Origin of the sequence: Streptomyces sp. VRA16 Mangrove soil (genome assembly GCF_017377775.1) — a bacterium.
In the GTDB taxonomy this organism is placed as follows: domain Bacteria; phylum Actinomycetota; class Actinomycetes; order Streptomycetales; family Streptomycetaceae; genus Streptomyces.
Genome location: NZ_JAFVLN010000031.1, coordinates 1 through 41,877, shown reverse-complemented (window position 1 = coordinate 41,877; position 41,877 = coordinate 1). Strand labels below are relative to the sequence as shown.

At 72.1% G+C, this 41,877-nt stretch carries 41 protein-coding genes; 20 read left to right on the top strand and 21 right to left on the bottom strand.

Annotated elements, in window-relative coordinates:
* Nucleotides 1-149: 149 nt before the first annotated feature.
* Nucleotides 150-2,165: an NADPH-dependent 2,4-dienoyl-CoA reductase gene (locus J3486_RS42960; RefSeq protein WP_207830212.1), complete on the top strand. Its 2,016-nt coding sequence runs from the start codon at nucleotides 150-152 to the stop codon at nucleotides 2,163-2,165.
* 60 nt (nucleotides 2,166-2,225) lie between these two features.
* Nucleotides 2,226-2,765, top strand: a complete 540-nt coding sequence (locus tag J3486_RS42955) for a PadR family transcriptional regulator (protein ID WP_207830210.1) — start codon at nucleotides 2,226-2,228, stop codon at nucleotides 2,763-2,765.
* Between the two features lie 28 nt (nucleotides 2,766-2,793).
* Here J3486_RS42955 and J3486_RS42950 read toward each other — a convergent pair whose 3' ends face one another.
* From J3486_RS42950 to J3486_RS42940, 3 genes are all read right to left on the bottom strand, one after another.
* Nucleotides 2,794-3,906: a Gfo/Idh/MocA family protein gene (locus J3486_RS42950; protein WP_229379548.1), complete on the bottom strand. Its 1,113-nt coding sequence runs from the start codon at nucleotides 3,904-3,906 to the stop codon at nucleotides 2,794-2,796.
* Nucleotides 3,907-4,034: 128 nt separating this feature from the next.
* Nucleotides 4,035-4,526: a hypothetical protein gene (locus J3486_RS42945; RefSeq protein ID WP_207830203.1), complete on the bottom strand. Its 492-nt coding sequence runs from the start codon at nucleotides 4,524-4,526 to the stop codon at nucleotides 4,035-4,037.
* Nucleotides 4,527-4,688: 162 nt separating this feature from the next.
* Nucleotides 4,689-5,681, bottom strand: a complete 993-nt coding sequence (locus tag J3486_RS42940) for a fibronectin type III domain-containing protein (RefSeq protein ID WP_207830200.1) — start codon at nucleotides 5,679-5,681, stop codon at nucleotides 4,689-4,691.
* Nucleotides 5,682-5,883: 202 nt separating this feature from the next.
* Here J3486_RS42940 and J3486_RS42935 point away from each other — a divergent pair, with 202 nt between their 5' ends.
* Nucleotides 5,884-6,603: a glycoside hydrolase family 75 protein gene (locus tag J3486_RS42935; protein WP_307805186.1), complete on the top strand. Its 720-nt coding sequence runs from the start codon at nucleotides 5,884-5,886 to the stop codon at nucleotides 6,601-6,603.
* A 36-nt stretch (nucleotides 6,604-6,639) separates the two neighbouring features.
* Here J3486_RS42935 and J3486_RS42930 read toward each other — a convergent pair whose 3' ends face one another.
* From J3486_RS42930 to dhaK, 3 genes are read right to left on the bottom strand one after another with little or no spacing between them, the layout of a single operon-like run.
* Nucleotides 6,640-7,053: a PTS-dependent dihydroxyacetone kinase phosphotransferase subunit DhaM gene (locus J3486_RS42930; protein WP_207830193.1), complete on the bottom strand. Its 414-nt coding sequence runs from the start codon at nucleotides 7,051-7,053 to the stop codon at nucleotides 6,640-6,642.
* Nucleotides 7,050-7,661, bottom strand: a complete 612-nt coding sequence (gene dhaL / locus J3486_RS42925) for a dihydroxyacetone kinase subunit DhaL (RefSeq protein WP_207830190.1) — start codon at nucleotides 7,659-7,661, stop codon at nucleotides 7,050-7,052. Before dhaL ends, J3486_RS42930 begins: the two co-directional genes overlap by 4 nt.
* A gap of 51 nt (nucleotides 7,662-7,712) precedes the next feature.
* Nucleotides 7,713-8,705, bottom strand: a complete 993-nt coding sequence (gene dhaK / locus J3486_RS42920) for a dihydroxyacetone kinase subunit DhaK (RefSeq protein WP_207830187.1) — start codon at nucleotides 8,703-8,705, stop codon at nucleotides 7,713-7,715.
* Between the two features lie 1,460 nt (nucleotides 8,706-10,165).
* Here dhaK and J3486_RS42915 point away from each other — a divergent pair.
* A complete protein-coding gene (locus J3486_RS42915; protein WP_207830184.1) occupies nucleotides 10,166-10,510 on the top strand; it encodes a chaplin in 345 nt (114 codons plus the stop codon).
* A gap of 222 nt (nucleotides 10,511-10,732) precedes the next feature.
* Here J3486_RS42915 and J3486_RS42910 read toward each other — a convergent pair whose 3' ends face one another.
* The 6 genes from J3486_RS42910 to J3486_RS42880 form a co-directional block, all read right to left on the bottom strand.
* On the bottom strand, nucleotides 10,733-11,383 hold the full coding sequence (locus tag J3486_RS42910) for a fasciclin domain-containing protein (RefSeq protein ID WP_207830181.1): 651 nt from the start codon (nucleotides 11,381-11,383) through the stop codon (nucleotides 10,733-10,735).
* 136 nt (nucleotides 11,384-11,519) lie between these two features.
* Nucleotides 11,520-12,098: a DUF4383 domain-containing protein gene (locus J3486_RS42905; RefSeq protein WP_374194842.1), complete on the bottom strand. Its 579-nt coding sequence runs from the start codon at nucleotides 12,096-12,098 to the stop codon at nucleotides 11,520-11,522.
* 45 nt (nucleotides 12,099-12,143) lie between these two features.
* Entirely contained in the window at nucleotides 12,144-13,808 is a 1,665-nt protein-coding gene (locus J3486_RS42900; RefSeq protein ID WP_229379545.1) for a molybdopterin-dependent oxidoreductase, read from the bottom strand.
* Between the two features lie 1,093 nt (nucleotides 13,809-14,901).
* Nucleotides 14,902-15,252, bottom strand: a complete 351-nt coding sequence (locus J3486_RS42890; protein ID WP_207830160.1) for a hypothetical protein — start codon at nucleotides 15,250-15,252, stop codon at nucleotides 14,902-14,904.
* On the bottom strand, nucleotides 15,249-15,860 hold the full coding sequence (locus J3486_RS42885; protein ID WP_207830157.1) for an Asp23/Gls24 family envelope stress response protein: 612 nt from the start codon (nucleotides 15,858-15,860) through the stop codon (nucleotides 15,249-15,251). The genes J3486_RS42890 and J3486_RS42885 overlap by 4 nt, the downstream gene beginning before the upstream one ends.
* Entirely contained in the window at nucleotides 15,857-16,468 is a 612-nt protein-coding gene (locus J3486_RS42880) for a sigma-70 family RNA polymerase sigma factor (protein ID WP_207830152.1), read from the bottom strand. Before J3486_RS42880 ends, J3486_RS42885 begins: the two co-directional genes overlap by 4 nt.
* 463 nt (nucleotides 16,469-16,931) lie before the next feature.
* On the opposite strand from J3486_RS42880, the gene J3486_RS42875 reads away from it, so the two are divergent.
* The 6 genes from J3486_RS42875 (at nucleotide 16,932) to J3486_RS42850 (ending at nucleotide 21,005) form a co-directional block, all read left to right on the top strand.
* Nucleotides 16,932-17,396 carry an Asp23/Gls24 family envelope stress response protein gene (locus tag J3486_RS42875; protein WP_229379553.1) on the top strand — a complete coding sequence of 155 codons (465 nt, stop codon included), beginning with the start codon at nucleotides 16,932-16,934 and terminating at the stop codon, nucleotides 17,394-17,396.
* 81 nt (nucleotides 17,397-17,477) lie between these two features.
* Entirely contained in the window at nucleotides 17,478-17,663 is a 186-nt protein-coding gene (locus J3486_RS42870; RefSeq protein WP_207830239.1) for a hypothetical protein, read from the top strand.
* Nucleotides 17,664-17,770: 107 nt separating this feature from the next.
* Nucleotides 17,771-18,622 (top strand): DUF6286 domain-containing protein, encoded by an 852-nt coding sequence (locus J3486_RS45085; protein ID WP_207830150.1) that lies wholly within the window; start codon nucleotides 17,771-17,773, stop codon nucleotides 18,620-18,622.
* Nucleotides 18,619-19,203 (top strand): hypothetical protein, encoded by a 585-nt coding sequence (locus J3486_RS42860; protein WP_207830148.1) that lies wholly within the window; start codon nucleotides 18,619-18,621, stop codon nucleotides 19,201-19,203. Before J3486_RS45085 ends, J3486_RS42860 begins: the two co-directional genes overlap by 4 nt.
* Nucleotides 19,204-19,668: 465 nt before the next feature.
* Nucleotides 19,669-20,253, top strand: coding sequence for a sigma-70 family RNA polymerase sigma factor (locus J3486_RS42855; protein ID WP_207830146.1), 585 nt, complete (start codon nucleotides 19,669-19,671; stop codon nucleotides 20,251-20,253).
* Complete coding sequence (locus tag J3486_RS42850; protein WP_207830143.1) at nucleotides 20,250-21,005, top strand: anti-sigma factor domain-containing protein; 756 nt, start codon at nucleotides 20,250-20,252, stop codon at nucleotides 21,003-21,005. The genes J3486_RS42855 and J3486_RS42850 overlap by 4 nt, the downstream gene beginning before the upstream one ends.
* A 331-nt stretch (nucleotides 21,006-21,336) precedes the next feature.
* On the opposite strand, the gene J3486_RS42845 is transcribed toward J3486_RS42850, so the two are convergent.
* From J3486_RS42845 to J3486_RS42830, 4 genes are all read right to left on the bottom strand, one after another.
* A complete protein-coding gene (locus tag J3486_RS42845) occupies nucleotides 21,337-21,858 on the bottom strand; it encodes a hypothetical protein (protein ID WP_207830129.1) in 522 nt (173 codons plus the stop codon).
* A gap of 717 nt (nucleotides 21,859-22,575) precedes the next feature.
* On the bottom strand, nucleotides 22,576-22,992 hold the full coding sequence (locus J3486_RS42840) for a PRC-barrel domain-containing protein (RefSeq protein ID WP_229379543.1): 417 nt from the start codon (nucleotides 22,990-22,992) through the stop codon (nucleotides 22,576-22,578).
* Nucleotides 22,993-23,675: 683 nt separating this feature from the next.
* Complete coding sequence (locus tag J3486_RS42835) at nucleotides 23,676-24,998, bottom strand: TIM-barrel domain-containing protein (protein ID WP_229379542.1); 1,323 nt, start codon at nucleotides 24,996-24,998, stop codon at nucleotides 23,676-23,678.
* Between the two features lie 97 nt (nucleotides 24,999-25,095).
* Nucleotides 25,096-25,668, bottom strand: a complete 573-nt coding sequence (locus J3486_RS42830; protein WP_207830126.1) for a hypothetical protein — start codon at nucleotides 25,666-25,668, stop codon at nucleotides 25,096-25,098.
* Nucleotides 25,669-25,844: 176 nt separating this feature from the next.
* On the opposite strand from J3486_RS42830, the gene J3486_RS42825 reads away from it, so the two are divergent.
* The 3 genes from J3486_RS42825 (at nucleotide 25,845) to J3486_RS42815 (ending at nucleotide 29,304) form a co-directional block, all read left to right on the top strand.
* Nucleotides 25,845-27,506: an alpha-L-fucosidase gene (locus tag J3486_RS42825; RefSeq protein WP_207830110.1), complete on the top strand. Its 1,662-nt coding sequence runs from the start codon at nucleotides 25,845-25,847 to the stop codon at nucleotides 27,504-27,506.
* 286 nt (nucleotides 27,507-27,792) lie between these two features.
* The gene (locus tag J3486_RS42820; RefSeq protein ID WP_207830107.1) at nucleotides 27,793-28,554 is read left to right on the top strand and encodes a CoA transferase subunit A; all 762 of its coding nucleotides are present in this window, start codon (nucleotides 27,793-27,795) and stop codon (nucleotides 28,552-28,554) included.
* Nucleotides 28,555-28,557: 3 nt separating this feature from the next.
* Nucleotides 28,558-29,304 (top strand): 3-oxoacid CoA-transferase subunit B, encoded by a 747-nt coding sequence (locus J3486_RS42815; protein ID WP_207830104.1) that lies wholly within the window; start codon nucleotides 28,558-28,560, stop codon nucleotides 29,302-29,304.
* Nucleotides 29,305-29,341: 37 nt separating this feature from the next.
* Here the strand turns inward: J3486_RS42815 and J3486_RS42810 are convergent, their stop codons facing one another.
* Together J3486_RS42810 and J3486_RS42805 are read right to left on the bottom strand one after the other, a co-directional pair.
* Nucleotides 29,342-31,291: a GAF domain-containing protein gene (locus tag J3486_RS42810; protein ID WP_207830101.1), complete on the bottom strand. Its 1,950-nt coding sequence runs from the start codon at nucleotides 31,289-31,291 to the stop codon at nucleotides 29,342-29,344.
* A 275-nt stretch (nucleotides 31,292-31,566) separates the two neighbouring features.
* Nucleotides 31,567-32,013, bottom strand: a complete 447-nt coding sequence (locus J3486_RS42805; protein ID WP_207830087.1) for a hypothetical protein — start codon at nucleotides 32,011-32,013, stop codon at nucleotides 31,567-31,569.
* Nucleotides 32,014-32,097: 84 nt separating this feature from the next.
* Here J3486_RS42805 and J3486_RS42800 point away from each other — a divergent pair, with 84 nt between their 5' ends.
* From J3486_RS42800 to J3486_RS42790, 3 genes are all read left to right on the top strand, one after another.
* Entirely contained in the window at nucleotides 32,098-32,772 is a 675-nt protein-coding gene (locus J3486_RS42800; protein WP_207830084.1) for an SMI1/KNR4 family protein, read from the top strand.
* Nucleotides 32,773-32,868: 96 nt separating this feature from the next.
* Nucleotides 32,869-33,771 carry a dioxygenase gene (locus tag J3486_RS42795; protein WP_207830068.1) on the top strand — a complete coding sequence of 301 codons (903 nt, stop codon included), beginning with the start codon at nucleotides 32,869-32,871 and terminating at the stop codon, nucleotides 33,769-33,771.
* 6 nt (nucleotides 33,772-33,777) lie between these two features.
* Nucleotides 33,778-34,944 (top strand): maleylacetate reductase, encoded by a 1,167-nt coding sequence (locus J3486_RS42790; protein WP_229379540.1) that lies wholly within the window; start codon nucleotides 33,778-33,780, stop codon nucleotides 34,942-34,944.
* Here the strand turns inward: J3486_RS42790 and J3486_RS42785 are convergent.
* A complete protein-coding gene (locus J3486_RS42785; RefSeq protein ID WP_207830065.1) occupies nucleotides 34,910-36,109 on the bottom strand; it encodes an NADH:flavin oxidoreductase in 1,200 nt (399 codons plus the stop codon). The two genes, J3486_RS42790 and J3486_RS42785, sit on opposite strands and share 35 nt — an antisense overlap.
* An 81-nt stretch (nucleotides 36,110-36,190) precedes the next feature.
* Entirely contained in the window at nucleotides 36,191-37,024 is an 834-nt protein-coding gene (locus tag J3486_RS42780; protein ID WP_207830062.1) for an SDR family oxidoreductase, read from the bottom strand.
* Between the two features lie 99 nt (nucleotides 37,025-37,123).
* Between J3486_RS42780 and J3486_RS42775 the strand changes: the two genes are divergently transcribed.
* A complete protein-coding gene (locus J3486_RS42775; protein WP_207830059.1) occupies nucleotides 37,124-37,735 on the top strand; it encodes a TetR/AcrR family transcriptional regulator in 612 nt (203 codons plus the stop codon).
* A gap of 14 nt (nucleotides 37,736-37,749) precedes the next feature.
* On the opposite strand, the gene J3486_RS42770 is transcribed toward J3486_RS42775, so the two are convergent.
* On the bottom strand, nucleotides 37,750-39,141 hold the full coding sequence (locus J3486_RS42770) for a phosphoribosyltransferase family protein (RefSeq protein ID WP_207830056.1): 1,392 nt from the start codon (nucleotides 39,139-39,141) through the stop codon (nucleotides 37,750-37,752).
* Nucleotides 39,142-39,430: 289 nt separating this feature from the next.
* Here J3486_RS42770 and J3486_RS42765 point away from each other — a divergent pair, with 289 nt between their 5' ends.
* The 3 genes from J3486_RS42765 to J3486_RS42755 all read left to right on the top strand — a co-directional run bounded on the left by J3486_RS42765 (nucleotide 39,431) and on the right by J3486_RS42755 (nucleotide 41,779).
* Entirely contained in the window at nucleotides 39,431-40,438 is a 1,008-nt protein-coding gene (locus J3486_RS42765) for a nitroreductase family protein (protein WP_207830053.1), read from the top strand.
* Nucleotides 40,439-40,441: 3 nt separating this feature from the next.
* Entirely contained in the window at nucleotides 40,442-41,278 is an 837-nt protein-coding gene (ppk2, locus tag J3486_RS42760; protein ID WP_207830036.1) for a polyphosphate kinase 2, read from the top strand.
* Nucleotides 41,279-41,344: 66 nt separating this feature from the next.
* On the top strand, nucleotides 41,345-41,779 hold the full coding sequence (locus J3486_RS42755) for an Hsp20/alpha crystallin family protein (RefSeq protein WP_207830020.1): 435 nt from the start codon (nucleotides 41,345-41,347) through the stop codon (nucleotides 41,777-41,779).
* Nucleotides 41,780-41,877 lie beyond the last annotated feature (98 nt).

Here is a 41,877-nt window from a genome sequence, read left to right as displayed (position 1 = left end):
GCCGCACCCGCACCCGCACGGAAACAGCCACCGCCTGACCGCCTGGCGCGACCGGGCGGGCGTGGCGCAGCTCTCTTCTGCAACTTGTTGCATAAAGCGGTGCGGGTCGTCTACAACAGACTCGACGTTCGCCGCGCACGGAGGGCCCCATGAGCCGTTACCCGCACCTTCTCGCCCCGCTCGATCTGGGCTTCACCACCCTGCCCAACCGGGTCCTGATGGGCTCGATGCACGTGGGTCTGGAGGAGGCGGAGAACGGCTTCGCGCGCATGGCCGAGTTCTACGCGACCCGCGCCCGCGGCGGCGTCGGCCTCATGGTCACGGGCGGCATCGCCCCGAACGAGGCGGGCCGCCCCTGGGCCGGCGGCGCCAAGCTCACCACCGAGGAAGAGGCCGCCGAGCACCGCCAGGTCACCGACGCGGTGCACGCCGCGGGCGGCAGGATCGCGATGCAGATCCTGCACTTCGGCCGCTACGCCTACCACGAGGACCTCGTCGCGCCGAGCCCGATCCAGGCCCCCATCAGCCCGTTCGTCCCGAACGAGCTGAGCGACGCCGACGTCGAGCAGACCATCGAGGACTTCGCGCGCGCCGCCGAACTCGCCAAGTCGGCCGGCTACGACGGCGTCGAGATCATGGGCTCCGAGGGCTACCTCATCAACGAGTTCATCGTCGCCGCGACCAACCACCGCACCGACCGCTGGGGCGGCTCCTACGAGAACCGTGTCCGCTTCCCCGTCGAGATCGTCAAGCGGGTCCGCGAGCGCGTCGGCGCCGACTTCATCCTCATCTACCGGCTCTCCATGCTGGACCTGGTCCCCGGCGGCTCCACCCTCGACGAGGTGGTCCACCTCGCCAAGGAGATCGAGGCGGCCGGCGCCACCATCATCAACACCGGCATCGGCTGGCACGAGGCCCGCATCCCGACCATCGCGACGTCCGTGCCGCGCGGCGCCTACACCTGGGTCACCAAGAAGCTGATGGGTCAGGTGTCCGTCCCGCTCGTCACCACGAACCGCATCAACACCCCGGAGATCGCCGAGGAGTTGCTGGCCGACGGCGTCGCCGACATGGTCTCGCTGGCCCGGCCGATGCTCGCCGACCCGGACTTCGTGAACAAGGCCGCCGCCGACCGCTCCGACACCATCAACACCTGCATCGGCTGCAACCAGGCCTGCCTCGACCACACCTTCAGCGCCAAGATCACGTCCTGCCTGGTCAACCCGCGCGCCTGCCACGAGACCGAACTCGTCCTGTCTCCCACGCAGTTGAAGAAGCGCGTCGCCGTCGTCGGTGCGGGCCCGGCCGGACTCGCCTGCGCCGTCTCCGCCGCCGAGCGCGGCCACGACGTCACCCTCTTCGACGCCGCGTCCGAGATCGGCGGCCAGCTCAACGTCGCCCGCAAGGTCCCCGGCAAGGAGGAGTTCGACGAGACGCTGCGCTACTTCCGCACCCAGCTCGAACTGCGCGGTGTGGACGTCAAGTTGAACACCAGGGTGGCTGCCGACGACCTCGACGGCTACGACGACGTGGTCGTCGCCACCGGCGTCAGCCCGCGCACCCCGGTCATCGAGGGCGTCGACCACCCGAGCGTCGTCGGCTACCTCGACGTCCTCAAGCACGGCGCCCCGGTCGGTGACCGCGTGGCCGTCATCGGCGCGGGCGGCATCGGCTTCGACGTCGCCGAGTACCTCACCGACGGCGGCGAGAAGGCCAGCCAGGACCCGGCCACGTACTTCCGCCAGTGGGGCGTCGACATGGACTACGCCGACCGCGGCGGCCTCGCCGAGCCGGAGCGGCCCGCCCCGCCGCGCCAGGTCCACCTCATCCAGCGCAAGACCTCCAAGGTCGGCGCGGGCCTCGGCAAGACGACCGGCTGGATCCACCGCACCGAGCTGCGCCACCGCGGCGTCACGATGATCGCGGGCGCCAGCTACGACCTGATCGACGACGCGGGCCTGCACATCACCGTCGATGGCGAGACGTCCCTGATCCCCGTCGACACGGTGGTGCTCTGCGCCGGTCAGGAGCCCTTCCGCTCCCTGTACGACGACCTGATCGCCGCAGGACGCACGCCGCACCTCATCGGCGGCGCCGACGTCGCCGCCGAACTGGACGCCAAGCGCGCCATCAAGCAGGGCACCGAGGTCGCGGCCGCCCTCTAGAGACCGGGCGATCACGTGGCCGGGCCCGCCGGCCGCGTGATCACCCTTACCCTGAGCCCCATGTCACTGCCGCACGCGATCCTCACGGCCCTCCTGGAGAAGCCGTCGTCGGGCCTCGAACTGACCCGCAGGTTCGACCGGTCCATCGGCTACTTCTGGTCGGCGACGCACCAGCAGATCTACCGGGAACTGGGAAAGCTGGAGCGCGAGGGACTCATCCGGGCCCTGCCGGCGCAGGCCCCCGCGCGCGGCCAGAAGAAGCAGTACGAGGTCCTGCCCGAGGGCCGCGCCGAACTCGCCCGCTGGACGGCCGCCCCGCAGGACCCCAAGCCGCTGCGCGACCCCCTGCTGCTGCGGCTGCGCTCCGCCGCGGTGGTCGGTGTCGAGGGCGTCGACGCCGATCTGCGGCGCCATCTCGATCTGCACCGCAGCCAGTTGGCGACCTACCTGGAGATCGAGAAGCGGGACTTCCCGCCGGACAAGGACTCCGAGCCGGACCGGCTCCAGCACGCGGTGCTGCGGGCCGGCATCGACCTGGAGACGTTCTGGGTGCGATGGCTGGAGCGGACGCTGGCCGAGCTGGCGCGGGACCCCGGGTGACGGGCCCCGCCCGCCGACCGGCGGCCCGTCACAGCGTCCGGGGCGCCGGATCCCAGTCCACCGGCAGCGGCTCGGGCTGCACCGCGAGCGCCGGCGGGCGGACGAACGCCCCGCGGCTCGCCGAGTCCGTCACCGCCGTCATGATCTGAAGGACATGCAGTGCCAGCGCGCCCGAGGCCCGCGGCGCACCCCCCGACCGGATCGCGCGGGCCAGATCGACGACCCCGAGTCCGCGCCCGTCCGTCCGCCCCCGCACCGGCAGTTCGGCCCAGTCGTCGGCGCCGTTGCGCCGCACCCGCAGCGGCCCCGCGAACGTGTTCGGGTCGGGCACCGCCAGCGTGCCCTCGGTGCCGGTCACCTCGAAGTGCAGGTGCGGGCGCGCCGAGTCCCAGCTGAGTACGGACGTCGCCGCGGGCCCCGAGGTGAAGTCGAGCAGCGCCGACACATGGGTGGGCACCTCGACCGGGATCGGCCGTCCGGCGCCGTCCACCCGCTCGGCACGTGCCTGCCGCGCCGACGCGGCGACCTGCCCGACACTCCCGAAGAGCGCCACGAGCGACGTCAGATGGTACGGGCCGAGATCGAACAGGGGCCCCGCGCCCGGCTGATAGAAGAACGCGGGGGACGGGTGCCACCGCTCGGGCCCCAGACTCCGTACCGCCGTCGACGCCGCCACCGGTACGCCGATGTGCCCCGCCGCGACCGCCCGCAGCGCCGACTGCAGGCCCGCCCCCATGAACGTGTCCGGCGCACACCCCACGAGCAGACCCCGTTGGGCCGCCTCCGCGAGCAGCTTCTCGGCCTCGTCGGGGCGGAGCGCGAGCGGCTTCTCGCCGTACAGGTGCTTGCCCGCGCGCAGCGCCGCGAGCCCCACCTCGACATGCGCCGAGGGCACGGTCAGATTGACGACGAGTTCGACCTCCGGCGCCGCGAGCACCGTCGCCGTGTCCCCGGCGAGCGGCACGTCGTGCGCGCGGGCCGCCGCCTCGGCCCGGGCGACATCGATGTCGGCGACCGCGACGACCCGTACATCCGCGAAGCCGGACAGCGTCCGCAGATACTGCGCGCTGATCACACCGGCTCCGACGAGGGCGACCCCCACCGGACCCGAACCCGCACCCGAACCCGAACCCGAACCCATACCCACGCTGCCCCCAAGGCTGTCGCGACACACACGGCCGGCTCCGGGGACCGTAAGCCGCGACGCGTCGCGACGACAAGAGGGCCGCCGCCCGGCCCGGGCGGCGGCCCTCGTGCCACGCTCCCGTGTCAGGCGCCCCGGCGCCGCAGATACCAGACGCCACCGACGACGGCAGCGGCCACCAGAGCCCCGCCCGCGGCGAACGTCAGCGTGCCGTAGTCCTCGGACGCGCCGCCGAGCCCGCCCCTGACGCCGCCCAGCGGACTCGACGTCGCCGAGATCGTGGGGCTCGCCGTGACGGTCACCGACTGGGTGCCCGCCGTCGAACCGTCCGTGCACACGAGCACGACCGTGTACGTCCCCGAGGAGACGCCGGTCCAGGTGGCGCTGCCCGAGGTGAGAGCCATCTGCCTGCCCTGCGCGAAGTCGGCCTGGCCCGCGGCCAGGAGTGCGCCGTTGCCGCCGTTCGGGCAGGCGCTGGTGGTGGCGGTCACCGAGGAGTCGCCGGTGGTGACCGTGATGCCGTTGGCGTGCGCCGCCGGGGCGGCCAGCGTCAGCGGCAGCACGGCCGCCGCGGCGACGGTGAGTCCCGAGCGAGCGATGGTCGAGGTGATGCGCATGCTGTCTGCCCTCCGGCGGCACGGGAGGCGGTACGTTCCGTGCCCCGCCCGAGTCGGCAAAGCCCGTGCTGCCTGACGCACAGCCAAAGTCCGTACGGCCACGCGCGCATGCGGACGGCCGCCGGGCAGGTGACACGTTCCGTCGTCCGGCCCATCCCGCGGCTACTGACGCGTGGTCACCGTCCGCTCCGGCGAGAACGCGCCCCACGTCCCGTCCGGCAGCTGCGCCCTGATCCGCACCCGGTGCCGGGCGCCCGTCTCGGTGCCGATGTAGAAGCTGTACTTCGCCGTGTCCTTCGGCGCGCTCTCGCCCCAGACGACCGTGGTCGCCTGTTTGCCGTCCAAGTGGACCTGGTAGGCCGGAACCTCCCCGCCCGTGTTCGGCGCCGTCCACGTCAGATCGATGTAGTACGCCCCGTCGGAGCGCCGCGCCGTGGCGCGGAAGTCGGCCGGTGCGGTGTCGGACCCCTGGTCCGTGCCCTGAGCGGTGGTCAGCTTCACGGTCGCGCTCGGCGGCGAGGTGTTGTCGGCGGCGTCGCGGGCCCGCACGGAGAAGGCGTACGCCGTGCCCGGCCGCATCCCGGTGAGCACCGCCCGGGTCCGGCTCCCCGGCACGCTGTGGATCTTCGTCGTGCCCTGGTAGATGTCGTACGAGAGCACGCCCCTGTCGTCGGTGGACCCGTGCCACGACAGCGACACCGAGCGGGCCCCCGCCGCCGAGCCCCGCACCCCGGCCGGTCTGCTGGGCGGGCTGTGGTCCGCGGCGACGGCGGCGGGAGTCGTCACGGTGACGCGCCGGCTCGCGGGGCCCGGATCGCCGTCCGCGCCGCGGGCCCGCACGGTGAACACGTACCGCGTGCCCGGGCGCAGGCCGACGACGTCGACCATCTGCTGGGTGGCGGGCAGCCGTCGCACCCGCACCGAGCCGCGGTAGATCTCGTAGCCGTCGAGCTTCGCGGTGCTCGTGGGCCGGTTCCACATCACGTGCACCGTGGTGGCGCTGCCGGCCTGGGCGGTGACCCCGAGCGGCGGCGAGAGGGACGGACCGTCCGCGCCGTCGTCGGAGGCCGACAGGCCGCAGCCGGTGACGGCCGTCAACAGGGCAGTGGCGCAGGCCAGTCGGGGGAGGAGCGGGCGGTGGGGGACGCGTCGCACGGGATGCCTTCCGCTCGGTCGGACCGGATTGGTACAGACCTGTATGGCATGGGTGACGGGTCCCCATCAAGAGGGGCGTGAGCGGGGAGTGTTCCCGTCCGGCCCCCGTTCAGTGGACGGCGCGCCGCGCTCGCCCCAGATTGGACGGGTATGCCCCACGGCCGTCCCCGGCCGGACCTGTCCCCGACCCGAAGGCATCTGCGTGCACCCTCGCCTGCTGCTCCTCACCGCCGCCTGCGGCGTCGCCCTCCTGGCCCCCGCGGCGCTGCCCGCGGCGTCCGCCGAGCCCGGTCCTGCCGCACCTCAGGGGCCGGGCGTGGCGCGGTCCGTACGGGAGGGCGGGGTCCGGGCCGCCGACCTGCTCGCCGCCGTCCGCGGCTGCCGGCAGATCTCGGCGGGGCGCTTTCGCGCCGACGACGGGGCTCGCGCGGACATCCCCGTGTGCGGGCGGGGCGGCGCGGTGTACTGGAAGGCCGACCTCGACATCGACTGCGACGGCCGCCCGGGGCGCCGCTGCAACCGCCGCACCGACCCGCTGTTCCTCGACGCCACGGCCTACCAGCAGTCCGACGGACGGCAGTTGAGCGCCGAGCGGCTGCCGTACGTGGTGGTGCCGGGCGCGAGCCGACGGTGGAACCCGGCCCGCTCCGGCGTCCGCGGCGGCACCGTCGCGGCTCTCGTGCATCGCGGCAGGGTCCTGTACGCGGTCGTCGGTGACACGGGCCCGAGCGACATCATCGGCGAGGCGTCCCACGCGGCCGCCCGCGCCCTCGGCATCGACCCCGACCCGGTGCGCGGCGGCACCGCCGACGAGGTCACGTACATCCTCTTCCCCGGGGTGACGGCCCGCCCCATCGAGAGCCACGCGGCGGCGGTCACGGCGGGGCAGGCGGCGGCGAAGAAGTTCCTCGCCGCCGACTGACGCACCGGGGTGGGCGGTGCGCCCACCCCGGTCCCCTCACTCCTTGCGGTACGTGTACGCCTCCGCGGCGGAGGCCACCACCGCCTCCAGGTCCGCCCCCGCCGAAGCGGAGACGACGGCCGCGACCGCGCCCTCCACGAACGGGGCGTCCACGAGCCGTGTCCCGTCCGGGAGTTCGTCGCCTTCGGCAAGCAGCGACTTCACGGTGAGCACCGCGCTGCCGAGGTCCACGAGCACGGCGACGCCCGCCCCGCGGTCGACGGACGCGGCGGCCGCCGAGATCAGCTCGGAGCTGGTCCCGAGACCGCCGTCCTCGGTGCCGCCCGCCGCGGCGACGGGGGCCAGGTCGCCGCCCCCGGCGAGTCCGGCCGCGAGCCGCGCCACCGACTCGGCGACCTCCTTGCTGTGCGAGACGAGCACGATGCCGACCGGCTTGTCCGCGTCGCTCATCGCGCGCTCCTCTCGGCCGTCTCGGCCAGCGCGCCGATCAGCAGCGCCGACGACGTGGCCCCGGGGTCCTGGTGCCCGATGCTGCGCGGCCCCAGATAACTGGCGCGCCCCTTGCGGGCCTGCAGCGGTGTCGTCGCCTCCGCCCCGTGCTCGGCCGCGGCCCTGGCCGCCGCGAAGTCCCCGTCCTCGAACGCGTCCACGGCCGGCACCAGCGCGTCGATCATGGTCTTGTCGCCCGGCGCGGCCCCGCCGAGCGCGGCGACGGCGTCCACCCCGGCGCGCAACGCGGCCGCCAGCTCCGCCTCGCTGACGCCGGCCGCGTCGCCGAGCGCCTTGCCCGTGCGGCGCAGCAGCGTCCCGTACAACGGACCCGAGGCGCCGCCCACCTTCGAGATCAACTGCCGTCCCGCGAGGGCGAGTACGGCCCCCGGCGTGTCCGGAGCGTCCTTCTCCAGGGCCTGCGCCACCGCGGTGAACCCGCGCTGCAGATTGGCCCCGTGGTCGGCGTCACCGATCGCCGAGTCGAGTTCGGTGAGGCGGGCGGCCTCGTGGTCCACGGCCTCGGCGGTCGCGAACATCCAGCGCCGGAAGAAATCGGCGTCGAGCACTTGATCTCCTTGCCTGGTAGGTACGTTGACGGGCCGGGCGCGACCGGATCCTCAGCAGCCCCAGCGCAGACCCGCCGTGCTGACCGGCGCGTCCCACAGCCGCAGCAGCTCCTCGTCCGCCTCGCAGAGCGTGACGGAGGCGCCCGCCATGTCGAGCGAGGTGACGTAGTTGCCGACGAGCGTCCGCGCCACCGGCACGCCCCGCTCGCCGAGCACCCGCTGCACCTCCGCGTTGAACCCGTACAGTTCGAGCAGCGGCGTGGCCCCCATCCCGTTGACGAGCGCCAGCACGGGGCTGCTCGGGTTGAGGTCCTCGAGTACGGCGTTCACGGCGAAGTCCGCGATCTCGCCCGACGTCATCATGGGCCGCCGCTCACGCCCCGGCTCGCCGTGGATACCGATGCCCAACTCCAGCTCGCCCGCGGGGAGTTCAAAGGTCGGTGCACCCTTCGCCGGCGTACTGCACGCGCTGAGCGCGACACCGAAACTCCGCGACCGCTCATTGACCTGCCGCGCGATCGACTCGACCCGCTCCAGCGGCTGCCCCTCCTCGGCGGCGGCCCCTGCGATCTTCTCCACGAACAGGGTGGCTCCGGTGCCGCGCCGGCCGGCGGTGTAGAGACTGTCGGTCACCGCCACATCGTCGTTCACCAGAACCTTCGCGACCTGAATGCCCTCGTCCTCGGCGAGTTCGGCCGCCATGTCGAAGTTCAGCACGTCACCGGTGTAGTTCTTCACGATGAACAGCACGCCGGCGCCGCTGTCCACGGCGGCCGCGGCCCGCACCATCTGATCGGGCACCGGCGACGTGAACACCTCACCGGGGCAGGCCGCCGACAGCATCCCGGGCCCGACGAACCCCCCGTGCAACGGCTCGTGCCCCGACCCGCCGCCCGACACCAACGCCACCTTCCCGGCGACCGGCGCGTCCCGGCGCAGGATCACCCGGTTCTCGACGTCGACGGTCAACTCGGGGTGAGCGGCCGCCATCCCGCGCAGGGCGTCGGCGACGACGGTCTCGGCCACGTTGATCAACATTCTCACTGGTACCTCCGGGTGACGATAGCGGGCAGTGTCTTGACCTGCGTAGTGCCTGGTCGGATCGGGTGTGGGCGATGGTTGATCTTGGCGGCGGCTTCTGGCGGTTGTCGGCGGTGGCGGGAGGGGCTGTGGCTGAACCTCTTCCTGTCTTTCCTGACGGGGTGTCATTTGATCTCGGTATCGGTCGTTGTCGGTTCATCGCCAGTATCGACGGAGGAGTCGCGTCGGGCACCCTTTGCGACCTGAACGGATCGGTGTACGTCGACAAGTGGGCGAGGAGGCGCAGGTGATCGTGTCGAGTAGCGGCGCGGGGTGATCTGGCTGGGACTTGAGCAGTGGACGCTCTGGTTCCGACGTCGGGCGTCACTGGCGAGAGTGGCCAGAGTGGCGAGATGGCCCACGATCGCATCGGCGATCCGCGCCGACGACCTCGCCGGCCTCCTTATGGAGTCGCGCAAGCTGGCCTGCTCGGCGTCCGTGAGCGCTGCGGACGGGCGAGGTGAGAGCGCGAAGACTTTGCTTCCGTCGTTGTCCTGGCCAACGACGACGCGAGGCTCACCGGCTCCTACAAGTTCCTCGAAGTTGGCGCCGACCGTCGCCTGCCTTGAACACGGCCGACCGGTCGAGCGTCCCCCACCGCGGCGGCATACGGTCTGATGCACATGACCGACCATCACCCTCACGGCACCGGCATCCACACCCCCGACGAACTCGTCCGGCTGGGCAGTGCGTGCCTTGTGCCGTCAGCGTGGGACACCAACTGGGACGTTCTCCGGGGGCGCAGCCGTGGTGGCTGCCGCCCTGATCGCTCTGCCACGGCCGCCGTCCGTCGCCGTGGGGCGGCTGCTCCGGCCACGTGCATCGACGGGCGGACAGACTCCCGCGGCCGCCCAGCCGTGGATGACAAGGAGGTGCGCTGGGAGGACGAGACCAGTTCGAGGGCCACGGCTGAGCGTTACGGGGTGTGGGCAGTGCGCTGAGATGCCCTAGATCGGGCGAGCGGAAGGTATTCGCGTCGTTGTCCCTGTTGATGGTGCTGGGCCTTGAGCTACTGGGCGGGCTCTTGGCCTCCGCGTTCTGGAAACATCGATGCCATCCCCCGCTGCACCGGTGCCTGGTTGAGACGCGTCGCCGGTGGGGTGGCCCGGCCCTCCCCGGTCGCTCCGGGGGTGGGCAAGAAGCCGTCGTGTCCAGCACGGGCTCCGATCCGCCGTGACGAAGCGTGGCGTGAAGACGGGCTGAGGTGTGGTCGGGCCGCTCAGTATGAGCTCCCTGCGGCAGGTCGATGATCCACCCTTCGGCCAGGTCGAGAGCGGGTTCTTCGGCGCGTGTGGTCCGGACGGGTGAAGTCGCGCCAGTTGGCCAATCCACTCGGGGTGAGGCTCCGGATGACGCTTGAAGAGCAGCCAGTTCTTCGTTCCCGTCCACCGGGCGGGGGCTGTGCGAATGAAGAGGAATGCGTCATGTCTCGTGTGCTGAAGAGTGCGGCGATCGCGCTGTCCGTCGGTAGTGCGGTGCTGGTCGCGGCGGGTGCGGCGGCGGCGGATGCTGGTGCTCAGGGTGCCGCGATCGGCTCGCCGGGAGTTCTGTCCGGCAACGTGGTGCAGGTTCCCGTGCACGTCCCGGTCAACGCCTGCGGCAACACCGTCAACGCCATCGGTCTGCTCAACCCGGCGTTCGGCAACGCCTGTGCCAACGGCTCCGGCGGCTGGGGCCACGCCTGGGACGAGAGCCACATGGGCCAGCACGGCTCGATGAACCACGACGGAGACATGGGCTACGGCGAGGACGGGGGCATGTGGAAGTAGCCCTGCCGCATTGCGGCGACGGCAGGCCGGGGCTGACCTGCCGGTGAGTCACGCAGCCTCGGTGCCGGAGATTCTGTCGGCACCGGGGCTGCGGGCTGTCGCTCGCCGCCCCGCGCTCCGGCGGCAGCCAGGGGAAGGGAAAGCGGGCGGCGACTGCTCCTCCGAATCGCCGCCCGCTCGTGTTGTCGGACCCTCTGAAGGCCTGCGCAGGCCCCTCGGCCGTCAGCTCTTCGGCATGAGCACCGTGTCGATGATGTAGACGTTGGCGTTGGCGGTCTTCACGTTGCCGCAGACCACCTTGGCCGAGTCGTTGACCTTGTAGGACTCACCGGAGCCCGACGTGGTGAGCTTGGACTTCTCCAAGGTGTCGAAGGAGCCGTTCTGCAGGTCCTTCGGCGCGAGCTTCTGGCCCACGACGTGGTACGTGAGGATCTTGGTGAGCTGGGCCTTGTCGTTGAGGACCTTGTCCAGGTCGGCCTTCGGGATCTTGGCGAAGGCGTCGTTGGTCGGGGCGAAGACGGTGATGTTCTGGGCGTTGTTGAGCGTGTCGACCAGACCGGCCTTCTTCACCGCGGTGACCAGTGTCGACAGGGCAGGGTTGTTCGACGCGGCGGTGGCGACCGGGTCCTTGGCCATCCCGTCGAACGAGCCGGCGCCGTCCTTGGGCACCGAGGAGCAGGCGGGGCCGAAGGGCGCGTCGGCCTGGGGCATCTCGCCGGAGGGACTGGGCATGTCCGAGCCCTTCTTCGCGGGCGTCGACGCGGTGTCGGACACCTTGTCCTTGGAGTCGCTGCCGGAGCACGCGGTCAGCGCGAGAGGCAGCATGGCGGCGGCAGCTACGGCGACGGCTACACGGCGGACTCGACTCTGCATGGCAATCCCTCAAAGATCGGTTGTGTGAAGGCCGTTCGCCTCCATCGCGGGGAATCCGGAGCCGCCACGGGCAGCGGATTGGTGGATTCCCGATCGGGTGATGGGTGTACGACGGTGGGGTTCGGGACAGGGCGGGTCACCGGTTCGCATGGCGCGAGCGCCAGTAGGGATTGTTGTGAGGCAAACCGCCGCTGACCCGTCCGTACATGCCGCCCGTCATCAGCAGTAGACCGACTCCGAAGCTGAAGTGGACGTTCTGCATGCGGAAGTTGAGGATGTTGAACCGGCTGTCCAAGGCGAACAGGTTCGCGAAACCGGCCAGCAGGAAGGCGATGCCCAGAGCCATGTCGACGGTCGAGGCGGCGTTGCCGCCCCGGACCGCGGCGGCCAGGAGGATGCCGCCCACCACGATCGAGAGCACGCTCAGTGCGCCGTTCGTGTTGAGACCGAGTGTGGCGCCGCCTCTGGTGTTGAGAGCCTGTGTCTGAAGAACCCGATGCGGTCGGTCAGGCCGAGGATGCCGAAGGCCACGAGGAACACACCCACGAGGCCGGCACACCAGCGGTACGTCCAGCGACGCCGACGCGACCTTGGCGTCCGGTGCGGAGAGCACGGCTGCGATGGCGTCGGGCTGCCGCTGTACGGCTGGGATCTGCTGTCGTGCGTCGTCGGCCTCCTGATACGCCCACACTGCCGCCCCGCCGAGCGCCGCCATGCCGGCCACATCGTATGCGCCGCATCCTGAGCTGCTCTCGTTGCGCTAACCCTCCACTGTGACTACGACCGAGTGCCAACCGGACGCGCCGTCAGGGATGGTCGGAGTGCGCTTCTCGGTCTGGGGCTCGCCGGTGCTGTCGGTGGCCCGCACCGTCAGCGTGTGGTTGCCCTTTGTGGCATCCCAGGCATAGGACCACTGTCGCCATGTGTCGCGGGTGTCCTGCGCCGCCAGCCTGGCCTCGTGCCACGCGCCGTCGTCGACACGCAGCTCGACCTTCTCGATGCCCCGGTGCTGGGCCCAGGCGACGCCGGCGACCATGACCGTGCCCGCCTTCGGGCGCCCGAACGGCTTCGGGGTGTCGATCCGTGACTGCGTTTTGATGGGCGCGCGCTGTGCCCAGTCCCGCTTCACCCAGTACGAGTCATAGGCGTCGAACGTGGTCAGCTCGATGTCCTCGATCCACTTGCAGGCCGACACATAGCCGTACAGGCCCGGCACCACCATCCGCGCCGGGAAACCGTGTTCGAAGGGCAGGGGGCGTCCGTTCATGCCCACGGCGAGCAGGGCGTCCCGGCCGTCCATCACGTCTTCGACCGGACTGCCGATTGTCATCCCGTCCACCGACCGAGCCACCAACTGGTCAGCGGGACCACCCTTCGACGGTGCTGTGACACCACACTCCTGCAGGAGGTCGGCCAGACGTACGCCGATCCAACGTGCATTGCCGACGTAGGGGCCTCCCACTTCGTTGGAGACGCAGGTGAGGGTGATGTCCCGCTCGATGAGCGGCATCTTCAGCACATCGTCGAAAGAGATCGTGCGTTCCCGTGCGACTCCCTTGCCGTGGATGCGCAGCCGCCAGGACGTCGCGTCCACCTTGGGCACGACGAGGGCGGTGTCGACACGGTAGAAGTCGTCGCTGGGCGTCATGAACGGGCTGATCCCCGCAATGCGCAAGGCCGCCCCCTTGGGCACGGGCGCAGCAGGTGACGACGGCGCCGGGAGCACGACACTCTTGCGTGAGGCGACAGCGTTCTGGCCCTCAGAGCCGTTGAGCGCGCGTCCGATCAGCCCGGCACCGGTGGAGGTCGCGGCCGCAGCCGTCGCCGCCAGAACGAAGCCTCGTCGGTCCCATCCCGCCGAGGCCGCGCGCGGTGACACGGGTGACGACACGGACGGATCGTGCGCGCCGTCGGTGCCGGTCCTTGCCGTGCGGCCGGGTCCGGCACCCGGACTGTCCGTGCTCATCGTCCTGTGCCGCGGGGTGCCAAGGCGTCCGATCAGCCAGTAGAGAAGGCCGGCTCCCGCCAGGGCGCCCACCATGGAAGGCAGCGCGTCCTGCAAGCTTGTCGAATCCGGCCGGCTCACCGCGGACAGGGCCCCCACCACACCGAACGCCAGCACACCGAGCGAACCGATCAGCCTCCACCGGGTCGCCACGATGCCCAACACCAGGGCCAGCAGGGTCAGTACGGCAAGGATTCCGAGCTGGAGCACCAGCTTGTCGTTCGTCCCGAACTGTCTGATCGCCCAGTCCTTCACGCCAGAAGGCGTACGGTCGATGGCCGCCCCGCCGACTGCGACGATCGGTCCCGACTCGGGGCGCACCGCTGCCGAGACCAACTCGGCCACCGTGAGGGCCGCGTAGCCGGCCAGGAGACCGCTCAGTGCGCCCAGCGCCAAGCGTGGGACGCGGGCCAGAGGCATGGGAGATGTGTCGTGGTCCATAACTCGGATCCGTTCCAGGAGTGCGCCCGGATTGGTCCGTTACACCCTCGAGGTATGCAGCGCCCACGCCTACAGGTAGCAACAGGAGAGCCTTTCCATGCCGGACCGACGCCTGTGGACCGCGCAGTTGCGCCGCATGGCTCTGACGCCGGCAGGTTCCTGGAGAGTGCCCAGCCGCGGAGAAGGGCGGCGAGCTGACTGACGGTCACGCGCCGCCCGCAGATCGCGGTCGGGACAGTGAGGGATGCGCCACCCGCCGCGACGCTCAGCATGAACCGCGCGGCGGCCGGGCCGGCGAGGGCGGGCTGAGCCAAGGGCGGCTGCTGCCAGGGGAACTGTCGCCGTGAGACGTGGCGCGGGCGGGCCGCAACGGCTGCGGTCGCGCTCGCCGTGCACCTGGCGCGGCGTTCGGCCTCACTCGCCTGCTCGTCCGCTGGCCGGATATGGCAGACGGGTGAAGGATCCCGGGGCGCGTCACACAACTGATCGCGGATTGTCCTACCGTCATGACACTCGATCTTCGGACTCCGCAGCCTATGCCGTCCCGTCCTCAGCGACGCGACGGGAAGGCCCCCCTTCCGGCTCCTGAGGAGCGACGCCGCCTCAGGCGCACCTGGCAGCTCACTGAGGAACAGGTAGCTCAGGCGTTCGGCGTCACGACGGCGACGGTGCGATCCTGGGAGACGGGCCGCACCTCGCCCACCGGCGTGCGCCGGGCCGCCTACACAGCCTTCCTCGCCGGGCTGGCCCACGGCCTCGTGCCCCCGCCCCCGGACGCTGCCCGCTCAAGCGTTCGCGCGCCCAAGCGCCGGCCGGCCTCCGGCCCGTCACCCGTCGTCGCCCTTTCCCCGGTCAACAGGCACGAAGGCCAGGGACGGAACACCGGTGCTGTGACGCGAACGAGGCCCGCACCGACCACGGTCGGCCTGCCCGTGGGCCCCGCGTCCGATCCGGTCTCACCTGCTCGGCTGCGCAGATTCCGCCTCCTGACCCTCGCGGTGGGGGTGTGGATCTGCGTGGGCTACCTGCTGGCCACTATGCCCGTAGGCCATGTCTGACACAGGGCCGGGGCTCAGACGCGGCCCGTGACCGTCACCGTGACGTGGGGCGGGGGGCGCCTGGGGGCGCGGGCGGCCGCGTGATCCTCGACGCGGGTACGGACGGCACGGGCCACGTCCACTGCTCTGGCCCGCCGGTCCACGACGACATGGATCTCGACGCGCCAGGGTCCGCCGTCGGCCGGCTGATCCACCCGCACACCGGCACGCCGGTCCCGGCCGGCGCCCCCCGGCCGGGTGAGCGTGGAGCGCAGCCGGTCGGCCAGCCCAGGTCGGAGGAAGACCACGCCCGCAACCTCCTCCACCACGGCGGCGACCTCGTCGACCAGCATCATGTTCTCGGCACTCGATCGGTGAAGGGTCATGGGTGAGAACCGTTCTGTTCGTCGTCGGCCGCAACGGCCACGATGTCGATGACCTCAATGTCCACTGCTGCCACGACCATGCCCAGTGCACGGTCCGCGCCCTCCCGCACTCGCTCGCGCACATGGTCTGCAAGCTCGGGCAGGGGTACGCCGGCCGGAGCATGAATGTCCAGGCGGACGCGGACGCCGCCGTCGGCGGACAGGAGACGGCAGGATCCGGCCCGGACGCCGGGCACCCTCTCGGCCGTCGCACGGATCGAACGAGCCGCGACCGCCTCCATGATCCACACACCCTCGGTCGGGTCGCCGAGAGGCAGGGGACGCCCAGGGCGCAACTCCAGACGTACGAGATCCATGACACGCCGGGTCAGCGGCTCCGGATCATAGTCGGACTCGTCCGTCGTCTCACGGCGCAGCCCGCGCACCGCGGACTCCAGGTCGTCGAGCTCGCGTACGGCCTGTCGGCAGTGCGGGCAGCTTCGGGCATGCTCGTCGTCGCCGTCCTGTTCCCAGACGTCCCAGGCCCGGGACAAGAGCGTGCCGCACGGCAGGAGTTCGTCGTCTCCGTGGTCGGCGGCGCTGTTCGGCGGGTCGGTGTGCGTGTTCATCGCCAGGCCCCCAGAGCTTGTGTCAGACAACGGCGTGCGCGAAAGACCCGGGCGCGGACGGCGTCCTGGCTGATGCCGACCGTGTCCGCGACGAAGTCGTAAGAGTGCCCCTCCAGTTCGCGCAGGACCCAGCAGGCCCGCTGTTCGGGCGACAGCAGGTCCAAGGCATCGCGTAGCCCCCGGACGGCGTCCCGGGCCTCGGCGATACGCGCCGGGGAGGTGGTGTGTTCGGCCGCCGCGATGTCGCCCGCGGCGTCCAGCGGGGCCGCGGGTCTGCGGGCCCGCAGCATGTTCAGGCAACGGTTGGTCACGATCCGGTACATCCACGTGCCGAACGAGGACCGCCGCTGAAACTCGGGCAGTCGGCGCCAAACACTGATGAAGGCGTCCTGCACGGCGTCCTCCGCCTCGCTCGGTGTGCCGAGCAGGGTCGTGGCGAGCCGGATCATCGCGGGGGCATGGCGCTGGACGAGGACGGCGAAGGCGTCCTCGTCGCCCTCCGCCGCGCGGACCGCGAGCAGATCGTCATCCGTGCCTGCCGATCCGGCCGTGCTGTGAGCGCTACCCCTGCCGTCCGATGGTGTGCTGGGTGTACGGGCCCCCGCCACAGGGCGGCTCCTCTCGTCCGGTTCTCTGGCAGTTGGACACCGTCGAAGCCTCCTTGTGACGTGGCCTTCGGAAATGCGGCGCGAATCGGCTTGGCGACGGAGGTGCCGGCGAGTCAACTGCCCCTGATCCGTCGCGCCGGCGTCCTCGGACGGGAGACGAGGGACCATTTCACTCGATTGGGGCGGCTGCCGGGCCGCCAGGCCCGGCGCCGGATGCTCCTCCGGGGCGCAGGGGGCGCAGGGGGAGCAGGGGGCGGAGGGGGAGGAGGGGGAGCAGAAGGAAAGTTCTGGCGCGTGTGCCGCGGATGCGAGGGCGAGGCGTGAGGAATTTCTGGATCTGGAGCGTCACGACCGTCGGCGAGCGGGGTCCAAGAAGACAGACCGCCAGTACGCGCAGTCAACGAAACAGGGAGATGTGGACATCGTGACGCAGCAGATCGCAACCGCAGAACGCAAGGGCGCCCTGTCGAAGGGCAGCACGCTTCCCGAGACCACGACCGAGGTCGGCGCGGGGCGCCCGGGCGTGGACGAGCCGGCATCCACGCGGGGCAAGACCGCGATCGCGGACGTGGTCGTGGTGAAGATCGCGGGCATGGCGGCGCGGGAGATTCCCGGCGTCCACACGATGGGAGGCGGCCTGTCCCGCACGATCGGGGCCGTCCGCGAGCGCATCCCGGGCAGCCGGGCCAACGTGGGCCGCGGGGTGAAGGTCGAGGTGGGAGAGCGCCAGACCGCCATCGACCTCGACCTCGTGGTCGAGTACGGGGTGCCGATCATGGAGACCACCGCCGACGTACGAGAGAACGTCATCCTCGCGGTTGAGCGGATCACAGGCCTGGAGGTCGTCGAAGTCAACATCACGGTCAACGACGTCCACCTCCCCGAGGACGACGACGCCCCCGCCCAGGCCGACTCCAGGGTCGAGTAGTCCGCGGACGGCCAACCGTGCGCTGCACGGACGGAAACCAGCAGGTGCCCCGTCGTGGGGCACGAGAGAGGAAAACTCACGGTGAGCAGGGCGTTTCAGGGAATGCTCGCAGGACTGGCACTGGCCTTCGCGGGCTACTTCGGAGGCTTCGGGGCGTTCCTGCTCGTCGCTGCACTCGGCGCCGTCGGGTACGCAGTCGGTCACTGGCTCGACGACGGCGGCCACATCGACGACCTGCCGCAGGTGTTCGAGCGGATGCGGCGGTGACCGTCCCCGCCCGCGCGGCGCGGGGTACCACTGTCCTGTCCGACCGAGCCGTACGCAAGGTCGCCCAAGGGGCTGCCCGTGAAGCCGTCAGCGGCACGGGGCGGGAGGTGAGCGCCTCGGCCATCGTCGCGGGACGAAGAGCAACGGTCGGCGTGCGGGTGACTCTGCCCTTTCCCGCGCAGTTGTCCGCCGTCACCCGCGGCGTGCAGGGCCACGTCACCGCTCGGACACATGCCCTCACAGGCCTGCACATCCCGCCGGTCCGTGTCGTCGTGTCCCGGCTGGCACCCCACGGCATCCCGCTTCCGCAGAGCGCTGCCGACGCCGACACCGGATCGCAGGTACGTTCGCCGCGCCGCTGGTGGTCCCAGCGGCGCGGGCCGACGAGCCTGGTGCTGGCGCTGACGGCAGCCGCCACGATCGTGTGCACGGCCGATGTCCTGCGCGTACACGTCTGCGGTGAGTGGCCCGGGCAGTGGCGTTTGACCGCCCTCCGCTGGCTGGCCGGTCACGGTCCTGGCGACCCGACTGTCACGTCGGCAGCGGTCGGCGCCATGCTCGTCGGTGCCTGGCTTGTGGTGCTGGCCCTCACGCCGGGCAACCGGCGCCAGTTGATGCTCGCAGCGTCCAGGGACGGGTGGTGCGCGCAGATCGACCGCTCTGCCGTCGCCGCTCTGATCCGTGATGCCGTCGGCGAGGTCCCCGGACTGCACCACATCACGGTCCGCTGCGGTCGGCGGACCGTCAAAGTGCGCGGTGAAGTGGCTTTCGGGGACTGCGCATCGGCTCGGGACCAGGCGCGGCAGACCGTGACCGACACGGTGGCGGCCTGCGGTCTGGTGCGACCCGTGCGCCTGCGCCTCGCCCTGCGACCCGCTGACGCCTGGCAGGCGCTGGCCGGCGCCGACAAGGACATCGCACCGCGCAACGGGCCATCGACGACACAGGAGGACGCGTGACGGCACGACCGCGCATTCTCGCCAACCGGACGGCGCTGGGCGTTCTCGGGGTGTGCCTCCTGGGGGCCGGTCTGTGGCTGGTGTCCTTCGACCGGCGATGGGCGACCCATCTGCCGAGTGGCAGACACCTCCCGGCATCGGACGCCGTCTTGCTGGATCGGGCCGGGCTGTCCGACGTGCGTACGCAATCCTGGTGGACCCCGGCTGTCGTCGCCGTGGGCGTCATCGCCGCCGTCGTACTGATCCTCTGCCTCGTCTCACAGATGGTCGTCCGACGTCCCGCTCGCCTGGCCCTCGCCGCTACGGGCAGCCATCTCAACGGCGCTGCGCTGGAGGAGGCGATCCGGCAGCGCACGCAGGAGGTGGGGGGAGTGGCCCGCTGCCGGGTGCGCACTACCCTCCGCCGCCGTCACCTTCACGTAGTGCAGATGGTGTGGCTGGAGCCCGGCGTCGCGCCCGCCGGCGTGCTCGGGGCGCTCAACGCTGTTGCCCAGGAGGCCCGATTCGCGGTGGAGCCACGTATCGTCAGCGTCCACGTGCGCCTGCGCGGTACACGTCACCGCACACCTCGTGTCCGCTGAGACGGCATGAACAGCGCCGATGCGTGCGGATCGGTGACCTGGTAGCGGTCTTCGTGGAGGACCGCTGTCTCCTTGCCGCACAGGTGGGTCACAGGTTCCGCCTCGGGAAGCCAAGGGGTAGGGGCCACGACGGCCTTGACCCTGGCGTCACCTACGGCTCCGAGGGCGGCCCGCCCGCCCATGGAACGGGCCACGAGCACATCGCCGGCCAGCCGTGACAGTTCACGAAGTGCCGGGCGGGCGGGCGCCCCGGGTGGTGTGCGCCGGACCGTCCGTGCACTGCGTGCGTGTATCACCGCTCCGGGTGCCGTCGGACGGCGGCCGCTCATCCGTCCTCCTCGTCGGACCGTGCTCCAGGTGTCCCATGATCATTCGTTGCTGGTCAGTGAACGGTTTGGTCGGCTGGACCAATCCGTTGAGGCTTGGGCTCCGGAACACGGGTGACACCGGACCGCGGAGGGCCCCGTGAAAGAAGTTGTCCACATCGGCAGACACCCGTCGGCCGAGCCGGACCTGGAAGACCTGGTGGGCCGTGCCGCACTCGGCGACGAGGACGCTTTCGCCGCGGTCTACGACAGGGTGGCCGGCCCGGTTCTGGGTACCGTGCGCGCCGTGCTGCGGGACACAGCGCAGTCGGAGGAGGTGGCGCAGGAGGTGCTGGTGGAGGTCTGGCGTACGGCTCCGCGTTTCCGCTCCGAGAGGGGCACGGCGATGAACTGGATCCTCACTCTGGCCCACCGGCGCGCGATCGACCGGGTGCGCTCGGTGGCAGCCTCGGCGGCGCGGGACCACAAGGCGGCCATGCTCGCCCACACGCCCGACTTCGACCAGGTCACCGAGCAGGTGGAGGCGCGCTTGGAGCGAGAGCAGGTGCGGCGCTGCCTTCGTACCTTGACGGAGATCCAGTGGCAGGCCGTCACGCTCGCCTACTACCGTGGACTGACCTACCGGCAAGTCGCCGAAACGCCGGCTTTGCCCCTGGGCACGGTCAAGACCCGGCTGCGGGACGGGCTTATCCGGCTGCGTGACTGTCTGGGGGTGACGGTATGAGCATCGCTGATCTGCACACCCTGACCGGCGCCTACGCAGTGCATGCGCTGCCCGACGATGAGCGCATCGCGTTCGAACACCACCTCGTGGACTGCTTGACGTGCGCTCAGGAGACCGCCGAATTGACGGCTACGGCGGGCCGGTTGGGCCTGGCCGTGTCGGTCGTCCCTCCTCCCGGGATGCGGCCGCAGGTGCTGCGGCGGATCACCGTGGTGCGTCAGGAAGCGCCGCGGGAGTCGACTCTGGACCGTGTCAGCCGGACGGGTGCCGCACGACGCGGGGTGCTGTCCGGCTGGGCGCTCGCCGTATGTGTCGCGGCGGTCGCCGCGCTGGGCGGTACCGCCGCGTGGCAGCACGAGCAGGTCACACAGGCGAGGCAACAGGCCCGGCAGGCCGAGAAGCGCAGCAGCCAGATCGCGGCCGTGCTGGCGGCGCCGGATGCGCGTACCAGCACGGCGAAGCTGGCCGGCGGCGCCACGGGCACAGTCGTCGTGTCCGCGTCGCAGGACAAGGCTGTCCTCGTGGTGTCCGGGATGAACCGGCCGCCGCACGGCGAGGTGTACCAGATGTGGTTCGACGACGGCGGGACGATGCGTGCGGCCGGACTCCTGGACGCGGGCCGACGAGACCAGGCGGTGCTGCTGAGCGGAAACGTCGACGGGGCGTCGGGCATGGGCATCACCGTGGAGCCCACAGGCGGCTCGGACCATCCGACGTCCGCGCCGGTGGCGCTGATGAGCTTTCCGGCCTGACCTTGTGCGACGTCCCGGCCCCGGGGCTTCGCACAAGGTCAGCCACATGGAGGCAGCGGGAAGAAACCGCTCGTCCGCACCACGTACGCGGCGAATCCCGGGCGGCCTGCTCTGTGCTGCTCAAGGAGGCGCACTTGCCGCTGCCTCCGATCGACAGCAGGCTCGTCACCACCGCCGAGACGACACTGACGCTCGCCGTGGTGAGCGAGTCGCACGTGCTGAGGAACCGACACCACCGCTCGCTGCTCGGACCACTGCCCACCAGGCTGGCCGCTGGCCGGTCACCATCTGCGTTCCTGGCGCGGCGTGGCCGCGTGGGGCGTGGCAGTGGTCAGCGAAAACTGGCTCCGTAGGCGTCGGTGGTCTGCCAGATGCGCAGGGGTGCGGTGGGGCCGGGCCAGACCTCGATGAGGTGGTGTTCGAGGGGTGTGTGGTCGTCGAGGATGAGTTGTTGGTGCCCGAGGTCGCGGCCGCGGGCACAGACGCGGATGCGGCAGGGGTGGCCTGCGGTGTGGGCGAGGGGTGGCAGGGGGTCGGTGTCGTGGGCGTCGGTGATGCCGGGACGGGTGCCGGACAGGTGGAGGCCGGCTTCGACGATGTCGTCCCAGGCGTCCAGTTCGGGTGGGGGAGGGGTGGTGGTGTGCTGGGTCAGAGTGACGCGGACGGGGCCGAGTTCGGTTCCGGTCATGATGAGGGCGAAGTGCCCTGGACGGCTGATGCCGTGGCCGGCGGTGAGTGGTGCGAGGAGTCCGTTGAAGCCGGTGTAGGAGAAGCCCGAGGTGTCGAACTCGTCACCGCGCACGTAGTACTGATGGTCGCTCGCCCACAGCAGGGCGGTAGCAGTCGTCGTCATCGGGGCCCCTCCGCGCGGCAGGCGTCGTTCTTGACGATTCGGTCGGCACTGTAGAACGACGACAGCAGGCCGCCCTGTCGATTCTGTTCGTCGCCGGGCGCCCAGACTCTGCGCAACACACAGGAACCACCTTGAGTGCTGGGGGTGAAGAGGCGTTCGTCACGGAACATGGCCGGCCGGCGGTGTTGTGGTGGGCGCGTTCAATCTGCGCGCTGAGCGTCGAGCGCATCCGGCACATCATGGAGAGTGATACGACCCGGCCGCTGAACCTCGGCACCGGCGAACCGGTCACGGCCACCGGCTTCGCCCGCATGATCGAGGACTTCGCCGCGCCGCCCGCACCACCTACCTGGGGCTGACCCCGAGCGACCGGGAACCAGACGGTCCCGGCCGCGATGCCACCGCTCGGGACAGCGGCCGTACTGCTCGCCCTGCGCTCCTGAGCGAGGCGAGGCCCTGCCGAGCCGACGCGGTCGGCGGGGCCTCGCGGCCACGCTTCCTGAGGGACCGCTCGATGGCGGCCGCACTTGGCTCCTGCCTGCGGGCGGAGCGAGGGACGGGCGCGGGCCGGCCTTCCCTGCTCGTGCCTGGGCGGTCCCTGCACCACGTGCCGTAGTCCGACGTGCCGGGCCGGTTGCCGCGCCGCTGCTACGAGCGCGAGCCCGAATCTGCTACCGCAGACTCGACCAAGGAGAGGTTCTTAGGGCCTCGGTGCTCCTACGGCCGGTCGGGACCGTCACCGAGGCTCCCCGGGGTTCCGGGCGGGGTGGGTGCGGTGATGCCGCTGCCCCCACCGCTGCTGTAGTGGGTGCCGAGCTCGTGGTGATACTCGCTGTCGCCGAGGTGCTTGTTCTTGTCGAATTCCGGAGCGGCCTTGATCTGGGCCTTGGTGCGGCCGACGCTGATGGTCTTTGCCTCCGCGTCGATGCCGGTGATCGTGCCGGCGGGCAGCAGGACCTCCTTGCCGAAGATCCACACGCCGGTGTCGACCACGAGGTACTGGTCGCCGACGTCTTGTGAATGCTTGTCGACCTTGCCGATGCTCCCGTCCGTCGCCTCGACCTTGTATCCGGTGAGATCGGCGCCCGGGGTGTAACCGGCGGCGGACGGGTAGTTCCAGATGTTCTCGCTCATGAGTCATCCTCCACAGATCGTGGCGCACGGATGATCGATACCTTTTGCACCTTGCATCCGCATTTATTGCTCCAGCTCGGGTTCCCTGCCGCGCCCGGAATAACCGGCCTGCCGAGCCGTCTTGCGCGGACGGGGCCGGGAGACTGGAACGAACCGCGTAGGGCCGCGGGAAGCACGGATCTCCAGCCGGGCACCCTGCTGGACGGGGTGACTCTGGCCAGGCATCCGTGTGGCACCCGCTGACCGGGCGTCTCGGATGGAGTGTGCAGCGGCCCCGCACGCGCCACGTGCGGGGCCGGACCCGTCTCAGGCCGTCGCGGCCCGTCACCGGCACCGTGGGGTGGGCGACCACCGCGGTGGCCGCGGCCAGCGGCATCTGGCCGGAGGTGCCCGCGCCGGGCAGCACCATTGTGAGCGCGGCCCCGCACAGCGCAAGGCCCATCACGGCGGTCGCCGACGCGCAGACGCCGAGCAAGACCGCGGGCACCGAACCGAGCCCGGGAGCCCGGCGCAGGCGATGGCCACGGCGCCGCCGAGCAGCAGCGCGGGAATGATCGGGCCGCCACGCAGACTGCCGAGACCGTGGCCCCAGGCGAGGCCCTTGCACACGGTCAGTCCCGCGAGGGTGGCAGGCACCTCTCACGAGCGTCACCGACCCGTGGGGCCCGTGCCCCCTCGCGGGCTCACCTCGCGCGGGCCGTCAGCTGCTCCACCACCGCGCCCAGCAGCTCCGCCGGAACCCGCAGCGCGTGCAGTGCCGAGATCTTCGACGTCAGCGGGCCGGGGGCGGTCACGATCCGCCACATCTCCAGCTTTGTGGGGTTGTCGAACTGGGCGGCGCCAAGGATGCGTCGGACGTTGTCGGCCGTGCGGTCCGGGTGGAGGGGGGAGCCGAGCTTCACCTCGATGTGCGTACCGGCGTCGGTGGCGGCCTCGACCGTGACGCTGAACCGCCCCGGCTCTCCGGTCACCTCGATCGGCCGGCCGTCGGCAAGGGCGGGGCCCGCGGGCAGGTCGGCCAGGAAGGTGGCCGTCCAGGTGCGGGTGGCGGGGACGATGCCCTCGGGGCCCTTTGCGGGGCCGATGCGCAGGGTGCCGGAGTCGGCGTTCCACTCCAGGGCCGTGGTGACCGTGCGCAGGTTCGTGCCGTCGCCCTGCCCGTCGTCCTCGATCAGGGTGAAGGTGCCGTTGTCCGAGGGGGCGATGAGCAGTTCCAGGTGCTCGGGGTTGCGGGTCGCGTCCAGGTCGTCCGGCCCGGCCAGCGGGAGGATGCCGCCGCCGCGCAGGAGGGCCGGTACCCCGTCGAGGCCCCGGTGGAGTTCGATGTGGCGGTCGCCGTCGTAGACGGTCCCGGTGAAGATGTCGGTCCAGGTGCCGGGCGGCAGCCAGGCCGGCGCGGCGGAGAGCAGGGTCACCGGATCGCGGGGCGTGGTGATGGGGGAGACCACCAACTCACTGCCGAAGGCGAACTGGTGGGGCACCTGGTACGCCTCGTCGCGCTCCGGCTCGATGTGGTACATCGGGCGCACCAGCGGGGTGCCTGTGGCCGCGACGTGGTTCATGGTGTGCAGATAGGGCACGAGCCGGTGTCGCAGGCGCAGGGCCTCGCCCATCGCCTGTCGGGGCTCGGCCGGGAACTGCCAGGGCTCCTTGCGGATGAACGGGTTGCTCGCCGAGTGCAGCCGCAGAACAGGGGAGAAGACACCCAACTGCAGCCAACGGGTGGCGAGTTCGTCGTCACGGACGCCCCGCGTGTGCCCGCCGATGTCGTGACTCCACCAGCTGTAGCCGATGTTGGCCGCCGACGCGGTGAACTCGGTCTGGAAGGACAGGGATTCCCAGGAGACGACCGCGTCGCCGGAGAAGCCGACACCGTAGCGCTGGCTGCCGGGACCGGCGTATCGGGAGAACGCCATCGGGCGGCGGCCCTCGCGTCCGGAGTCGAGGAAGTGGAAGTGGTTCAGGAGCCACAGCGGGGTGTTGAAGATCGGTGCGTTCTGGTCCAACGCCAGTATCGGTCCCGTTGCCCGTTTCGGGCACCTGTCGAGGTGTGCGAGGTACGTCCGCGGCGCCTCGGTCCGCGACCTGTCGGTGGGACAGTCCTCAGCCTCGGCCCGTGCTGCGCAGGGCTGCCGCGATGTGGCTGTAGCCGGGGACGGCGGGCTCGCCGGCCTTCTCGTGGTGGACGGCGTGGGCGAGGCCGAGTTTGCCGCCCGTGGGGAGGGTGCGGTTCGTGGTCCACAAAAGGGCCCGCAGCTGTTCGTCCTGGACGGAGAGGAGTTCCTCGCTGCGCCCCGGTTCCAGGCCGTTGTCGGCGCACCAGTCGGCCACGGAGGTCCAGAACTCGGTCAGCGAGTTCCAGCAGACCGCGCTGCGCGGTGCGAGCAGGGCCTCGACCTCGTCCCGGGTGCGGAACTGAGGCAGGCCGTGGGAGGTCAGGTTCTGGATGTTCTCCAAGAGACCCACGACGAACTCGTAGTCGGCCTCGTCCGACAGCAGGGTCTCGGCCAGGGCCAGGACTTCGGGGAGCGTGTCGGCGTCGCGGTGTGCGGCGTGGAAGGCGGCCGTCCGGCAGGCCGCGAAGTCCGTGATGCCGCCGACCGCCTTGGGGTTCAGGCCCGCTGCGACGAGGAGTTGGCGGGCTCGGGGTGCCGGGCGGCGGCGTGAGAAGAACATCGGGTCATGATCGCAGACCGGGGCGCCGGCCCGGGGCCTTGCTCTGCCTCCCCGCCTCCCTCCCCGGCATACATGGGATCTCTGTCGTCACAGCCCTTACTATCAGCACCCTCCTGCGTCATGATTCCTCGGAGTTCAGCGAAGAGATCCGAGCAATGTGCCCGTTGGAGGGAACGATGACGTCTCGTCGCCAGATCCTCGGTGCTCTGGGAGCCACCCCTGTGATCGCGACTCTCGGCAGCGCCGGCGCGCACGCCTCCGCCGCCGCGCCGGCACAGGCACCGGCAGCCGGTGAGAGCCGCGTCCGGCCCGCCTCGATCATTGCGATCAGTGCGGAGGACACCCCGGAGCAGATCATCGCCAAGGCCGCGAACGTCGTTCCCCGCAAGGGGCAGCTCGCCTGGCAGCGGCGGGAGATCACCGCGTTCACGCACTTCGGGATGAACACCTTCACCAACCGCGAGTGGGGGTCGGGCGCCGAGGACGAGGCGACGTTCTCGCCGACCGCTGTCGATGCCGACCAATGGATCCGCACGTACAAGGCCATGGGCGCCGAGCTTGCGATGATCACCGCCAAGCACCACGACGGGTTCACGCTCTTCCCCAGCCGCTACACGCCCCATTCGATCCTCAAGAGCCCAGGACAGCCGAACGTCGTCCGCAGATACGTGGAAGCGGCGCGCGCCCACCAGCTGCGCGTGGGGATCTATCTCTCTCCTTCCGACGGCTCAGAGCTGCCGCATGCCTGGCACGCCACGTGGATCGCGTCGCTGCGCAAGAAGCAGGCCGAGGGCGGGACGCTGACCTCGGTGGAGCTGACCGCGCTCGCCGACGGCGACCGTGCCCCCGGCGGCCTCGGCCGGTTCGGCAACGGCAGCGCGGTCAAGGAGCACACCATCCCCACCCTGGTGGAGGGCGACGACCGGGCCGACGACGTGCGGTCAGGGAAGCTGCCGACCTTCACCGTGCACGTCAACGACTACGACGCGTACTACCTCAACCTGGTCTACGAACTGTTCACCGAGTACGGGCCGCTGGACGAGTTCTGGCTGGACGGCGCCAACCCGTGGGCCGACGCCGGGATCACGCAGGAGTACCGCTTCGACGCATGGTTCCGGGTGATCAGCGGCTTGTCGCCGGACACCGTGGTCTTCGGCGGTCCGACCGGCATCCGCTGGGTCGGCAACGAGAGCGGGATCGGCCGCGAGACCGAATGGAGTGTGGTGCCGACGACCGCCGACCCGTGGACGTACCACGGCGAATGGCTGCTGCCGCACGGCCCCACCGCCGCCGACATCGGCTCCCGGGCCCGGCTCACCGAACCCGGCGTGACCCATCTGTCCTGGTTCCCCGCCGAGGCCGACGTCTCCAACCGGCCCGGCTGGTTCCACCACCCCGGCCAGCAGCCCAAGACGGCGGATCAGCTCTTCGACCTGTACGAGAAGAGCGTCGGACGCAATACGACGCTGCTGCTCAATGTGCCGCCCTCGAAGGCGGGCACGATCGACGCCGAGGACGTCGCCGAGCTGACCGCGTTCGGGCAGCGGGTGCGGAAGGTGTACGGCGGGCCGGTGGCCAGGAACGCCGACGGGACGACGACCTTCGACCGGGTCGCGGTGCGCGAGGACATCGAGTACGGCCAACGGGTGGAGGAATTCGCCGTGGAGGCCGAGATCGACGGGGTCTGGGGGCGGATCGCCACCGGCACCACGATCGGTCACCAGCGGATCCTGCCGCTGGCGGCACCGGTCACCGCGAGCCGTGTCCGTGTCCGCGTCCTCGCCTCCAGGGCGGAGCCCCGGTTGGGGCGGATCACGCTCCACCGGGCGACCGGCTGAGCCGACCGTACGCGGACCGCCCGCGCCTCGACGTCGGATCCGATCCGGCGCCTGTCGGAGAACACCCGGCGCCTGTCCGGGAGCGAGGTGTCCCCGGACAGGCGCGACGCACAGCACAGTTCTCCCCACCACCCTCACCGCCCGGATCATGGTGCGGACTCACATACCCGTCAGGCCCCGCCGCGGCGAAGGTGTAATGCACCAGCCCCGGGCGGCAGCGTCGGGCAGACCGTCGGGACGCGGCCGGCGCAGCCTGGGCCGAAAGACGGAGAGGGAACGAGAACGTATGGACAAGGTGGTGGATTCGGTAGCCGACGCCGTGGCCGGCATCCCGGACGGGGCGACGCTCGCGGTCGGCGGTTTCGGACTGTGCGGGATCCCGTCGACGCTGATCGCCGAGCTTGCCCGGACGCGGGCGTCGGGACTGCGGGTGGTGTCCAACAACTGCGGAGTCGACGACTGGGGCCTGGGGCTGTTGCTCCGGGCGGGCCGCATCGCGCGGATGACATCGTCGTACGTGGGCGAGAACAAGGAGTTCGCGCGCCAGTACCTCTCCGGTGAACTGGAGGTGGAGCTGACGCCGCAGGGCACCCTCGCCGAGCGGCTGCGGGCCGGCGGCAGCGGGATCCCGGCGTTCTTCACCCCGGCCGGGGTCGGCACGCAGGTCGAGGAGGGCGGGCTGCCCTGGCTGTACGCCGCGGACGGCAGCGTCGCCGTGGCCTCTCCGGCCAAGGAGGTGCGCGAGTTCGGCGGGCGCCGGTACCTGCTGGAGGAGGCGATCACCGCCGACTTCGCACTCGTCCGCGCCGAGGTCGCCGACCGGCACGGCAACTGTGTGTTCCACAGCGCCGCCCGCAACTTCAACCCGCTGGCCGCGATGGCGGGCCGCACCACCCTGGTGGAGGCCGAACGCATCGTGGAGGCGGGGGAGTTGGCCCCGGACGCCGTGCACCTCCCCGGTGTCTACGTCGACCGGATCGTCGCCGCCGACCCCACCGACAAGCGCATCGAGCGCCGCACCGTCCGCCCCGCCCTCCAGGAGGCCTGAGCCATGGCACTCGACCGCGACCAGCTCGCCGCCCGCGCCGCCAGGGAGCTGCGCGACGGACAGTACGTCAACCTCGGCATCGGCCTGCCCACGCTGATCCCCAACCACCTGCCCGACGGCATCCACGTCGTGCTGCACTCCGAGAACGGCATCCTCGGCGTCGGCCCCTACCCGGTCGCCGGCACCGAGGACCCGGACCTGATCAACGCGGGCAAGGAGACCGTCACCCTCCAGCAGGGGTCCTCGTCCTTCGACTCCGCCTTCTCCTTCGGGATGATCCGCGCCGGACGCATCGACGTGTCGGTCCTCGGCGCCATGCAGGTGTCCGCCACCGGAGACCTGGCGAACTGGATGATCCCCGGGAAGATGGTCAAGGGGATGGGCGGGGCCATGGACCTCGTCCACGGGGCGCGCCGGCTCATCGTGGTGATGGAGCACACCGCGAAGGACGGCACGCCGAAGATCGTCGACGAGCTGAGCCTGCCCGCCACCGGGCGCGGCGTCGTGCACCGCGTCATCACCGATCTTGCCGTGCTCGACGTGACCCCCGACGGCCTCGAACTGGTGGAGCTCGCGCCCGGCGTCGGCGTGGCCGACGTCCAGGCGGCGACCGTGCCCGAACTGCGCGTCCCGGCCGGTATCGACCCCGTACGGGATCGGTCCCGTACGCAGACCCGAGGGACCGGCCCACGCGCTGCGGCGCTCTGCGGGGGCGGCGGCCAGGGCGACGCCCTGCTCCCGAAGGCCTGAGCGGGTCGGGGAAGCAGAGGTGGGTTCCCCGGCCCGCTCAGGCGGAACTGGGCCGCCCCAGCCGGGAGATGAGATGGATCCGCAGCGCCAACTGGATCTCCAGCGCCCGCTCCGGGCTCTCCCAGTCCCGGCCGAGCAGCGCCCCGATCCGTTCGATGCGCTGCACCACGGTGTTGACGTGGACGTGCAGCAGATCCTTGGCCCGGATGTGGCTGCCGCTGACCGCGAAGTAGGCCTGGAGCGTGCGGACCAGCTCGGTGCCCCGGCGCTCGTCCCAGTCGAGGACGGGCCCCAGGATCCGCTCCACGAACCCGCCGGTGTCCTGCTCCTTGCCGAGCAGCACGCCGAGAAAGCCGAGGTCGGCGGCGCACGCGCCGTCCCCGGACAGGCCGAGCACCAGCATCGCGCTCAGACAGCGGCGGGCCTCTCGGTAGAAGCCGGGCAGCGCGGCCGGTCCCCGGCAGGGTCCGGCCGCGACCACGCTCACCGGCGCGCCGAGGCCCTGCGAGAGATGGTCGGCGGCGGCGCGGGCGGCCTGGCCCGGCTCGGTGCCGTCGTCCGGGACGAGCATGACGGCGTGCTGTTCGTACTCGCAGCACAGGCCCTCCCGGCCGAAGAGGTACTGCTGGGCCCCGGCCGTCAGCCGGCCGTCCGGGTCCGCCGCGCACTGCGCCACGAGCATCAGGTGCGGGCGCGTCAGGTCGACACCGAGACGGTGGCCGCGCTCGGCGAACAGCGCGGGGTCACGGCCCGCTCCGTCGAGCAGATCGGTGAGGAGCTCGCCGCGCACCCGGTTCTCGGTCTCGGCGACGGTCCGGCGCAGCAGGAGCAGCAGCGCGGTGATCGTGCCGGTGCGTTCGAACAGGCGCCGGTCCGGGCCGTCCAGGTCGGGCCGCCCGTGGAAGGCGAGACTGCCGAGGAGCTCCTGCCCGGCCAGGACGGCGCAGTACCAGGAGTCGCCGTGCCGCACGGAACGCCCCTCGGCGCGGGCCCGTGCGACGGCCCCGGACAGCGCCCCGAGGTCGGGTACCGGCGCATCGGCCGGGCCGCCGGCCCGCGCGAGCACGTCGCCGCGCGGGTCGAAGAGGGTGAGCGGTCCGCCGAGGAACTCGGCCACCGCGTCGGCCACTTCGGACACGTCCGAGCCGCGCAGCACCAGATCGGTCAGCCGGTCGTGCGCCTCGGCGGCGCGCTGCGTCGCCGCCGCGTGGTTCTGGATGACGGTGTTGGCCTCCGTGAGCTCGGCCGCGGCGGCCTGGGCGTCGTCGAGCGCGCGGGCGGTGTCGATGGCGATGGCCGCGTGCGCGGCGAGCGAACCGAGCAGCGCCACCTCGTCGGGCGAGAAGGCGCGCGGTCCACGGTCCGCAGCGAAGAGCACGCCGATGACGTTCCGGTTGCCCGCAGGGCCCGAGCCGAGCAGCAGCGGTACGCCGAGGATGGCGACGAGACCCTCGTCCAGGACGCCGTAGTCGATGGCCTCGGTGTGCTGGAACCGTTCGTCGGTGCGGTAGTCGGGGGACGCGTACGGGCGCATGGTCTGCGCGACGAGACCGCCGAGCCCCTCACCCAGCTTGAGTCTGAGCGTCTGGAAGGCGAGCGACACCGAGCCGTCCGTGACCCGCATGAACGTGTCCTGGGCGGCCTCGTCCACCAGCGTCAGATACGCGGTGTCCGTGCCGAGCAGGGTGCGGGCCCGCCGCACGATCGAGTGCAGTACGGCGTCGAGATCGCGCAGCGCGGCCAGGTCGCCGGCGGTGTCGAACAGGGCGGTGAGTTCGGCCTCGCGGCGGCGCTGGCGGCGCAGCACCTTCCGGACGCCCAGGGCGGCCGACACCGCCCGGTCGATGTCCTCGATCTCGCGCTCGCCGACCCCGTCGGTCCTGGCCCGCGCGGACACGGCCGTGTACGCGTCGGCGGAGGCATCGGTGGCCAGCAGCTCCACCAGGCGGCGCAGGGCGGCGGTGGGGAGCGCGGTGGTCTGGGACATGGGGCGAACCTCGGGCGGGAGTGGGGGGCTGGGCGTGCGGTGGGGCCGGCGGACGGCCCGGCCCCGTTCATGGCCGTCACGGTAGGCAGCGCACGGAGACCCGGACATGGTGCGAGACACCATGCCGAACGGTGCACAAGTGGCGTCCGGCCATACGGCCCCCGGTGCGGACAGCGAGCACATCGGGTCCCCGACACCGAGAGCCACGAACGCTGCAACTGCTGTCCGCCGTGGGCGCGCAGGCGCTGCGCCGACGGGGCGCCGTCCGGGATCCGTCAGCCGAACCAGACGACGAGCCGCACGTTGGCCGGCCCGTGCAGATCGCCGAGCGTGCGCATGATGTCCCACGCGGGCCCCCAGTGCGTGCCGTCACCGGCCACCTGCGCCCGGGTCCGCACGCCGGAGGCATCGGTCTCCTGCCAGTCGACGCAGAGCAGTTCGGCCCAGGTGATCCAGGTGGTGCCCGCGTCGTACGGGTCGTCCGCGCCGTGGTCGGCGGTCAACGTCTCGGAGGCGTCCGCCGGGAGGCCCCGGCCCTCGGCGAGCGGCCGCCACCCGTAGGTGTTGCGCACGCCGAAGAGACAGGAGAGCGCGTCGTAGGCGTTGCCGACGTCGAGCAACCACAGGTCGACGGCGGCGTGCCACAGGGAGTCCTCGTCATCGGGACCCCACAGACGGGCACCGGGTCGGCATTCGATGACGCCGTTGAGATCCGTGGACATGCCGCGATTCTTCCGGACGCCCCCGTCGGACGCCGCCGAATAATCCGCGTGCCCCTGCGGCACCGGCCCGCCTAGCGTGGACCCATGAGCCAGGACATCGGGGCAGAGGTGCGGGAGCGGGTGCGGCGGATTCGGCGGCATCCTGGGGCGGGTGAGGTGTTCGGCGTCCGTGGGCACGGATTCCGGCTCGGAGACGTGCTGGAAGAGGGGCAAGTGCGGGAGCTGGAAGGCGAGTTGGGCTGTCGGCTGCCGGAGGCGTACCGGAGCTTTCTGCTCCGCGTCGGCAGGGGTGGGGCCGGGCCCGACCACGGGCTGATGACACCCGTGCGGGAGGAGGACGGGTGGCGGTGGCGCGGGGCCGGGCTCGGCTACCCGGGGCAGCCGACCAGCGCCGAGTTCGCCGGCCGGCCCTTCGTGGCGGAGGCGGTGCAGCGGGACATCGACGCGCTCGACGCCGCGGAGCCGCGGGAGGACGCGTTCGAGGACGACGACGCGTTCCGGGAGGCGTTCGCCGCGTGGGACGCGCAGTACGAGGAGCTGTACGACGCGCAGGAGGCGGGCACGGTGTTCCTGAGCGAGCAGGGGTGCGGTTACACGTCGCTGCTCGTGATGACCGGCCCGCACCGGGGCGAAGTGTGGGAGGACCTTCGCCCCGCCGACTGCGGCATCGTGCCGACCGGCCTCGACTTCGGCGCCTGGTACCTGAAGTGGCTCGCCCGGACCGAGCAGCAGCTCGGGCTCGCGCCGGCCGCGAGCTGAGCCCCGGACCGTCGTGCCCCGCCGGACGGGTGACGTTCGGCGGAACATCGGCCCCGCCGGAGGGCTGAGCCCCCGCACGGTGGGCAAGGAACCGCCATGACCACTCCCGACACCGCCGCCGCGCGGCAGCACGTCGAGGAAGAGCTGCTCCAGCGGGTGCTCGCCTCCTTCGACGCCACTCCCGACGCCCGCCTGAAGGAGGTGATGCAGGGCCTCGTCCGGCATCTGCACGCCTTCGTCCGCGACGTCCGCCCCACCGAGGACGAATGGCAGCGGGCCGTCGACTTCCTCGCCGCCGCGGGACACATCACCACGGACACACGGCAGGAGTTCGTCCTGCTCTCGGACGTGCTCGGCGTCTCCATGCAGACCGTCAACGTCAACCACGAGGCAGGCCGGGACGCCACCGAGGCCACCGTCGTGGGCCCCTTCTACGTGGACGGCTCGCCCGAGGTGCCGCTCGGCGGAGACATCTCCGCGGGCGCGTCGGGCGAGCCGTGCTGGGTGGAGGGCACCGTCACCGACACCGAGGGCAAGCCCGTCGCCGGAGCCCGTATCGACGTGTGGGAGGCGGATGCGGACGGGTTCTACGACGTGCAGTACGACCACGGTCGCCTCGCCGCCCGCGGTCGTCTGCACACCGACGAGCACGGCGCGTACCGCTTCTGGGGTCTGACCCCCACCCCGTACCCGATCCCGCACGACGGCCCGGTCGGTGCCCTGCTGCGGCAGACCGGGCGCGCACCGCTGCGCGCCGCCCATCTGCACTTCATGGTGAGCGCGCCGGGCCTGCGCACCCTGGTGACGCACATCTTCGTCGAAGGCGACGAACTCCTCGCCTCGGACGCCGTGTTCGGGGTCAAGGACTCCCTGGTCAAACCCTTCGAGCGGCAGCCGGCCCACGCCGCCACACCGGACGGCCGCGACACGGGCGGCCGGGCGTGGACGCGGGTGCGGTTTGACGTCGCCCTGGCCCCGGCCCGCGCCGAAGGAGCCTGACGCGCCATGGACGAGCAAGAGGCCGGGACCGGCCTGCGGTTCGAGCACGAGGCGCCCGCGCAGCGCGTCCGTTTCGCCACCGGCGGCGCGGCCGAAGCGGTGCGCGAGGAAGTCGAACGGCTGGGCGGGGCACGGGTGATGGTGATCGCCGCGCCGCACGCGGCAGGACCCGCCGAGAAGATCACCGCGACGCTCCCGGTGGTGCACCGCCACGGCGACATCGCGATGCACGTCCCCGTCGCGACGGCCGAGCGCGCCCGCGCCGCCGCGGCCGAGCACCGCGCGGACACCCTCGTCTGTGTCGGCGGCGGTTCGGCCACTGGCCTCGCGAAGGCGGTCGCGCTCACGACGGGACTGCCGATCGTCGCCGTCCCGACCACGTACGCCGGTTCCGAGGCGACCCGTGTGTGGGGTCTGACCGAGCACGGCCGCAAGACGACCGGCACGGACCCCCGGGTCCTGCCCCGCGCCGTCGTCTACGACGCCGGGCTCACGCTCTCCCTCCCGGCCGCCCTGAGCGCGGCCTCCGGGCTCAACGCGCTCGCGCACTGCGTGGACTCGATGTGGGCGCCGCGCACCGACCCCGTGGACCAGGCGCTGGCGGTCGAGGGCATCCGGGCCCTGAACAGCGGACTGCCCGCCGTGACGGCCGACCCGGGCGGGCTCGCCGGTCGTGAACAGATGCTGTACGGCGCCTACTTGGCGGCCGTCGCCTTCTCCTGCGCAGGATCGGGCCTGCACCACAAGATCTGCCATGTCCTCGGCGGCGCCCACGGCCTGCCGCACGCCCAGACCCACGCCGTCGTCCTGCCGTACGTCCTGGCCTTCAACGCGCCCGCGGCGCCGGAGGCCGAGCGCCGGATCGCGGCCGCGTTCGGGGCGCCCTCGGCCCTCGCGGGCCTGCGGCGACTTGGTACGTCCGTAGGGGCGCCGACCGCCCTGCGTGACCTGGGCCTGGCCGAGACCGACCTCGACGCGGCGGCCGCCGCGTCCCTGGCGGCCGCGCCCCCGTCCAACCCGCGCCCAGTCACCCTCGACGCCCTGCGCCGTCTGCTGCGGGCGGCCTGGGCGGGTGCGGATCCCTCAAGGCCGGATCCGTCAAGGCCGGATCGCTCGGAGCCGGGTCCGTCGGACGCGGCTACGCGGGAGGGCCGCTGCGGCTGTCGGCCGTGAGCACGCACCGCGTTCCGCTGTAGATCGTCGGCATGCACTTGTTGCAGTGGATGCACAGCGAGCGCGTGCCCGGATCCTTCTCCATCCGGCGGATCAGGTCCGGCTCGCGCAGCAGTGCCCGTGCCATCGCGACGAACGAGAAGCCCTCCGCGAGCGCCAGCTCCGCCGTCTCGCGGCGCGTGACGCCGCCGAGCAGGATCAGCGGGAGGTCGAGCGCGGCCCTGAACTGGCGCGCGCTGTCCAGGAGATACGCCTCCTCGTAGGGGTACGCGCGGATGAAGCGGCCGCCGACCGCGCGGACCCCCAGCCGGACCAGCGGATGGCGCATCGCCGCCGCGAACTCCCTGAGGGGCGCGTCGCCGCGGAACAGGTACATGGGGTTCAACAGGGAGCTGCCCGCGGTGAGTTCGAGGGCGTCGAGGCTGCCGTCCGCCTCCAGCCACCGCGCCACCTGGAGGGACTCGTCCAGCCACAGACCGCCGGGGACACCGTCGTCCATGTTGAGCTTGGCGAGCACGGCGACGCGGTCGCCGACGGCTTCGCGCACCGCGCGGGCCGCCGCACGGGCGACCCGGGCGCGGCCCGCGAGGCTGCCGCCGTACTCGTCGGTGCGGTGGTTGAGCAACGGGCTGAGGAAGGAGCTCGCGAAGTAGTTGTGGCCGAGGTGGATCTCGACCGCGTCGAACCCCGCCTCGACGGCGAGCCGGGCCGCGTCGGCGTGGGCGCGCACGACGCGGGCGATGTCGGCGCGGCTCGCCGCCCGGATCCGGGTCAGGCTCTGGGCGCCGATGCGCGCGGACGCGCTGAGGGCGGGCAGCCCGTTCGAGCGCGGGTCCGCGACCGGGCCCGCGTGCCCGATCTGCGCCGAGATCGCCGCGCCCTCGGCGTGCACGGCGTTCGTGAGGCGGCGCAGCCCCGGCAGCACCTCGGGGCGCATCCAGATCTGATGCCGCTCGGTACGGCCCTCGGGCGCCACCGCGCAGTACGCGACCGTGGTCATCGCCACCCCGCCGGCCGCATGCCTGCGATGGAAGGCGATCAGGTCGTCCGAGACCTGCGAGCCCCGCGTCATCCCCTCGAACGTGGCGGCCTTGACGAAGCGGTTGCGCAGCGTCAGCGGTCCGAGCCTGGCCGGCTCGAACAGGGCGGTGGGTGGCGCTGTCATGACGGTCTCCCGAAGTGAAGGGTGCGGGTGAACGGTGCACGAACGGGGCGCGGAGGAAGAGCGGTCGTCTCGGTGGGCCTGCTACCGGTGCAGCGGCGTCGGCTGGGCGTCGGGGCGCATCGCCGCGTCCGTGCCCCCGTCGACGTAGAGGACCGCACCGGTGGTGAAGCGGGCCTCGGGGCGCAGGAACTGCTCGACCCAGAAGGCGATGTCCGCCGGCTGTCCGAAGACGCCGAGCGGCATCGGGGTGGGGAAGTCGTCCGCGTCCGGGACGCCCTCCGCGCCGGTGGATCCGGTCATCAGCGGGGTGAGCACGGCGCCCGGCGCGATCGCGTTGAGCAGGACGCCGCGCCGGGCCCACGGTGCGGTGACGGCGGTGCGCCGTACCCAACGGGCCAGCGCCAGCTTGGCGGTGGCGTACGCCATGATGCTCGGCGCGGTGCGCAGCACCTCCGCGGGCAGGGCGCTCCGCACGGCCTCCGCGCGCTCCCTGGCCCGCCGCTCGTCGCCGGACAGCAGCAGGTGCAGCAGCGCGTCGTCGATGACAGGGACGGTGCTCGCCGAATTGGAGCCGATCACGACCGCGCGGCCCGCGCCGGACCGCTCCAGGGCCGGGCGCAGCGCCTCCAGCAGGGCCACGGGGCCGAAATAGTCGATCGAGACGACGTCCGCGGCGCTCGGCAGGTTCGGGCCGACCCCGGCGATCGCGGCCACGCCGTCCAGCCGGTCGTCACCGGCGAGCGCGAGCGCCTCCCGGGCCGCGTGCGCGCGGCCCGCCGCGGTCCCCAGATCGGCGACCACTTCGGCGTCGCGCAGGTCCACGCCGATCACGCGGTGTCCGGCCGAGCGCAGCCGGGCCGCGGTCGCCGCGCCCATCCCGGACGCGGACCCGGTGATCACGTACGTGCTGCCCATGAGCGGCCCCTCCGGCGTCGGCGACTCGGCCAAGCAGAATTCAATCACTGATTGGAAGGTGGTCGGAAGGGGTCGCGGGCCCGTGGTGGAATGGGGCGCATGACCCACCCGGACACCCCGACGCGCGAGCGGCTCCTCGACGCGGCGAAGCGGCTCTTCCTGGAGAAGGGGGCCGACCAGGTCTCCCTGCGCGCCATCAACGCCCGGGCCGCGCTGAACCCGGGAGCCGTGCACTACCACTTCGGTTCGCGCGAAGGACTGGTGACGGCCCTCCTGGAGCGGGAGTTGAAGCCGCTGTGGACGGACCGGATGCGGCTCGTCGGCGACGGCAGTGGCACCGGCCCCGCGGTGACGGAGCTGGCGGCCGCCCTCGTGGAACCCTTCGCCGAGCTCGTCGCGAGCCGCGACGGCCGGGTGCTGTGCCATCTGCTGGCCCGCTCCGCGCTGCCCACCGGTCAACTCCCGCACGCCTCCAGCCTGTTCGTGCCCGCCCCCTTCGAGGTCATGGTCGGGCGGGCGCTGCCCCGGCTGACGCCGCAGGAGGTCACCGAACGCTGTCGGCTCGCCTTCACCCTCGTCATGGAGACGTACGGCAGGCCGCTGGCGAAGATGCCCGCGGAGGAAGCGGCCTTCCCGCGCACCAGGACCGTCGTCGCCTTCGTCGCGGCCGGTCTCACGGCGCCGTCGACCGTCGGGCGGGCGCACGACTGACGGGACCGCGCCGCTCACGCCGAGCGGCGCGGCGGCGGTCCGGGGACGGGCCGCAAGGGGTGGACGGGCGGCCCGCTCCTGGCGGGACCGAAGGGCCGGGTGAGATGGGTGAGGAACCAGTCCCGGGTCAGCCGGGCGGACGTCTCCAGCGCCTCGGGTTCGGTGAACTCGTGGGAGCCGCCCGGCACCACGGCGAACCCGGACTCGCACGCGATCCGGCCGGACGCCTCCCGGTTCACCTCGACGAGCTCGGTGTCCCGGCTGCCCACGACGAACAGCACCGGGGCCCGCAGCCGCGCCGGTGTCGTCCGCCCGACGAGGTCGGGGCGGCCGCTGCGGCACACGACGGCGAGCACTTCGGAGCCGGGCGCCGCGGCGGCCTCCAGGGCGGCGGCCACCGCGGTGTCCACCGCGAAGTAGCAGACGGGCAGCTCGGTGTGGCGGTGCAGCCAGCGCGTGGCATCGTCCAGACGCGTCGTCAGCAGCCGCAGCGCGAAGGCCGTGTCGGCCTGGTACTCCTCCTCGCTCCCGGTGAGCAGATCGAGCAGGAGCGTGCCGAGCCCGGCCCGGTGCAGGGCGGCCGCCAATGAGCGGCTGCGCGGGCTGTACCTGCTGGTGCCGCTGCCATGGGCCAGCAGCACCACGGCAGGCGCCGAGTCGGGCACCGCGAGCTGACCGGCGAGCCGGGCGCCCGCGGCCGGTACGAAGACCTCCTGGCTGAGATACGACGGATGGGTGGTCGCGACCCGCAGCCGTGGCGTGGGGACGGGCTGCGCGGCCCGGGCGACCAGGGCCTCCACCTCCTCGTCCGACGTCTGGGTGAAGTCGTCGTACCAGGAGCCGATCGCGCCCAGGTCGTGCAGCGCCTGCGGGCAGTGCACGGCGTCCGCCACCGTCTCCTTCAGGCGCCGGACCGTGGCCAGCGACGCCACCGGTGCCGCGAGCACGACACGCGACGCGCCGTGCAGCCGGGCGGCCCGGCAGGCCGCCGTGGCCGTCGCCCCGGTGGCCATCCCGTCGTCGACGATCAGTGCCGTACGCCCGGTGAGCGGGACGGGGTCGTGCAGCGCGCGCCAGCGGTCCGTGCACCGGTCGAGCGCGTCCCGGGCGGACTTCTGCACGGTGTCCCGGGTCGCGGCGTCGAGCCGCGACCGCTGGATCACGTCCTCGTTGTGGACGCACACCCCGCTCTCGGCGAGCGCGCCGAACGCCAGCTCCGGCTGCCACGGCACCGCCAGCTTGCGCACCTGCAGCACGTCCAGCGGGGCACCCAGCTCCAGCGCCACCTCGTACGCCACCGGCACCCCGCCGCGCGGCAGACCGAGCACGACCAGGTGATGGCCGCGCAGCGAGTCCAGATACCAGGCGAGCCGTCGTCCTGCCGCCCTGCGGTCGTCGAAGCGCATGGCCACCGCCTCCCGGTGTCGCGCGCGGGACCCCGGCCCGATCGTGCCGCAGAGCGCGGGACGTCGAGCAGGGGCCGGCTCCCTTTCCCCATTGCAGCGCGGCGGCCCCGCGGGGGCCACGGGCGGACCGGCCCTGCCGGGGGCCGATGGTCCCGCGCCGACCGGCGAAAGGGCCGGTCGGCACCGGAACGGAGACCTCCGGCCCCTGTCGTCGCCGGGCCCGCCGCTCCACCCTGGCCGCAGGGTTCCGAAGAGTCCGTCGTCCGGCGCCGTCGGGGAGGTGGCACAGATGCCCGCCACACTGATGAACGCGGCCGTCCTGGAGACCTGGCTGTCGGCCGCGGTCGCCGCACCGTCGATCTTCAACACCCAGCCGTGGGACTTCCGGCTCGACCCCGACGTCCCCGCACTCGACGTGCGGGCGGCGCGCGGTCGCAGCCTGCGGGCCGCCGACCCGGCCGGGCGCGCCCTGCACCTGTCGGTGGGCGCGGCCGTGTTCAACCTGCGGGTCGCCGTGGCCCGGCACGGCTGGGTCCCCGTGGTCCGGCTGCTGCCCAGGCCCGACGACCCGGGCCTGCTCGCCCGCGTCCGCCTGGAACAGGGGCCGCTGCGCGGCGGTGACCACCGCGACGATCTGTACGAGGCGATCTGGCGGCGGCACAGCAGCAGGTTCCCGTTCGCCGACCGGCCGGTGCCGGCGTACGTACGCGCCGAACTGGCCGAGGCCGCGCACGCGAGCGGGGCCGTCCTCGGGTTCCCCGCGCCGGCCGAGCGGGCCCTCCTGCTGCGGATCACGGCGGAGGCGGAGGACCGCAACCGCAGCGACCCGGAGCGGGCCACGGAGAGCCGCCGCTGGGTGCACAGGGAGCCGGCCGACCGCGCCGACGTAGGTCTGCCGCGCGCCACGCTCGGACTGCAGGACGCCCAGGAGCGGCTGCCGATGCGGGACTTCACCGCACAGCGCCACCTGGAGCGGCTGCCCGCGGCGGAGTTCGAACGGCAGCCGGTGATCGGCCTGCTGAGCACGGCGCACGACCGCCGCACCGACTGGCTGCGCGCCGGACAGGCCCTGCAGCACGTGCTCCTGGTGGCCACCGCCCACGATCTGCGCACCTCGCTGCTCCACCAGGCCATGGAGTGGCCCGACCTGCGCCGCAGGATGCGCCCCGCGCCCGAGCACTCCGGACACGTGCACATGCTGGTACGGCTGGGATACGGGCCCCAGGGCCCCGCCGCACCGCGCCGAGCCCCCGACCGGCTCCTCCAGGAGCCCGTACGGCACGAGGGACGGGTGTAGCCGATGGGCCGGCGACTGCCGCGCGCTGTCTACGAGAAGGAACTCCTCAGGCTCCAGGTCGAGTTGGTGAGGCTCCAGGAATGGGTGCGGACCGAGGGCGCCCGCCTCGTCGTGGTCTTCGAGGGCCGCGACGCCGCGGGCAAGGGCGGCACCATCAAACGCGTCGCCGAACACCTCAACCCGCGCGTCGCCCGGATCGCCGCGCTCCCGGTCCCCACCGAGCGTGAGCGCACCCAGTGGTACTTCCAGCGCTACGTGGAGCACCTGCCCGGCGCCGGGGAGATCGCCCTGTTCGACCGCAGCTGGTACAACCGCGCCGGGGTCGAGCACGTCATGGGCTTCTGCACCGCCCCGGAGTACCGGCGCTTCCTGGCCCAGTGCCCGGTGTTCGAGCGGCTGTTGACCGACGACGGCATCCTGCTGCGCAAGTACTGGTTCTCGGTCAGCGACGCCGTCCAGGAGGAGCGCTTCCGCAACCGGCTCCGGGACCCCACCCGCCGCTGGAAGCTGTCCCCGATGGACCTGCAGTCGATCACTCGCTGGGAGGCGTACTCCCGGGCCAAGGACGAGATGCTCGCGCACACCGATGTGCCGTACGCACCGTGGTACGTCGTGGAGAGCGACGACAAACGCAGCGCCCGCGTCAACATGATCGCCCACCTGCTCTCCACCGTGCCGTACCACGAAGTCCGGCCCTCGGTCCTGGAGTTGCCGCCGCGCCCGGCGCCCACCGGCTACCGCAGGACGCCCCGGGAACGGCAGACGTACGTGCCCGACCACGCGGCCGGGCTCGTGCGGCAGGGCCCGTCCGGAGCCGGAGAGCGGACCAGCAGGCCCTAGGCGACGGGGCCGCACCCGACGGACGCTGAAAGTGGCCCACAGGGTTCTCTTCGAAGGAGGTTGGAGATGGCCGGAATGCTGGAGTGGCGGCCGTCGCTGCTGCCCGACCTGGTCGACTGGATCGAGTCGGGTCTCGGCGGACTGCCGGTGCACCGGACGGCTCCCGGGGTGCAGGGCATCCGGATCGAGGAGCAGTTGACCGAGGACGCGTACACGCTGCGCGCCGAACTGCCGGGCCTTGACCCGGAGAAGGACCTGGAGATCAGTGTCACCGGTGATGTCCTCACCCTGCGCGCCGAGCGCAGCGAGGACACCGCTCGGGGGCACCGCACCGAGTTCCGCTACGGCACCTACGCTCGCGCCGTCCGGCTGCCGGCCGGGGCGCTGACGGAGGACACGGGCGCCGAGTACAAGGACGGCATCCTCACCGTGACCGTTCCGCTCGCCAAGGCCGACACGGCCGGCACCCGGACGATCCCGGTGCGGCGCGAGACACCGTGAGGTCGCACGGGACGAGCCGACGAGTCGACGAGACGAACCGGTCGAGCCGAGGGGCGGGACGCACCGCGTACGGTGCGTCCCGCCCCCCAACAGGTGGG

Excerpts from the sequence above, each read along its gene's own strand:
- J3486_RS42945 (WP_207830203.1), bottom strand. The coding sequence starts at position 4,526 with ATGCGCATCACCTCGACCATCGCTCGCTCGGGACTCACCGTCGCCGCG.
- J3486_RS42785 (WP_207830065.1), bottom strand. The coding sequence starts at position 36,109 with ATGACAGCGCCACCCACCGCCCTGTTCGAGCCGGCCAGGCTCGGACCG.
- J3486_RS42930 (WP_207830193.1), bottom strand. The coding sequence starts at position 7,053 with ATGAGCGACGCGGACAAGCCGGTCGGCATCGTGCTCGTCTCGCACAGC.
- J3486_RS42810 (WP_207830101.1), bottom strand. The coding sequence starts at position 31,291 with ATGTCCCAGACCACCGCGCTCCCCACCGCCGCCCTGCGCCGCCTGGTG.
- J3486_RS42960 (WP_207830212.1), top strand. The coding sequence starts at position 150 with ATGAGCCGTTACCCGCACCTTCTCGCCCCGCTCGATCTGGGCTTCACC.
- J3486_RS42815 (WP_207830104.1), top strand. The coding sequence starts at position 28,558 with ATGGCACTCGACCGCGACCAGCTCGCCGCCCGCGCCGCCAGGGAGCTG.
- J3486_RS42915 (WP_207830184.1), top strand. The coding sequence starts at position 10,166 with ATGTCTCGTGTGCTGAAGAGTGCGGCGATCGCGCTGTCCGTCGGTAGT.
- J3486_RS42805 (WP_207830087.1), bottom strand. The coding sequence starts at position 32,013 with ATGTCCACGGATCTCAACGGCGTCATCGAATGCCGACCCGGTGCCCGT.
- J3486_RS42910 (WP_207830181.1), bottom strand. The coding sequence starts at position 11,383 with ATGCAGAGTCGAGTCCGCCGTGTAGCCGTCGCCGTAGCTGCCGCCGCC.
- J3486_RS42800 (WP_207830084.1), top strand. The coding sequence starts at position 32,098 with ATGAGCCAGGACATCGGGGCAGAGGTGCGGGAGCGGGTGCGGCGGATT.
- J3486_RS42795 (WP_207830068.1), top strand. The coding sequence starts at position 32,869 with ATGACCACTCCCGACACCGCCGCCGCGCGGCAGCACGTCGAGGAAGAG.
- J3486_RS42840 (WP_229379543.1), bottom strand. The coding sequence starts at position 22,992 with ATGAGCGAGAACATCTGGAACTACCCGTCCGCCGCCGGTTACACCCCG.
- J3486_RS42755 (WP_207830020.1), top strand. The coding sequence starts at position 41,345 with ATGGCCGGAATGCTGGAGTGGCGGCCGTCGCTGCTGCCCGACCTGGTC.
- J3486_RS42790 (WP_229379540.1), top strand. The coding sequence starts at position 33,778 with ATGGACGAGCAAGAGGCCGGGACCGGCCTGCGGTTCGAGCACGAGGCG.
- J3486_RS42825 (WP_207830110.1), top strand. The coding sequence starts at position 25,845 with ATGACGTCTCGTCGCCAGATCCTCGGTGCTCTGGGAGCCACCCCTGTG.
- J3486_RS42850 (WP_207830143.1), top strand. The coding sequence starts at position 20,250 with ATGAGCATCGCTGATCTGCACACCCTGACCGGCGCCTACGCAGTGCAT.
- J3486_RS42885 (WP_207830157.1), bottom strand. The coding sequence starts at position 15,860 with ATGAACACGCACACCGACCCGCCGAACAGCGCCGCCGACCACGGAGAC.
- J3486_RS42820 (WP_207830107.1), top strand. The coding sequence starts at position 27,793 with ATGGACAAGGTGGTGGATTCGGTAGCCGACGCCGTGGCCGGCATCCCG.
- J3486_RS42845 (WP_207830129.1), bottom strand. The coding sequence starts at position 21,858 with ATGACGACGACTGCTACCGCCCTGCTGTGGGCGAGCGACCATCAGTAC.
- J3486_RS42900 (WP_229379545.1), bottom strand. The coding sequence starts at position 13,808 with ATGCCTCTGGCCCGCGTCCCACGCTTGGCGCTGGGCGCACTGAGCGGT.
- J3486_RS42775 (WP_207830059.1), top strand. The coding sequence starts at position 37,124 with ATGACCCACCCGGACACCCCGACGCGCGAGCGGCTCCTCGACGCGGCG.
- J3486_RS42780 (WP_207830062.1), bottom strand. The coding sequence starts at position 37,024 with ATGGGCAGCACGTACGTGATCACCGGGTCCGCGTCCGGGATGGGCGCG.
- J3486_RS42890 (WP_207830160.1), bottom strand. The coding sequence starts at position 15,252 with ATGACCCTTCACCGATCGAGTGCCGAGAACATGATGCTGGTCGACGAG.
- ppk2 (WP_207830036.1), top strand. The coding sequence starts at position 40,442 with ATGGGCCGGCGACTGCCGCGCGCTGTCTACGAGAAGGAACTCCTCAGG.
- J3486_RS42830 (WP_207830126.1), bottom strand. The coding sequence starts at position 25,668 with ATGTTCTTCTCACGCCGCCGCCCGGCACCCCGAGCCCGCCAACTCCTC.
- J3486_RS42950 (WP_229379548.1), bottom strand. The coding sequence starts at position 3,906 with ATGGGTTCGGGTTCGGGTTCGGGTGCGGGTTCGGGTCCGGTGGGGGTC.
- J3486_RS42955 (WP_207830210.1), top strand. The coding sequence starts at position 2,226 with ATGTCACTGCCGCACGCGATCCTCACGGCCCTCCTGGAGAAGCCGTCG.
- J3486_RS42905 (WP_374194842.1), bottom strand. The coding sequence starts at position 12,098 with ATGGCGGCGCTCGGCGGGGCGGCAGTGTGGGCGTATCAGGAGGCCGAC.
- J3486_RS42770 (WP_207830056.1), bottom strand. The coding sequence starts at position 39,141 with ATGCGCTTCGACGACCGCAGGGCGGCAGGACGACGGCTCGCCTGGTAT.
- J3486_RS42765 (WP_207830053.1), top strand. The coding sequence starts at position 39,431 with ATGCCCGCCACACTGATGAACGCGGCCGTCCTGGAGACCTGGCTGTCG.